Consider the following 57,671-nt stretch of genomic DNA (forward strand, 5'->3'; position numbering starts at 1 on the left):
TCACACCTTTCAACTGATTTTTGAAAGATTTACGCGCATTTTTCAAATACTCCTGGCGCAGCTTCTGCTGTTCTGCTTTTTCTTCCTTCGAAAGCTCTTCCTGCTTAGATTTATTAGCAAGTTCATTTATACGATTAATTTTTTCTTTTGATAACATAGATCCTTCTCCTTTACTCATAGTCTGGATCGTAAAACATGAAAAAGACAAGAAATCCAAAGATCCTTGTCCTACATTTATATTATCGTGATTCTTCTTCTTTTTCAAGCGATAGGTACTCCTTGTATCTACGATGCACCGTAGCTTTTGATACATCAAATCCCAATCCTCTCAAAGTCGCTGCGATATCTTTGAAAGTCAAATCATTTTTCCTTAGACGAATAACTTCTTCTATAGGAAAGTCGATCCTTTCACGCCCGGGTGCCTGATCACGGTTGGATAAGTTGGCGGATGGATCGTAGCCGTCCTCTACGGCTTTTCTCATCCCCCGGCGTATTTTCATATTATGTATTTTCCTTTGGTATTCTTCTACAATGCCTACAATCTGGAGGACCATCGAATCTGATTCTGACAACTGTAATTCTCCCTGGTTTGAAAGGGAGTACACCTTGACTTTCAACCGGTTCAATTGATGAAACAAAGCGATCTTCGTATTTCCCCGACCTAATCGTGTTTCATCTTGAATCAATAATGCTTCCGCACGCCCGGAAGAAAAACATTCAAGCATGCGGAAAATTCCTTCACGTTCAATTTCATAACCACTCGATTGTTCTTCAATACATTCAATAACTTCGAAGCCGTGACCCTCTGCCATCGATGTCAACTCGGCTTTTTGTCGTTTTAATGAAGTCACTTGTTCTTCTTTTTCCGTACTTACCCTGCAATATAAAATTACTTTCACTTGGATGATCCTCTCTCTTTCTCTATTAAACAGCTGTGACCATAGAATAATAGAGAATGATAAAACTAACAATAAAAAGAATAATGTAGGTGTAATCCAGCTTAGATAATTTGTTAAACATTGATAACCCCTCCGCTTTTCTAGAACGAACGTTCTCAAGAACCTGTGTTCGCATTTGTTACTTTTAATTATATACGAACACAGGTTCTTGTCAATGGTTTTTTTCGAACGCGTGTTTGTATTTTGAAAATATAAATGGTACAATGTGGTTACTATAATCCTATGTACGAGGTGCTAATCTATGAGTAAACTTTCAAAACGGCAGCAGGAAATACTAGATTTCATTAAAGAACAAGTTTTATCCAAGGGGTATCCGCCATCCGTAAGGGAGATCGGTCAATCCGTTGGTCTGGCTTCAAGTTCCACTGTGCATGGTCATTTATCCAGATTGGAGAAAAAAGGATACATTCGACGCGACCCGACCAAACCTCGTGCCATTGAAGTGATTGAATTAGAAGAAGATCACAGTATCCCGAGAAGTGAAGCTTCCTATGCTCCAGTAATCGGTAAAGTCACGGCAGGTTCACCGATTACAGCTGTAGAAAACATTGAAGAATACGTTCCACTTCCAGATACGCTAGCAGGGTCAGATGACAACACGTTCGTACTAATCGTACAAGGGGAAAGTATGATTGAGGCAGGAATTCTTGACGGGGATATGGTCATCGTCAGACAACAACAGACCGCGCAGAACGGTGATATCGTCGTAGCCATGACAGAAGACGAAGAAGCTACTGTCAAACGGTTCTTCAAGGAAAGAAATCATGTTCGCTTGCAGCCTGAAAACGCAACAATGGAACCAATTTTACTTCAAGATGTATCCATTTTAGGGAAAGTTGTCGGTCTTTACAGGACCGTACACTAAAAAGAAAGAGGCGAGTTTTTTTGAAAACTCGCCTCTTTCTTTTATTTCATGCGCCCAACATATTATCTTTTAGAAACGTTCTCACTTGTTTACGCTCATAACAGTAAGCTGCTGCATGTTCATTATGGATGTCAATCACCAGGATCATTCGGTGTGACCATCCGCCTTTGTGATTAATATAGATCCATTCCAACTTAATCTTTTCCAGTTTAGATCGTTGAAACCATACTTCCATTGGTGACTCCCCTGAATAGGAACGCTCGTTCTCACCATTATCATCTGTAACTCCTCCAAAATATACGACCAATATCTTGAAATGTCAGCAAACCTTCATGAAGATGTTTTGTACACATAGAAAAACCCTTGAAGCTTGTTGCTTCAAGGGTTTTAAATTTAATACGTCTGTAAATATTGTTCCCGTTCCCATGGATGAACCTGGGTTCTAAACATATCCCATTCAATTTCTTTCGCTTCGATGAAATGTTCGAATAGGTGCTCTCCAAGAGCTTCTACCATGATCGGGTCTTTATGCAGCTCTTCCAATGCATCATATAAAGTAGCAGGAAGATCTTTAACTCCGTGAGCTTCACGCTCTTTCTTATCCATCACGTAAATGTTTCGGTCGACAGGAGCAGGTGCTTCCAGTTTATTTTCCACACCATCAAGTCCAGCAGCAAGAAGCACAGCCATCGCCATGTATGGGTTGGCTGATGGATCCACACTGCGGACTTCGATTCTTGTGCTCAAGCCACGGGATGTCGGAACACGTACGAGTGGACTACGGTTTTGACCGGACCATGCTACATAACACGGAGCCTCATATCCTGGTACAAGACGCTTATAGGAGTTGACGGTAGGGTTCGTCACGGCCGTGAAGTTCGTTGCATGTTTGATGATGCCTGCCGTGAACTGGTAAGCCACTTCTGACAGCTGTTCCTTCCCTTTCTCATCAAAGAAAGCATTACCCTTTTCATTGAAAAGAGACATGTTCGCGTGCATACCAGATCCGTTTACACCAAACAATGGTTTAGGCATAAAGGTTGCATGCAAACCATGTTGGCGGGCAATGGTTTTAACGACGAGTTTGAATGTTTGGATATCATCACAATGCTTGACGGCATCCGCATATTTGAAGTCGATTTCGTGCTGGCCTGGAGCTACTTCGTGGTGTGAGGCTTCAATTTCAAAGCCCATTTCCTCAAGCTCCAGGACGATGTCACGACGGCAATTTTCACCAAGGTCCGTTGGTGCCAGGTCAAAATAGCCGCCTTTATCATTCAACTCCATCGTCGGATCGCCTTTTTCATCTAATTTGAATAGGAAAAATTCAGGTTCTGTACCGATGTTGAAAGCAGAAAATCCGAGTTTCTCCATTTTTTTGATGTTCCGCTTCAAGTTATAGCGCGGACACCCTTCAAAAGGAGTTTGGTCTGGGTTGTAGATGTCACAGATGAATCGTGCGACTTTCCCTTTTTCTGAGGTCCAAGGGAAAACGACGAATGTATCCAGGTCTGGAACTAAATACATGTCAGATTCCTCGATACGAACGAACCCTTCAATAGAGGATCCATCAAACATCATCATGCCATCAATAGCTTTATCCAACTGGCTTAGTGGAATTTCCACGTTTTTGATTGTACCAAGCATATCCGTGAACTGAAGACGGATAAACTTGACGTTTTCCTCATTGATTTTTTTGTAAATTTCTTCTTTTGTTAAACCCATTGAATTTCTCCTCTCAACAGAAAATTAATGGAAGAACCTTGACATTTCTCCCTGTCTGATTGCTAATTTCCCTTGTCTTCCCGCTGTGAATAGTTCTCGTTGCAGCATACGACGAAGTTCTTTTTCGGTAAGCTCGTTGTGCACTTCCTTCACTTGGTCCTCATCATATACTTCATTATCTGGCTGATCATTCAGCTTCAGAACTTTCTTGATTCCGGCCATGTTCACTCCTTGATCGATCAAGTCTTTAATTTCAAGCAGTCGATCGACATCATTGAATGAAAACATACGGCGGTTCCCTTCTGAACGTGCCGGTTGAACAAGCTCGTGCTGTTCGTAATACCGGATCTGCCGTGCAGTAAGGTCTGTCAATGATTGAACAATCCCCATCGGGAATAACGGCATAGAACGACGAATTTCATCACTCATCGATGTGCCACCTCCCCATAAGAATGATACTTTAATTATACGTCACGCAAGGGATATGTCAACATATGTGAGGAATGTTCACACAATTTGAAGCTGTTTTTTGAAAGGGTTACCATTCCCTTTGCTTCAAGCTTTAACCATACCCTCTTCTACCAACTGCTCCACAGCTTGTACGACAGCGATCTTCACATGCGCATAAGTCAATCCACCTTGGACGAAAGCCGTATAAGGGGGGCGAATAGGACCGTCAGCTGTCAACTCGAGACTTGCTCCTTGAATGAAAGTACCCGCAGCCATGATGACTTCATCCTCGTAACCTGGCATGGCACTCGGTTCTGGTTTGAAATGGGAATTAACAGGGGATGCCTGCTGAATGGATTGACAGAATCTGATCATTTGTTCAGCTGTGTTGAAGTTGACGGATTGAATTAAATCGGTCCGCTTCGCATCAAAAGCAGGATTTGTATTGAATCCCCATTCTTTCAGATATCTTGCAGTGAAAATTGCACCCTTCAAAGCTTCTCCTACAACATGAGGCGCGAGGAAAATGCCTTGGTACATTTCTTGCAGGCTATTCAAACTAGGTCCCGTTTCCTTCCCTAAGCCAGGAGCAGTTAAACGATAGCTGCATTTTTCAATCAGTGTTTTCCCCCCTGCAATATAACCACCGACCCTTGCAATCCCGCCACCTGGGTTTTTTATTAGCGAACCAGCAATGAGGTCAGCTCCTACTTCAAGCGGTTCTCTTGTTTCTACGAATTCACCATAACAGTTATCAACAAAAACAATGACATCATCTTTAATCTCACGTACGAACTGGATGATCGATTGCAACTCGTCAATGTTGAATGAAGGACGATCCTCATATCCCTTGGACCTTTGAATGGCTACGACCTTCGTCTTTTCATGTATAGCTGCTCGTATTCGATCATGGGAAAAAGCGCCGTTCTCTTCTAATGCAATGGTTTGATAGCTGACACCGAAGTCACGTAATGAACCGGTGTCCTTATTGCCTTCAGAACCAATAACATCCCTTAGGGTGTCATAAGGCTCTCCAGATATGTAAAGCAGTTCATCTCCCGGGCGCAGAACTCCGAATAAGGCCGTCGTGATTGCGTGCGTTCCGGATATGAGCTGAGGCCTGACAAGGGCATCCTCCGCTTTAAATATTTCTGCATATAATGCTTCAAGTGTGTCTCTCCCGAAATCGTCATAGCCATAACCTGTCGTTGGGTTAAAGTGAGAATCACTGACCCTCAGTTTATGGAAGGCATGTAATACCTTTTCCTGATTGTACTCGACAATCTCGCCCACCCTATGGTGCTGGTTCTTAATCTCTTTCTCTACATGTTGCTTCATATCTTGAATCTTCATGATGAATCCTCTTCCTATCTTGCAGAATTTCGTTTATTCAGCGATTTACTTATTTATAATATTTGGTGTTTCAATGGATGGTGAGGGTGGATAAAGCCATGAAGGGCATAGCCTTCTTTTTCCTCATAAAAATGGATGCTCGTGATCATACTGTAGGCCTTGAATTGCTGCAGTCTTTTTCCTTCAGATGCCGGTACGAAAACGTCATACTCACTCCATTCTTCTTTCAATACCTCTTCAATTTTGTGAAGGACTCTTTTACGATCGATGGGATCATGAACGCTCACCGTCAACGAAGGGAAGGAGTGAGGAATGAAATCCTCCTTCAGTAGATCCTTTTTATTGTAAACGGTCAGGATCGGAAGTTGGCCTGCTCCAAGGTCGTCCAACAATTTTAAAACCGTTTTTTCCTGCTGGATATGGTCGGGGTGTGAAGCATCAACCATATGAACGATAAAGTCCGCTTCCGTAACCTCCTCTAACGTAGATCGGAAGGCCGCGATGAGCGTTGTCGGCAAGTCCTGAATAAATCCTACGGTATCAGAAAGAAGAGCCAGAAAGCCAGAAGGAAGGCTCATCTGCCTTGTGAGAGGATCAAGTGTAGCAAACAATAAATCCTCTTCGAAAGACTGGCTGTCGGTCACTCTATTGAAGAATGTTGATTTGCCCGCATTCGTATACCCGACGATCGCGACTTGAAAGGCACGGTTTTCTTTTCTCCGTTTTCGATACTGTTCACGCTGCTTTACAACCGTATCCAGCCGCTTCTTGATATCATCAATTCTTCGTTGGATGTGACGCCGGTCCGTTTCCAATTTGGTTTCACCAGGACCACGTGTACCAATTCCTCCACCTAACCGGGATAACGCTGTCCCTTGGCCAGATAGACGCGGAAGCAAATACTGTAATTGTGCCAATTCTACCTGCAATTTCCCTTCCTTCGTGCGAGCTCTTCCTGCAAAGATATCCAAAATCAGCTGGCTTCTGTCGATGACACGTACCCCGACTCTGTCCGCTATATTTCTAAGCTGACCAGGTGATAGTTCATCATTAAATATCACAAGCTCAGCTTCAGCCTCTTCTGCTGCTTCTTTTATTTCTTCAAGTTTCCCTTCACCTAAATATGTAGCCGGGTGAACCCGGTCACGCTTTTGAGTAATAATTTTGCATACTTCTCCATCCGCGGTTTCCGTAAGTGACTGAAGCTCCTCTAAAGAGGACTGAAACCGTTCTTCTTGTTCGAATGGATCTTTTCTTGCGACTAACACGACCAATTCTTTTGCCATCTGTCTTTTCACCTACTCTTTTCGTCTGCCTCTATCACGTTCATCATAACAGAAAAACGCTCCCTATGAGTGGGCGGCCTATTAGATCAAGTCTATTTCTTGTAAGGGAACATCAAAATCTTCTGCCTGAAGCGTCATGAGTGTTTTTTTCTTCGGGTTGGGGGTGCTGATGACTCTCCATGCATGTTTCCGAATGGCTTCTTCGATAAGATTCCTTACATAGCGGGCATTCGAAAAGTTTTCCTCCCGTCTGTTATACACATGAGCCAGATGATGAAAAAGTTTTCGTTCCGCTTCTTTTGTTAAACAATATTCCCTTTCTTCAATCATTCCAAAAGCAATCTGAGTAAGTTCTTTCGCAGAATAGTCCTTGAAAGAAAGTTGGATGGGAAACCGGGAAGCAAGGCCTGGGTTTAAGGTCAGAAAATCTTCCATTTCATCTGGATAGCCAGCAAGGATGATGATGCACTCATTATGATGATCTTCCATGCATTTCACTAATGTATCAATCGCTTCTTTTCCAAAATCCTTCTCTCCACCTCTGGCTAAAGAATAGGCTTCATCAATAAAAAGGACGCCCCCTAGTGCTTTATGAATTAAATCTTTCGTTTTTTGAGCTGTATGCCCGATGTACTCTCCGACAAGATCGCTCCGATCGGCTTCAATGAATTGACCCTTTTCAAGCACGCCGACATCACGGAACAAAGCAGCAACCATCCTGGCGACGGTCGTTTTCCCAGTACCTGGATTCCCGTGAAAAACCATGTGCAGGACTTGCGCATTCGACTTTAATCCAGCTTCTTCTCTTTTCTTTGAAACAAGCACCTGTGCGTAAATCTCTTTTACCCTGGTCTTCAGATCCTCCATCCCAATGATAGAATTAAAAAATTCCTCTATTTTCAGAAAAGGAGCACCTGTCTGTTTTAGAGCAGCCGCTTTCCGATCAGGAATCGCTTTATCTTTAGAATCATTCAACACAATATTGATCGTGCTGTTTGGTCTCGCCGTTTTCGCTTGGGGTTGCACATCGATCCCTCCTCATTCTTCTTCATCATACGCGTAGGTGGGGTTTCCTGTGACAGACGCCCAAATCATACCTTTCCATGAAAAAGCGGATACCTCTAAAGGCACCCGCTTTTTTCGATTTCGTGATCCATTCACATTATTCTTTATCCAATGAAACATTTTTGACAGGAGCAAATGTCGAAATGGCATGTTTGAAAATCAATTGTTGCTTTCCTTCTGTCTCCAACAAGACAGTGAAATTATCGAAGGCTTTGACGATGCCCCTCAATTGAAAGCCATTGAGTAGAAAGACAGTCACCTGCATGCGTTCTTTCCTTAATTGATTTAAATAATTGTCCTGGATATTAACCGATTGGGCCATGGATCTTCCTCCTCTTTTCTATCTGTAATAATACGATTCTACGCTTTAGCCTATCTTTCCTGCTAAATCGCCTAAAATTGTTTCAAATTTCTCCTCGTAGTCCGAAGGAGAGATTTCATACCAGTCGATCTCCATTTTGTTTTTGAAGTAGGTGTACTGACGTTTAGCATAACGTCTGGAATTACGTTTAAGTAACTCTACGGCTTCCGACAGTGTACATGAACCTTCGAAATATGGAATCAATTCCTTATAACCAATCGCCTTCATCGATTGAGCGTCCTTCAATCCTTGTTCGTAAAGGTTTTGGACTTCTTGTACCAATCCCTGTTCAATCATTTGATCAACTCTATGATTGATACGCGCATACAGTAAATCACGGTCCATCTCCAATCCGATTAATAATGGATTAAATGGAGATACGCTCTGTTTTTGATCATGGCGGTCACTCATCACCCGACCTGTTGTTTCATAAACTTCAAGCGCCCTTAGTACTCGCCTTTCATTATTCGGGTGGATTTTTTCCGCTTGTTCAGGGTCAATTTCAACAAGGCGTTTGTACATATAATCTTTGCCATTTTCCTTCCATTCTTTTTCAAGTTTACGAATGATGGCAGGATCCTTTTTGTGTTCAGAAAAATGGAAATCAAAAAGTGTTGCCTGTATGTATAAGCCTGTCCCCCCTACCAAAACCGGCAGCTTTCCCCGGTTATGGATATCCCTGATTAACGCTTGCACCTTCTCCTGGAACTCAGCGACTGAAAACTGCTCAGCCGGATCTTTAATGTCAATCATATGATGCGGGATGTCCTGCATCTCCTCGTTGGTCACCTTTGCTGTTCCGATATCCATCGTCCGGTAAATCTGCATAGAGTCTCCACTGATCACTTCCCCATCAAAACGCTGAGCGATCCGAATCCCCAAATTCGATTTTCCAACTGCTGTAGGACCGACCACTGAGATCACCAATGGTTTCACACTCCCACCTCCTTCATACGTATCTATTATACATGAATGGCTCTACAATCATACCTCAGCGGGCAAAGTAACGCAATCCGTTACTACTACCAACGAGTTCCGTTATAAATATTCAAAATATTCGTTAGTCGTACTATCGCATTTCGTTAGTCTGTGTTATAGTATAGAAAAGGAGGCGTCTTAAAGTGGTTCATGAAAGAATTCGTTCACTTAGAAAAGAAAGACGTTTTACACAATCGATGTTGGCTGAAAAAGTCGGTGTGTCCCCACAAGTCGTATCGAATTGGGAACGGAGTTACACTTCGCCGGATCTTGACGATCTCACGAAGATTGCTCACGCTCTTCATACCACCGCAGATTATCTCCTTGGTTTAAGTGATGAACAAGAGGATGAAATGCGCGAAATTAAGCAGCTCCTGGAAACAAAGGGATACACAAAACCTGTATTTTTTGACAAGAAAGCATGGTTCGGAATCCAGCCGGAAGACATTAAACAAATTGATAACTATTTTCGTTTTCTTCTCCAGCAAAAAAATATTTCCTGACCCCTACTCTGTCATTCGCACTTATATATAGTTGATGATAAAAATGTTATGTAAACAAATACTGAACAAAAAAGAGAGACTCCGCATACAGGGAGTCTCTCTTTTTTCTTACATCACACGTTTGAACATCTTTTCCATTTCATATTCAGAAAAGAATACAATAATCGGCCTTCCATGAGGACAAGTGAAAGGGTCCGTAGACTTCCTCAAATCTTCTAAGAGATGAAACATATCGGTTTGGTTCAAATAGTGGTTGGCTTTAATCGAACGTTTACACGACATGAGGATCGCTGCTTCTTCTCTTAGTTTAAGAATGTCGATCCGTTCTTTCTCCACCAGCTGCTGAATCATTTCTTCTATGACTTCCTCTTCGAACCCTTTCGGGAACCACTGCGGGTGGCTGCGCACAATAAAGGTCGTGTCTCCGAATGGTTCAAAAAACAACCCCACTTTTTCCAGTTCGTCTCTATACTCTTCTATTCTTAAAGATTCAGCCTTGGAAAGTTCAAAGGTCATCGGTACAAGCAATTCTTGTACCTCATGGTCAACTTCCGACAACTTGTCTCTGAAGAATTCGTACTTGATCCTTTCTTGGGCAGCATGCTGATCAACGATATACATGCCTTCCTCATTTTGAGCAAGAATGTATGTGCCATGCAGCTGACCAATCGGATGCATGGTCGGGACTCTTTCCTTTTCATGAGAAGGTGGTTCTTTTTCGACTTTACTTTCAGTCGGTACATTCTCTTTTGAAACAGAGTCCTCTAAATCGTATGTGGGGGTCATCTCCTTGATTAACTCGTCCTGATTTTTTTGATAACCATCCTCTTCGGGAAGTCCCTGCTCGCTTTTCACCAAGTGGTCCAGTGTAGTTTCCCTTTCCCGATGGGCATCCTCCTCCCTCGTATGATAGAGATTGAAGGATTCCTGCGTGGTTTTCTCTTTTGCAGGCTTCGGTGCTGGCTGTGACACATCAGGAATGAGTGTTTGTTTCCGAAAAGCCTGGCGGACGGTCTCTTCTAACAAATCATACAATTCCTTCTCCTTACTAAAACGCACCTCCATTTTTGATGGATGAACGTTGACATCGACAAGGATCGGATCCATGTCTATATTTAACACGACTATCGGACTTTTTCCGATTGGCAGCAGTGTGTGATAGCCTTGCAAAACAGCTTTATTCAATGGGATACTCCGAATGAAACGGCCATTGATAATGGTTGACATATAATTCCTTGAAGCACGGTAGACTTCTGGTTTCGCAATGTACCCATCGACTTTAAAATCCGCCGTCTCCATCTTGATCGGAATCATCTTTTTTGCAACATTCATTCCATAAATGTTCGCTATGACTTGGAGAAGATCTCCACGTCCGTTCGTCTTGAAGATCTGCTTTTCATTATGATTGCAAAGGAACTGGACTTCAGGATGAGCTAAGGCCAAACGATTTAATACATCTGTCACATGACCGAGTTCTGTATGGATCGTTTTCATATACTTCAATCGGGCAGGCGTATTGAAGAACAGCTCCTCCACTGTAATGTCTGTTCCTTTTCTCGCATCACTTTTCCCTCTGGAGACGAGGTGGCCACCTTCAAGGTTCATTTTTGTCCCAGCACTGTCTCCCGTAGAAGTTTGGATACTCAAGCGGCTCACGGCAGCGATACTTGCTAATGCTTCACCGCGAAAGCCTAGAGAACGGACATGAAAAAGATCGTTCTCATCCATAATTTTACTCGTTGCATGCCGATGAAAAGCAATTTCACAGTCTTCTTCTTCCATGCCCGCGCCATCATCGGTGATCCGGATGCGCTGTAACCCGGCCTCCATTAAATCGATCTTCACCCAAGTGGCACCTGCATCAATACTGTTTTCTACCAGTTCTTTGACGACAGAGGCTGGGCGCTCAACAACTTCCCCGGCCGCTATTTTGTTTGCTAGGTGGTCTGGCATTAGTCGGATCCGCGCCATCTCTGTTCCTCCTTTATGATTTTAAACGTTTTTGCAATTGGTACAATTCATTCATAGCATCCATCGGAGTCATTTCCATCAAATCTAATGACTGCAGATGTTTTTCTACATGAGAAGTCTGAGGGGCCGCCCTCTCTTTTTTCTCAGGCTTTGTTTCTTCTACAAACAAGCTTAATTGTTCCTCTTCTTCTTTAGAGCCGGAAGCATCCTTTTTAATTGGCCCGTTTTCAAGCTGATCAAGAAGGGCAGTTGCTCTGTTGATCAGTGAATCAGGCAAGTGCGCAAGCTTCGCCACGTGAATACCATAACTTTCGTCCGCTGGCCCCTCTTTGATCTGGTGAAGGAAAACAACATTGCCTTCATACTCTTCCGCACGGACATGAACATTTTTTAAACGGTCAAGCTCCTCATCCAAAGAGGTCAACTCATGATAGTGGGTAGAGAACAGCGTTTTCGCCTTAATCTCTCCGTGGATATATTCCACTATAGCCTGAGCAAGAGCCATCCCATCATACGTACTTGTCCCCCTCCCTATTTCATCAAGGAGGATCAAGCTGTTTTCGGTTGCGTGAGTCAATGCATGGTTTGCTTCTAGCATTTCGACCATGAATGTACTATGCCCGGAGACAAGATCATCCGCTGCACCAATTCTTGTAAAGATTTGATCAAAAACTGGTAAACTCGCAGACTGGCATGGCACAAAAGAGCCCATTTGTCCAAGAATGGCCGTCAATGCAAGTTGACGCATGTACGTACTCTTACCGGACATGTTCGGTCCCGTAATCAGTAGCACATCCGTTTCTTCATTCATGTAAATGTCATTCGGGACGAACGTTCCTTCCTGCATCACTTTTTCTACAACAGGATGACGCCCCTGACGGATGTCCACCACTCGTTGCTCTTGGTATTCCGGTCGTACATATTGATAGGATTCCGCTACTTGAGCAAAACCTTGGAGGACATCAATTCGGCTGATTTGGTCCGCCAGCCGTTGAAGTCTTTTGACATAAGCCTTCACCTTTTCGCGGATTTCAAGGAACAATTCATACTCAAGCTCCACACTTTTTTCCTGAGCTTCGAGGATCAGCGTTTCTCTTTCTTTCAGCTCTGGAGTAATGAAACGTTCGGCATTTGTAAGGGTCTGCTTACGCTCGTACCTTCCTTCTGGTAAATGTCTCAAGTTTGCTTTTGTCACTTCGATGTAATAGCCGAACACACGATTATAGCCGACTTTCAAAGATTTGATCCCTGTTTCAACTCGTTCTCTTTGTTCAAGCTCAGCAATCCACTGCTTTCCATTCTTAGACGCGTATCTATAGTCATCCAGCTGTTCGTTGAAGCCGTCCCGAATCAAGCCCCCTTCTTTTACAGAGATTGGAGGGTCATCAGCAATGCTTCCCTGAAGAAGATCTTTCAATTCCTGCAGAGGATCGACCATGTTATATAAACTTGCAATGGAAGGGTGCTCAAATTTAGAAAGGGTCGTTAAAATATCTGGTATATGACTCAATGAATTCCTCAACTGGATCATATCCCTCGCATTCACATTGCCAAACGCTACTCTTCCAGCTAAACGTTCCAAGTCATAAACATTCGACAGCTCATCTCTCAAAGTCTCTCGCTCAAAAAACTGATCTAAAAATCCTTCGACCTGGTCATGCCTCATCGCAATGGCATCCGCTGACAACAACGGACGCTCCATCCATTTTTTGAGCATACGAGCGCCCATGGAAGTGACGGTTTTGTCAATGACAGAGAGAAGACTCCCCGCTTTCCCTTTCTTTCTGAGGGTTTCCAACAGCTCTAAGTTTCTTTTGGAGTACATATCGAGGGTCATGTATTGTTTCAATTCGATCACTTTTACAGGCTGCAGGTGATCGAGCGACCTTTTTTGCGTATGCTGAATATAATTGAGAAGCCTTCCGAAGCCTACTAATAGCTTGTCTTGATGAACGCCCTCAACAAGAGGTTGAAATTCAGGAGCAATGTCCGTCACGTCCTGGTGAGAGACCGTGTAATCCAAACGGTCGATCAACATCTGTTTTTGTTCGACATCAAAATCATTGGATACGACCACTTCTTTAACCGGCCGGCTGTATAATTCACTCATAGCCGCGTCAAAACCACCGGGGATAAGAGCTACACTGTTTTCTCCTGTAGTAAGATCATTGTAACTGACGACATAAGAGCCATCTTCAAAGTCGCTCAGAGAAGCCAAGTAGTTGTTTTCCTTTTCGTCTAGCATGCTGCCTTCCATGACCGTACCCGGGGTGATCATTTGGACCACTTCCCGTTTCACGACCCCTTTGGTCGTTTTCGGATCTTCAACCTGCTCACATATTGCGACTTTGTATCCTTTTTCAATCAGCTGCTTTATGTAATTGTCTGCAGAGTGATAAGGGACTCCACACATTGGAATACGTCCGTTAGAGCCTCCATCCCTGCTGGTCAATGTAATTTCAAGCTCCTGGGACGCCTTCAGTGCATCCTCAAAAAACAATTCATAAAAATCGCCTAACCGGAAAAACAGAAAGGCATCTTTTTGGTCTGCTTTAATTTTCAAATACTGCTGCATCATGGGTGTGTATTGTGCCATAAGGTTAAACCTCCAAAACGTACAATAAGATTCTCCAACCATTATAGCATACGAGGCAAATGTTCTTACACGAAAGAACCAAGTATAGGGCAGGATTCATTCTAAGAGAATTGATTTCGAAATGTTTTTTAAACATTAGGGTAGGTGTTAAGAACTCGCTTTCCTCCCAACAGAACCACTCACAAATGCCTTGAAACTGAATTTTTTAAGAATAGGGAGCTATTCTTTAATTAACGTGAAAATACCCAAAAAAAGAATTCCTCGCTGAAGCAGCAAGGAATTCATGATTAATCGTGGCTATCGTGATCTCTGTCTGAAGAAGATGGAAGGAAGTCCGTTTCAATGGCTGAAAAATCATCGGATGACAAATCATAATCGTAATCATCATCATGGCCGCATCCATGGGGATCCACTTTTACACATAACTTCGTTTCACCTATAACATCTACAGCAAACTCTCTTTCTACTTCAACGCAAATTTTTTGCCCATTCCCTGATATGTTTGCTTCTAAACAGTTCGGTTGCTGTACGACCTTAGCGATTACCTCAAAGTCATCATGTACACAATTATCATCTTTCACTGCCAACTTGACGTGATCACAATAGCTGACACGCTCTGTAACGACTTCTGTTTTTGTATTGTCGTTATACGAATACCAGACGTTTACGTCGTAACTGCCAGAAACTTCAACGTGATCTCCTTTCTTTTTGGCATTGTAGATGTGATTGATGACCCAACAACCTAGGATACTTGTCGGACGGTGCGAAGGGCTGATGGTGTGTGTGGATTCTGTAAACTTTTTACCTTTACCGATTACAGCTTTTGTAATGATCTCTCTGTAATCTCGTTCAAAAAAAGACATAGGGTTTCACTCCTCCTTATTCTACCACCCATCCTATGTGTGGGTTGGGCGAATGGTGACTAGCGGGAAAATGGCCTAAGGACGTGTTTAATTCATTCTATGCACTAGCCCATAAAATTGTACGAAAAAAATCCGCCAGAGGGGGAAAACCCTCTGACGGAAGTGTATGCATCAATGGCTGCAACCATGACTTGATTTATTAGAACCTGTTTCTCCTTGCAGAAGATCCCCACCCGTAGAACGGATCACTTCATTAGTAACTTCACGTGAAATCGTGTTTGAAACCATTTGAAGGATATCGTTAATAATGGTTTGAGAATCTTTGAATTCAGCAACAACCGGAATCTCATCCAGCTCATCTTGGAGACGATCGATTTCTTTTTCAATCTTTTGAAGAGCTTCGGTTTTCCCATAAGCTTGGAAGTTCACAGCCTGCTTCTGCAAAGCTTTGATTTTTTTAATATGGGATTGAACCTTTTGGTTATCATTCAATTTCGCTTCCAGCTGTTTGAAACGATCGATCTCTTCAATATCAGCCATCATTTTAGCCAGTTTTTTTGCTTCTTCTACAACTTCTTGTCTTGTGTATTGTGCCATTTATTTCACCTCTGCGTTGATTTCTACTAACTCTCCATCAAGGGACCACGTTTTCGCTTTGGTCACCCTTACAGGTACAATTTGACCGATTGTAGACTCAGGGGCGCGGAAATTGACCAACTTGTTCCGCTTCGTATACCCTGCTAAAACATCCGGGTTATTTTTACTTTCTCCTTCAACAAGCACGTCTACAATTTCACCTTCGTATGCTTTCATGGCGTCTGCAGATTGCTGGTTAACAATTTTATTCAACCGCTGCAAACGGTCTTTCTTTTCTTCCATTGAAACGTTATCTTTCATTTTAGCTGCAGGTGTATTATCTCTTGGAGAATAGATAAACGTATAAGCAGCTTCAAAGCCGACTTCTTCTACAAGAGATAACGTATCCTGGAACTGCTCTTCCGTTTCATTCGGGAAGCCAACGATGATATCTGTCGTAAGGGTGGCATCCGGCATAGCTACACGAATTTTGCGAACGAGTTCAAGATACTCTTCCCTCGAGTATTTACGACCCATGATTTTCAGTATATCACTATTCCCTGACTGCACGGGTAGATGGATGTGATCGAGCATATTACCACCTTTAGCAAGTACTTCAATCAAACGATCATCGAAGTCTCTTGGATGAGAGGTTGTAAAGCGAACTCTCGGAATATCTATACTCCGCAATTCATCCATCAAGTCTCCGAGTCCATAGGCCATATCCAAGTCTTTTCCATACGCATTGACGTTTTGTCCAAGGAGGGTGATTTCTTTATACCCTTGAGCTGCTAAATGCCTCACTTCCTGGATGATGTCCTGCGGTAAACGGCTTCTTTCTTTACCTCTTGTATATGGAACGATACAGTAGGTGCAGAACTTGTCGCAGCCATACATGATGTTCACCCACGCCTTGATTTTTCCTTTTCTAGACCTTGGAAGGTTTTCAATAATGTCACCTTCCTTCGACCACACATCAATCACCATTTCTTTCCCGAACATCGCCTCTTTTACAAGCTGCGGGATTCTATGAATATTGTGTGTACCGAAAATAAGGTCGATGAATGGATGTTTTTTAAGAATGCGGTTTACGACAGATTCTTCCTGTGACATACAACCACAGATGCCGATGATCAAATTCGGATTTTCCATTTTCAAAGGCTTCAAGTGTCCAATTTCACCGAACACCTTGTTCTCTGCATTCTCGCGGATGGCACAGGTATTTAATAGAATGATGTCCGCTTCTTTCGTATCTTTTGTAGGTTCATAACCCATTTCTTCAAATATCCCTGCCATGACTTCAGTATCATGTTCATTCATCTGGCATCCATATGTACGGATCAAATATTTTTTACCCTTGCCTGCTTGATCCATATCTTCAGGGATTTCAAAATCATAATGCACATCGGTTTCTTTCCGTTTCCGGCGCTGCGCATCTCTCATGTTCGGGGGTTGGTATGTTGTTTCAAAGTATTTGACAAAATCTTCACTTGTTTTTTGTTTTAGTCGATTTAAGTTATCTTGTTCTGCTTTACCGTCCGTCGTGGATGGCTGACGAATTTGTGACATTTCCTTACGTTGCTGTTCGTTCATAATGATCTCCTTTCAAGCCGAACCTTCTAACTGTACCATTATATCAAGTTTTACATGATAAATTAAGCGTAAACATGAATTCCACGTTTTTTCATCTGATTTCCAGTCATTTTATTAAACTAATCGGCAGGATTCTTGAAGACTCAGGATCAAGATGTTTCCAGGGTTTTGTTGTTTCGTTGAGCGTTAGGGGTGGTTGGGAATTGCGAGACTCCTGCGGGATAAAAGTGCTTGGTGAGACACCACAGGACGCAGTCCAAGGAGGCTCACCGCGCTCCCGCGGGAAGCGAGCTATCCCCCACAGCCCATCCGCTCAGCAAAAATCTCAAAACTGCGTCTTCTACAATCGGGAGTGTTTGTTGAATAGAGAGGGGTACTGTTTTATATGTAAAAAAAGCCAGCTATGTAATTTCACAGCTGGCTTTTTCACTATTATATAATCCCTAATTTTTTCCCGACTTTTCCGAAGGCGTCAAGAGCTTCTTGCAGTTCTTCTTTAGAATGTTCTGCTGTAACGATTGTGCGGACGCGGCCTTTTCCGCGTTGAACTGTCGGGAAGACGATCCCTTGTGCGAATACTCCTTCTTCAAACAATTCATCGGAGAATTTATGGGTAAGTGCGTCATCCCCAACCATTACAGGAGTAACCGGAGTTTCACTTATTCCAGTATCAAATCCAAGAGCATTGAGGCCGTCTTTGAAGAATTTTGTATTGTCCCAAAGTTTTTCGATCAGTTCTGGTTCTTCGAGCAATACATCAATCGCTGCATCATTCGCAGCCGTCACTGCTGGCGGGTGGGAAGTACTGAACAAGAAAGGACGTCCTTTGTGGATCAGGTAATCTCGAAGAGTTTTTGTACTTGCGACATACCCTCCAAGGACTCCAATCGCTTTACTGAGAGTTCCGACTTGAATGTGGACACGACCATCCAGATTGAAGTGATTGACCGTCCCGCGTCCGTTATCACCTAGGACCCCGCTCGCATGCGCATCATCCACCATAATAAGAGCATCATATTTTTCAGCAAGTTCTACGATTTCCGGTAGCGGAGCGATATTACCATCCATGGAAAAGACGCCGTCGGTAACGATTAACCGTGTTCGATAATCGCCACTTTCTTTCAACGCTGATTCTAGTGACTCCATGTCGACATGTTTGTATATTTTACGATCTGCTTTTGTTAAACGAATCCCGTCGATGATTGAGGCGTGATTCAACTCATCAGAAATGACAACATCTTCTTTCCCTAGGATAGAAGAAAGAACTCCTTGGTTTGTCGTAAAGCCTGATTGAAACACTAACGCAGCTTCTGTATGTTTGAACTTCGCCAATTTTTCTTCAAAATCCTCATGCATTTTCAATGTACCTGCAATCGTGCGAACAGAACCTGTTCCAACGCCATATTCTTCATTCGCTCTTTCTGCTGCTTCTTTCATTTTAGGGTGTGAGGTAAGCCCTAAATAGTTATTGGAAGAAAGTTGAATCACTTCTTTTCCTTTGATGGTCACTTTGGAACCTTGTGCAGATTCCAAGGGGATCAGCGTACGGAACGTCCCCTGTTCTTGCATCTCGTTTAGTTCTTTTTGTAAGTATTCAAAGCCTTTCATAAAACATCCTCCTTACAATTATGGGTGTAAAACTACTTTTCCACATTGACCTTGATTCATCAAGTCAAAGCCCTTCTCAAATTCTTCAAGCTTTAGATGATGGGTGATCAACGGAGTAACATCCACCTGCTGGGATTGAAGAAGTCGTGAAACCTGCTGCCACGTTTCATACATCTTTCTTCCAGTAATCCCTTGAACCTCTACGCCTTTAAATACGATATCATTCGTCACATCGAGGCTCACTCTCTTCGTAGGTAAGCTGAGTATAGAAACACGGCCGCCATTTGTAATCATTTTAAATCCTTGGTCCATCGCTACAGGATGTCCACTCATCTCACAAACAACATCTACTCCATGCCCACCTGTTAACTCTTTTGCTTTTTCAACAGGATCGATTTCACCGGAATGGATCACGGATGTCGCTCCCATTTTTTCAGCAAGTTCGAGGCGGTATGGATTCAAATCAAAAGCAAGCACTTGGGATGCTCCGGCTGCCTTGGCTACGCCTACAGCCATCAGACCAATAGGACCACAACCAATGATGGCTACTGATTTCCCTGCTACATCGCCATTCAAAACCGTATGTACAGCATTCCCCATCGGCTCTTGAATGGAAGCGATGTCTGTCGGCATTTCATCTGGGTTCTTCCATAGATTATCTGCGGGAAGAGCTACATATTCCGCGAAACACCCTTGCGTATCTACACCAATAATTTTAGTGTTTTCACAAATATGGAATTTACCCGTCAAGCATTGCGGACAGTGCCCACAAATAAGGTGAGTTTCTGCACTCACATAATCTCCTGTTTGGAAATTATGGACCTTACTTCCTACTTCCACAATTTCTCCTGAAAATTCATGACCGAAAACATACGGTGGTTTGACGCGGCTTTCAGACCACTCATCCCAATTATATATATGGACATCCGTCCCACAAATGGATGTCGCTTTCACACGGATTAATACTTCATCGTCACGGATTTCCGGAATCTCAACTTCTTGCATCTGCGCTCCTGGACCGCGGTGATGCTTAACGATCGCTTTCATCGTTCCATTCACAGTGAACACTCCCAACTTCAATAAATCATTGTTAAACCTCTTATATAAACAATAGTAACATGTATTGAGAAAAACGCAAATTTATTTGTCCACTGGAAAAACACAAACGCTCACACCTTACCTTGCTCTCTTTACCTCTATTCATTCTCTCCAATGCTTATAGACCACCCCTCTATCTTTTAAGACATGACTTGAGACTATTTAAGAGCGGGATTGGGGTGGTCAACAGGAGACAAATGCCTATTTCATCACATATAAACCTTGATATAGCAAACAACGCTGCTTATCTCAACGAATGATTCTTGCACTAACCTTATCGTTGGAGTTCCTTCTTTTGTATAAACAAACGCCGTTTCCTAAAAAACATCAAATAAAAAAGGCGTACTCACAATAGGGAGTACGCCTTTTTTTTGCTCCATTCTATTTTTCTTTCATCCATAAGGATAAGGTATTTGCTAGCAAACCACTTAAGTACGCGAAACTTATAAAAACGCGTGGGTTAATAAGCTCATCGAGGTTCGACGATTAACTTAATCGCTGTTCGCTCCTCCTCGTCAATCATGATATCTGTAAATGCCGGGATGCAAATCAAGTCCATCCCACTCGGAGCAACAAACCCTCTTGCGATGGCGACGGCTTTCACGGCCTGATTCAATGCTCCGGCTCCAATCGCTTGAATTTCGGCTGTTCCGCGCTCTCGTACTACGTTGGCCAAGGCCCCTGCTACTGAATTAGGTACGGATTTGGCTGATACTTTTAAGACTTCCATTACTAGCTCCTCCTTCAATCACTATAGTTGTTCCATAACTACTATATTCTTGGAGATGTAGGATATTACCTTTTCATTATGAATGAATTTGTCGCAAAATTCAAATAATCAATCAAAGAATGGATGATCGTCGTTGATTAGAATACGCTGGACTTTTGTAGATTTTCCTGTCTTATCATCTACATCCACCAAGAAAGCACTCAGTTGTGCTCTTCCCTTTTTTGGAACTTCGAAACGTACGGGTAAGTTTGTAAGAAAACGCTTTAAAACCGCTTCACGCTCCATTCCAAGAATTCCGTCATAAGGGCCTGTCATCCCAACGTCAGATATATAGCCCGTGCCTCCTGGCAGGATTCTTTCATCAGCTGTCTGGATATGGGTGTGCGTCCCCACATTCACACTCACTCTGCCATCTACATACCAGCCCATCGCCTGTTTTTCACTCGTTGCTTCCGCATGAAAATCCAGAAAAATGATAGATGTCCGTTTCTTCGCTTCTTCTATCAGCTCATCAATCTTTCTGAACGGATCATCATTCGGAGATAAAAACGTACGTCCTTGCAAGTTAATAACAGCGACCTCACCTTTAGGAGTTTTGACAAAAGTAATCCCTTTCCCTGGCGTACCCTCCGGAAAGTTGGCTGGACGAACGAGGTATTCCGCATCATCGATAAATTCAAAAATCTCTTTTTTATCCCATGCATGGTTCCCTAACGTTACAGCTTGGGCTCCTTTTTCAAGGAATCGACGATAAATTTTTTCAGTAATGCCTTTTCCGGAAGCTGCATTTTCACCATTCACTATAGTGACAGCAGGCTGATATTTCTGTTTAAGTTTCGGTAAGTATTCGTCAACCATTTCCCGTCCCGGTGAACCTACAACATCACCTATAAATAAAATTCTCATATAATAAAAACCTTCCTTCTACAATCGTTTCTTTATTGTACCCGCAAAAACAGAAATGAAGCGGCCCAGGAGGCCGCTTCATTCATTTTATTTCGCATACTCCACAGAGCGTGTTTCACGAATAACGGTAACTTTAATATGACCTGGATAATCGAGTTCTCCCTCGATTCGATTTCGAATATCTCGTGCTAATCTTGTTGCTTCAAGATCATCAATTTCATCAGGACGAACCATGATGCGAACTTCGCGTCCAGCTTGGATCGCGAAAGATTTTTCTACGCCATCGTAAGACTCTGAAATCTCTTCCAGTTTTTCAAGACGTTTGATGTAATTCTCTAAGGTTTCACTTCTGGCTCCAGGACGTGCCGCGGATAAAGCATCAGCAGCAGCAACAAGTACAGAAATGATTGAGGTCGGCTCTTCATCACCGTGGTGGGATGCTACAGCATTAATGACCGTTTCGTTCTCTTTGTACTTCATCGCCAGTTCTTTACCGATTTCCACGTGACTTCCTTCTACTTCATGGTCAATGGCTTTACCAATATCATGAAGCAGTCCTGCACGACGGGCCAGGGTTTCATCTTCTCCAAGTTCGGCAGCTAACAAACCGGATAGGTAAGCGACTTCCATTGAGTGTTTCAAGACGTTTTGTCCGTAACTAGTACGATACTTCAGACGTCCTAAGATTTTAATCAGATCTGGGTGGAGACCATGAACCCCGACTTCAAAAGTGGTTTGCTCCCCAACTTCTCTGATGTAATCATCAACTTCTCGTCTGGACTTGTCCACCATCTCTTCGATACGAGCAGGGTGAATTCGTCCATCCTGCACCAACTTCTCAAGGGCCATTCTTGCTGTTTCTCGTCGAATTGGATCAAACCCTGAAAGGATGACAGCCTCAGGGGTATCGTCAATAATCAAGTCAATACCTGTCAGTGTCTCTAATGTACGAATGTTCCGGCCTTCACGTCCAATGATGCGGCCTTTCATTTCGTCATTAGGAAGGTTGACAACGGAAACGGTCGTTTCAGCTACATGATCAGCTGCACAACGCTGAAGGGCTAGAGAAAGAATGCTTTTCGCTTTCTTATCCGCTTCTTCCTTCGCACGGTTTTCCGCTTCCTTAATCATAAGGGCTGACTCATGCGATACCTCTTGTTCGACGCGTTCTAAAATCATCTGCTTCGCCTGGTCTGATGTTAAGCTTGAGATACGTTCAAGCTCCGTTTGTTGTTCTTGAAGCATAGCTTTCACTTTGCTTTCCATTTCTTCAATTTGTTGTTGTCTCTCGGCAAGAGTCCCTTCTTTCTTTTCGAGTGAAAGATCACGTTGGTCAAGCGTTCCACTCTTACGATCAAGATTCTCTTCTTTCTGAGTTAAACGATTTTCAGTTTTCTGCAGTTCCATGCGGCGCTCACGGATTTCGTTCTCCGCTTCCTGGCGAAATTTCTGGTTCTCTTCTTTCGCTTCAAGAAGAGCTTCCTTCTTGGCTGATTCAGCGTTGCGATGACCTTCTTCCACAATCTGTTTCGCAAGGTCCTCAGCACTGGAAATTTTCGCTTCCGCAATCGATTTCCGAATAAGATAACCAACAACAGAACCGATGATAAGGGCAAGCAAAATGAAGATGAGCGAGGATATTATATCCATAATTTCACCTCCTCTTGCTATGAACTTGGTCCGTTTGTCGGCAATTACAAACGTTTCATTTTCAGTTTCATTTGTTTAAGATAAGGGTATAAAGATGAAAATGATACACATTCATTTTATGCTTGACTATACGGAATGTCAAGGAAACGCCCTATGTATCTGCTAACATATTCAAATATTTAAAAATGTCAGTCTATTATTCCCTTCTTTTCTACACCGTACGGCTAAAGAAAAGATGCCATATAAGGAACAAAAATAGTCTTTGTGGGGACTTAAAAATATAATAGATGAAAAAAAAGAGTATGAAACGATCGTTTCATACTCTTTTTCACTCGAACGATTAAACGTCCAGCGTTTCCTGACTTTCTTTATTATTGGCATCTGCTGCTTCTTCATCTGCTTCCATGCCATAATGGTCTCGAATCAATTTTTTCACTTCTTCATAGACCTCAACGTTTTCTTTAAGGAATTGCTTAGCATTCTCACGACCCTGGCCAAGTCTATCATCCTTATACGAATACCAGGAACCACTCTTCTGAATAAGGTCGAGATCTGTTCCGATATCAAGCAGCTCTCCTTCGCGAGAAATCCCTTCTCCATACATAATATCTACTTCCGCCTGTCTGAATGGAGGGGCCACTTTGTTTTTGACCACTTTCAAACGGGTTTTGTTTCCCACCATTTCGTTTCCTTGTTTCAAAGTCTCCGCACGACGGACTTCCAAACGAACAGAAGAATAGAACTTCAACGCACGTCCACCAGGGGTAGTTTCAGGGTTACCGAACATTACTCCCACTTTTTCACGAATTTGGTTAATAAAGATGGCCGTCGTTTTCGATTTGTTGATGGCTCCAGAAAGCTTACGAAGCGCCTGAGACATCAAACGGGCCTGCAAACCGACGTGGGCGTCACCCATTTCACCTTCAATCTCAGCTTTTGGTACAAGTGCTGCTACAGAGTCGATGACAACCATATCAACTGCACCACTACGGACAAGAGCCTCTGCAATTTCAAGTGCCTGTTCTCCCGTATCCGGTTGAGATAGTAGAAGTTCTTCAATGTCTACCCCCAACGCTCTTGCATAGACAGGGTCCAAGGCATGCTCCGCATCGATGAAGGCCGCCTGGCCGCCTTTTCTTTGAGCTTCAGCAATCGCGTGAAGAGCGACTGTTGTTTTACCAGAGGATTCTGGTCCATAAATTTCTACAATTCTACCACGTGGGTAGCCGCCCACTCCAAGGGCTACGTCAAGAGCAAGAGATCCACTTGGTACCGTGTTTACTTTCTGCTCAGCGCTTTCCCCCAGCTTCATTATGGAGCCTTTTCCGAATTGCTTTTCTATTTGACGCAATGCCATATCCAATGCTTGTTTACGATCGCTCATTATATACCGCCTTTCAAAATTTCTATCCCTATCATAACTTGTTTTTAATCGTTTGCCAACTAAAAAGCGAATAAATGTTCCCTTTTTTTATAAAGAATAAAAGGTGCAATTTTTTATTTCCTCTACGTGAAATTATCAAAATTGCACCTTTACAGCAATGAAAATTATTTTTTCAATCTATGGAAAATCAATTCATACGCCCTCTTTACAGCTCTCACTCGCACCTGTTCCCGTCCACCATCGAAGTGGAATTTATGAACTTCAGGCTTTCTCTCTCCTATTTGAAGTCCGATAAAGACGGTACCTGGTTCATGTCCCTCACTTGCATCCGGACCTGCGACACCTGTGAAACTGACAACAACATCGACGTCTAAGTTTGCTTGGGCATTTAGAGCCATCATTTCCGCACATTCGTGGCTGATGGTCCCATATTTCTTAATTAGGAATTTAGGTACCTGAAGTATTCTTTCTTTCATCTCTGGAGTATAGACAGTATATCCACCTTGACAGACGGCTGAAGCACCAGGAAGCGCGATGAGCCGCTCTAAAAATCTTCCACCGGTGAAGCTCTCTGCTGAACCGATTGTTAATCCTTTTTCTTTGAGGAGATCTCTGACCTTTTCTTCAATGGTAATCGCATCACTGCCATAATAATACTTTCCGACATGGTCAAGAATCTCGTTTTTAAGCGTGAGAATTTTTTCCTTCGCCTGTTCTGTTGATTCCCCTGTAGCTGTCAGCCTTAAACCCACTTCTCCTTCAGAAGCGAGCGGGGCAATAGTGGGATTGGTTTGAGAACGGATTAAGGATTGGAGTTTCGTTTCTAAATCCGACTCACCGATCCCTATAAAACGCATCATTTCTGAAACGATTTGGGATTCAATGTGGTAATTATTCTGTAAATAAGGAATAACATACTCATCCATTATATACTTCATTTCTCTTGGGACCCCTGGAAGGAAAACCCACAGGGTATCCTCATGTTTTACCAGTTGACCAGGCGCCATACCTTCTAGATTTTGAAAAACGGAGGCACTCTCAAACACACGGGCCTGTTTACGATTGTTCTCAGACATAGACTTTTGATTTCTCTGATAGTAGCTTTTGATCTTTTCCATTGAATCTTCATGTTCGACCAATTCCTCATCAAAGACGAGCTTAGCAGCATCCAGGGTCAAGTCATCTTCGGTAGGGCCGAGCCCGCCTGTAACAATGACTAGATCAGCTCTTGACTCCGCTAATGCAAAAGAATCTTTCACCCTTTTCAAATTATCACCGACAACAGTGTGGTGATAAACGGAATGTCCGAGAGTCGCAAGCCTACTTGAGATCCACTGAGCATTCGTATTCGCAATTTGACCTAAAAGTAATTCTGTACCGACACCTATAATTTCTGCTCTCATTTAGAATCCCTCATTACATGCCAATTTTTTTTGAAGTAATCATAACCAGAGTACACGGTAATCAACAGCGCCAAATAAAGTGCAATCATTCCCAAAGGAAACCCGATGAAGGCGAATGGCCAATTATGCAAGAGCAGAAGGGAAATAGCGATGATTTGGATCCATGTCTTCAGTTTTCCCATTTGGCTGGCTGCAAGGACACTGCCTTCCCCTGCGGCTACCAGCCGGAGTCCCGTCACTGCAAATTCACGGCTGATGATCAATATGACAATCCATGCAGGGGCGAGACCAATTTCAACAAGTAAAATAAGGGCTGCACTAACTAAAAGCTTGTCAGCGAGCGGATCAAGAAATTTCCCTAAGTTTGTTACAAGGTTATATTTTCTTGCAATATATCCGTCGATCCAGTCCGTCGTAGAAGCTAAGATAAACAGGAGTGCTCCTGCTAAGTGAGCGACAGGTAATTCGCGGTCTTCCATTTGGAAGGTACCCCATTCAAATGGAACACTCATGAGGATGATGAAAATTGGAATAAGAAAAATTCTTGATAATGTGATTTTATTTGGTAAATTCATAAAGCTCACTCTCCTAACAATCATTTCAATACATGAAAGGCTGCCCGTCCACAAAGAGTGGCCTTACACTCTCACGATGAACCACTGGGGCAGCCTGGTTTGATTATATTTAGTTTCTTACTTGAATTGCAACAATAATTTCTGTGTGGAAACTTCCGGGTTCGGATAAGGAACTTCGTTCTCCCCAATCATGACGGTTGTTCCCGGTGCATTACCTGTCTTGATGTACAATTCATCCTTGTCCCCTAAATCAAGGGAGATCGGTGAATCCTCCGCTGTGTATTCTTTCGCTGTCACAAGGTCTTCACCATTCTTAGGAGCTTTAACTTCCATATAGGCTCTGCCTGTTAACTCGATGGTAACCTTACGTTCAGTTGTGCCGCTCACATCATAAGTATGCTCCGGAAAAGATCCTGTCCCTTCCTGAACCATTTGAATGTCTATCTCTTCTTTATCTTCCGCAGGTGTTTCCTCTTCTTCCTCTGGCGCTGGCTCGTCTTCTGATCCTGTTTCTTCAGATTCACTTCCATCTTCATTACCTTCGACATCGCCCTGGTCGCCGGAAGTTTCACTTTCAGAATTCTCAGGCACGCTGATTTCATTGTCGGAACCATTTTCTGTAGCTGTATTGGCATCCTCTGCCCCACTCATATTCTGCCATACGAGCCATACGACAAAGATCAACCCTATAATCAATCCAACAGTTAAGATTGTCGGCAGTACCCGGGAGGATGGGCCGCTTTTCTGCGTCGCTTCCTTTTTAGTCCTTTGGACACGACTGTATTGTACCGTACTCTCCTCATCGAAGGTTGGAAGCTCCCCTTTATGTTCTTCCATCACTACTTCAGGGTCTAATCCGACCGCAGAGGCATATTCCCTAATAAACGCACGGGTGTAGAATTTTCCAGGCAGCACTTGAAACTCATTCTTTTCAATCGCCTGAAGGTAGCGTTTTTGTATCTTTGTCGTCTCTTGCAACGATTCTAAAGAAAGGCCTTTTGATTCCCTGGCTTCCCTCAGTCTTTCTCCAATCTCCATGTTAACACCATCCAATTTCTAAAAATCGAACATGGAAAAACCTTCATTCATAGACATTTCTTGTTTTTCCACAGGTTCATAAGTAATTTCTTCATCTTCGTTATTCCGAAGTTCAATAATATAGTCAAAATCATCCATTGTATATTCCGTTTCCTGAACGAAAATATCCGGGTGTTCTATGACTTTCGTTGCAGGAAGTCTCATGATCTCACGCACCAGCTGCCAGTGCTTTTCATTTGCTCGTTTCGCAGACACAATCCCATCTATGATGTAGAGGTTGTCTTCACTGTACTCTTCATCAATCAACTGGTTTCGCACCGTCTGCTTTAAAAGCGTACTGGAGACGAACAACCATCGTTTGTTTGCACATACACTTGCTGCTACAACAGACTCTGTTTTTCCTACCCTTGGCATCCCACGGATTCCAATCAGCTTGTGCCCATCCTTCATGAAGAGCTCAGCCATAAAATCAACAAGTAATCCCAAGTCCTCCCGATTGAATCGGAATGTTTTACGATCATCCACATCGCTATGTATATATCGACCATGTCTTACTGCCAAACGATCTCTCAATTTTGGCCGGCGGAGTTTAGTTACTTTTATTGTATCCATTGTATTTAGAATCGATCTCAAACGAGTGATTTGTTCTTCATCTTTACATAGGAGAAGCATTCCCCGGTGGGAATTTTCGACCCCATTAATGGTGACGATGTTGATTGCCATCATACCGAGCAGTGAGGAGATGTCCCCAAGCAATCCTGGGCGGTTATACTGAATTTCATATTCTAAGTACCATTCTTTTTTTTCCATAATACAACTCCTCTGAAAAATTGTCGTTATTTGTCAAAGTCGAGTGATTTATGGAATTTTTCACTCTCTATCTATCATAAAGGATTTTTTCTAAATAGGAAAGGACGATCCTACATAAACATACAAAAATTGAAAAAGCTTGGTATCATTAGAAAAAATCCGCACAGACGTCTGTGCGGATTGATGACGAGGTTAACCTTGGTTTCCTTCGTTTTGAACCATCTTCACCATCATATTGGCAATGGCGTGTTGTTCTTTTTCATCTGCTACATTCCAAAGATCACGCAAGACAGCTTCCTGCTCGTTCTTCGCATCAACGGAGTTTGCTAAATAACCACCAATTTCGTAAGCAAGCTCAGAAACCGCTCCTTCTTGCATACCTTGACCTTTCGCCTGATGTAAGCGATCGCCCAAGAAATCTTTCCATGAATCGAAATTATCGAGAACAGACATGATGTAACCTCCTCTGAATTTTTTCATGCTTAGTATGAGAAGGAATCACGGATCTTATGCAACGGAATTATGACCAGCCACCGTCCACTTGAATCACTTGTCCCGTTATGTAACTTGATTTGTCACTCAATAAAAAGCCGGCCGTTTGAGCGACTTCTTCAGGCGAGCCGGACCGTCCTAAAGGAATATCATCCTCTAGGAAGTCCAGTTCTTCCTGGCTCAGATGGGCGTTCATCTTTGTAGCAATCAAGCCTGGGGCAATACTGTTAACTCTAATTCCACTTGGCGCTACTTCTTTCGCCAGTCCTTTGACAAAACTGTTCTGTGCACCTTTCACAGAACTGTAAACGACTTCCATACTCGCACCTTCATGTCCGAAAATAGAACTGATGACAATAATATTGCCACTTTTCTTTCGGATCATATAGGGGAGCACCTTCTGGGCAATCATCCACAGTGATTTGACGTGAACGAGATACAATGCGTCCATCTCTTCTGTCCTCATATCCTGAAATAATCCGCTGTGCATGTGCCCACCCGCGAAGAGTATGGCATCCCATTCATCCTCGATTTGATCTAGAAGGGAATGAATGCCTTCTAATGTGGAAAGGTCCGCCCCGAATGCCCCCGCCCATTGAGAAGCCGGGATTTGCTTTCTGTTTTCTTCTATGTTTTTTTTATTTTGGTTGTAATGCAGACCAACGGAAAAGCCTTGCTCAACAGCACTTTGAACCAGTGCCTGACCAATACCACCGCTGGCTCCAATAATCAGACACTTTTTATTCATTGGCTTGTGGTTTAATTTGGAAGACGGTAATCGCATCTTCTTTCAACCAGTGTTGCAAATATTCTTCTGCATCATCAGCGGTCAAGGATTCAATAATTGGCAGAACTTCAAATAAGTCTGTACCGAGAGTATGATAGTGCGTAAATTGATTGGCGATAAATTCCAACGAGTTCATCGCTCTCATGAATTGGCCGATTTTCTTCCTTTTCATCCTTGTGAAGTCTTCATCGGATATCCTCTGTTCTTTTAACTCATGCAGCATTTCCTTAATACGAGCTGCCATTTCGTCAGGCTTTCTGGAGTCTCCACCAAGAATAGTGAAACCAAACTGACGGTCGAGTTCTGTTTCAAACTGGAAACTGTCATCGATAAGGTCGTTTTTGTAGAGCTCCTCATAGAAAACACCGCTTCTTGAGAAATAATAATCAAGGATCATCCCTGATAAAAGTTCTCCGCGTACCAATTCTTCACCTGTTAATCCTTCAACATTTTCCTTAACCCCGACCATCGCTTTTGCTGTTGTCACTGGCATGGTGATTGAATGTTCTTTCTTAGCAGCAGAAGCCGGTTCATCAGGATAGGAACGATTGATTTCAGGTGCATCAGGGAATTCTTTTTTGTCTTGATTATCTCTGATCAATGTCATCATGGACTCAGGATCGATATTTCCAGCCACGAACAAGACCATGTTGGAAGGATGATAAAACGTCTCATAACAAGTGTAAAGATCATCTTTGGTGATCTTTTGTATGCTGTCCACTGTCCCTGCGATATCCACCTTCACCGGGTGGTCGTGATATAAACTTTGGATGGTTCCGAAGAAGGACCGCCAATCAGGCTGATCATCGTACATACGGATTTCCTGAGCGATGATGCCTTTTTCTTTTTCCACAGACTCCTCTGAGAAATAAGGGTCCTGAACAAAATCAAGGAGTGTCTGGACATTCTTATCAATTTGACTCGTTGCCGAAAACAGATACGCCGTCTTTGTAAACGATGTAAAAGCGTTGGCCGATGCACCTAGTCTTGTAAAGTCCTGGAACACATCACGATCTTCTTTTTCAAACAACTTGTGTTCAAGGAAGTGTGCAATCCCTTCTGGAACCGTCACCTTTTCACTTTTCCCGATCGGTGTAAACGTTTGGTCGATGGACCCATAGTTCGTCGTAAAGATCCCATATGTTTTGGCCATTTCAGGCTTTGAAAGTAAGAACACCTTCAACCCATTATCTAAAGTTTCCTGATATACCGTTTCGTTCAACTGAGTATAGACCAGTTCTTCCATTAAGATTCCCCTCCTTCTTTACTCGTCAAAAAGTAAATCGTGTCCAATTCGATCTTTTTAGCCATTTGGACCACTTGTTCTTTCGTAACTTTACGAATATTATCGATCAATTCATTCGCAGGCATTTCTGCACCTGATAACATTTGATGATAAAGGACTTCAATCATTCCGTTTGCATTATCCATCGTTTCCTGGAGTTGATGTATGACCTGTTCTTTTGTCTCTTCCACTTGTTCCTCCGTGAAATCTCCGTTTTTCATTGCGTCCATCTGCTCTAGAATGATTGATTTTGCCTGATCATAATCCTTAGGATCTACCCCACTGAAGACAAGCAGGAGACCTTTATGACTCTCAAACCTTGAAGCGGCATAATAAGCTAAACTGTGTTTTTCACGAACGTTCATAAATAACTTGGAACTAGGGAAGCCTCCAAAAATTCCATTAAATATTTGCAGGGCATAATAGTCATCATCACCGAACTTCGTATATGTGCGGTATCCAAGATGAAGTTTACCCTGGTTGACTTCTTCTCTCTCCACAACTTCCCTTGACTCCTTCACTTCTTTCGTGACAGATACCTGGTCGTCATCTGCATTGGTGCTTCCTTTTCTTGAGAAATACTGATCTGTCAGCTTTTCAATCGCCTTTTGATCCATGTCACCAATCACATACACGTCAAGCATATCTTTTGCGATCATGTCTTTATAATAAGCGTAGAGCTTTTCAGACGTAATGGTCTTGAGGTCTTCCAAGTACCCATGCACATGCAACGCATAAGGTTCGTCTTTGCACATGTGATCCATGAGTCTCATATTGGCATAACTCATTTTGTCGTCTTTGATGCTGGTGATTTTTTGCTCCAGGGTCTGTTTTTCACGCTCGACGATAGAGGAGTCAAAGCCTTGCCCTTCCGTCTTTGGATCAAAAAGCACCTCATTAAAAAGTTGGACTGCTTCTTCAAGAATCGGTTCCTGGTCATTCAAGTATGCTTCATTAACAACTTCCATGCGGAAACTAATGACATGGTTTTCTCCTTTTTTAGATCCATCACTTGATAGCGCGGTTCCATAAAGGTTTTCAAATGCAGACTGAAGTGATCGTACATTCGGGTGATTGTTCGTAGCTTTTTGCAGGACATGTGGCAAAAGTGCTCGCTCTGTGATTCCTTCTCTTTTCAAAGGGGCTTTAAATTTTGCAACAATCGTAATGGTTTTGTATTTTTTGCTTGGTAAAATATGTAGACGATACCCTTCTTTTTCGAGTAGCGTTTCTTCAGTTATTTTCATATTCATCCTCCTTATCAGTCTCTTCTATTATAGACCTACATGTCCATATTCATCCATTCCAACTAAGTCTTATGCTAAGGTATATGTGTGAAAAAGTAAAAAAATTAAGTCCGGCACATGTGTACCGGACTAGAAAATGATTATCGGTTGCCCTTTACATAAGCTTCTCCCAATGACTTTGGTGCTTCCGCTCTTCCGATAAATCCTGCCAAGGCAAGAATTGTCAATACGTAAGGAGCGATGAGCATAAAGACTGAAGGGACATTTTCTAACAGAGCAATATCTGATGAAACAATACTTAAACTTTGCGCAAATCCGAAGAAAATAGCTGCGCCGAGAGCGCCAAGCGGATGCCATTTTCCAAAGATGACCGCTGCCAGCGCAATAAACCCTTGCCCCACAATCGTACCGTGAGAAAAGTTATGGGTTACTGTCAAGGCATACACAGCCCCACCAAGACCACCGAAAGCACCAGATAACATCACTCCGATGTATCTCATCTTGTAGACATTGATTCCGTTGGTATCTGCAGCCATTGGATGCTCCCCTACAGATCGTAGACGGAGCCCGAATGGTGTTTTGAAGATAATGAACCACACAAGGAATGCTAGGGCAATCGCTAAGTATGAAGTCCAGTACCAACCGGTGAAAAACATGTCCCCAAGGATAGGGATCTTATTAAGTAGAGGAACATTTGAAGAATAGATCGGACTTTCAATGAAATCCGTCTGTCCTTTGTCATACCATTGTTTAGTAAGGAACAGCCCAATTCCTAAAGCCAGAAAGTTTATAGCCACCCCACTTACGACTTGATCCGCTCTGAATGTAATTGAAGCGACCGCATGGACGAGTGCAAATATAGCAGATACGACCATAGCAATGATCAAGGAAACAATCGGAGTCGCTGAGCCGAAAACACTATAGAAAGTCAAGTTTGAAACAATCGCTACGAAAGCCCCCATGATCATCAAGCCTTCAAGGCCAATGTTAATCACTCCGGATCTTTCACTGAACACTCCCCCTAAAGCAGTGAAAATAAGAGGGGTGGCAAAGACAACAGATGCACCGAGAATACGGCTGATCAGTTCAATAATCTCCATTTATTTCCCCTCCTTTTTAAACCGAAGAATGACCCATCGAATCATGTAGCTTGAGGCTACGAAGAATATGATCAAGGCAATAATAATTTCCACAAGCTCCGTAGGGACCCCTGCCGCTGTCGGCATATTCAAAGCTCCGATCTTCAGGATACCGAAAAGGAAGGCCGCAAGAATGACACCGAAAGCCGTGTTTGCACCTAGAAGAGCGACGGCAATTCCGTCAAATCCAATATTCGTAAATCCAGATTTAATCGACATGAAGCCAAAAGTACCGAGACCTTCCATCGCTCCTGCTAGACCAGCAAAAGCACCGGAAATGACCATCGCCAGAATGATATTTTTACTGACATTCATGCCCGCATATTTAGATGCGTGCTGGTTGAAACCTACGGACCTCAATTCAAATCCAGTCGTTGTACGGTTTATAATGAACCACATAACAAGTGCCATCAATAAAGCGACAATAAAACCATAGTGAATTCTTGAGTAAAATGTCATTTCTGCAAGCCAGTTCGATTGTAAAGATGCCGTTGCTGCAACATTTTCTGTTCGATCCGCACCGTCGCTCAATAGATTACGAACGATGGAATTACTTAAATACAAGGCAATGTAGTTCATCATGATCGTAACGATAACCTCATGGACGCCTAACTTTGCTTTAAGGAGACCAGGAATAAAGCCCCAGAAAGCACCTGCAATAGCCGCAGCTAATATCGCCAGAGGCAAATGAAGGATCATTGGCAGTTCAAAAGAAATACCAATCCAAACCGAAGCAAGCCACCCCATAAACACCTGGCCTTCCACCCCAATGTTCAATAGTCCTGACCGTAGAGCAAAAGCAACTGCAAGCCCGGAAAGAATGTAAGGGGTTACCTGTCTGATCGTCTCTCCGAAGAAGTAAGCATCACCAAAAGCACCATTCCATAGAGCTGCAAAACCTGCAATCGGATTATAACCGAATATCAGCATAATGATGGCACCAGAAATCAGACCGAGCAACACAGAAATGATCGGCACTAATATATTGAAAAGTCGATTGGAAAACATCACTGCTCACCTGCTTTCTGTGTTGAATTACCAGCCATCAGCAACCCGAGCTTTTGCTCATTTGTTTCTTCCGGTTGAACATCAGCAATGATCTGTCCGTCAAACATGACGGCAATTCGATCACTCAAGTTCATGATTTCATCGAGTTCAAATGACAGAAGGAGAACGGCACGACCTTTGTCTCTCTCTTCAATTAATTTTTTATGGATAAATTCAATGGCTCCAACATCCAAGCCCCGTGTGGGTTGAGCAGCTATAATCAAATCCGGAGACCTGTCCACTTCCCGGCCGATGATCGCTTTTTGCTGATTTCCTCCTGAAAGGGCCCTCGCCGGTGTGTAAGCATCTGGTGTGCGGACATCATATTCAGCAATTAGATTTTTTGCTTTTTGGTAAATGTTCTTAAAGTTCATGACACCTTTTTTCGAATAAGGTTTCTGATGATAACTTTGCAGCACCATATTCTCACCAATGGGAAAATCAAGGACAAGACCGAATTTATGACGGTCCTGGGGGATATGAGAAACACCGGACTGCGTTACTTTACGAGGCGTTAAATTGGTAATTTCCTTATCATGGAGGCGGATGGTTCCGGATTCGCTTCTTCTTAAGCCTGTTATTGCTTCAATCAACTCAGACTGCCCGTTTCCATCTACACCAGCGATCCCAACAATCTCACCTGCACGCACTTCCAAATTGAGCCCTTTGACCATTTCGACACCACGGACGTCCTTCACACGTAAATCTTTTATAGAAAGATAGGTTTCCTTAGGTTCAGCCTTTGTTTTTTCAGTAGAAAAGCTGACATCACGCCCCACCATCAGAGAAGCAAGCTCAGTAGGATTGGTTTCAGAGACATCTACAGTCCCGATTCCCTGCCCTTTCCGTATGACCGTGCACCGGTCACAAACCTCCATAATCTCCTTCAACTTGTGGGTAATAAGGATGATGGATTTCCCTTCTTTTACGAGGCTTTGCATAATATCAATCAGCTCTTTGATTTCCTGCGGAGTAAGAACCGCTGTAGGCTCGTCAAAAATTAGGATTTCCGCTCCTCTATAGAGCGTTTTCAATATCTCCACACGCTGCTGCATCCCTACGGATATATCACGTATTTTCGCTTTTGGATCGACATTTAAACCGTATCTCTCTGAAAGCTCTCTCACCTGGTCTTCGGCATGTTTCAAGTTCACCGTTCCTGCTTTCTTCGGTTCGCTTCCTAAAACAATGTTTTCAGTGACTGTAAATGTGTCCACGAGCATAAAGTGCTGGTGAACCATTCCAATACCCAGTGCGTTTGCGACGTTAGGATCTGTGATGTTGACTTTCTCTCCACGCACTCTGATTTCTCCTCTTTCCGGCTGATAGAGGCCGAACAGAACGTTCATCAGTGTAGATTTACCCGCTCCGTTCTCCCCAAGAAGAGCGTGGATTTCACCTTTCTTCACTTGCAAATTAATATTGTCATTCGCTACAATACCCGGGAACTCTTTTCTAATATTCAACATTTCAATTACATAGTCCATTCGTCTCTCTCCCTCCCCCGTTCACCTTAAAAAATCACCAAAGGAAAAGGGCCGGAACAATCTTTTCATTTGATGACTTTCATTGACAGAAGAAAAGGCCGGCTCTCACCAGCCCTTTCTGACAGTTGTTACATTGAATCTAAGAATGTTTGAAGATCTTCACGTGTGCTTGGCACTTCAACTTCGCCGTTGACGATTTTCTCTTTCCACTCTTCAACAGCAGAAACGATTTCTTCTGTCATCGCTTCCTCGTTCGTGCGAGCAATGCTGATCGCATCATCAGCAAGACCAAACTCAAGAACTTCCCCTCCAGGGAACTCTCCGTTCATTGCTTGATTTGCTACTTCTTGAACAGCTATGTCTACACGTTTAACCATGGAAGTAAGTGTTACGTTGGAGTCACCGATCTGACCTTCTTCGTGTTGGTCACGGTCGACACCAATGACCCATACCTCTTCATCAGGGTTACTGTTCTTGATGTCTTTCGCCTGAGCGAATACACCGTTACCTGTACCACCGGAAGCATGGTAAATGACATCGATATCTTTAGAGTACATGTTGGATGCGATAGCTTGTCCTTTTTGAGAATCGTTGAAGCTTTCTGCATACTCTACTTCAACTTCAATCTCAGGGTTCACAGATTTAACACCTGCAACGAATCCTGCTTCGAACTTATTAATCAAGCTTCCATCTACCCCACCAATAAAGCCTACTTTATCCGTGTTCGTCTTGTTTGCTGCAGCTACTCCTGCAAGGAATGATCCCTGGTGTTCTTTAAACACGATACTCGCAACGTTATCTCCTTCTTGGACGGAGTCAACAAGGGCGAAGTTCGTATCTGGATATTGCTCAGAAACTTCAGCGATTGCCGGTTGAAGAAGGTATCCGATTCCATAAATCAAATTATAGTCCTGGCGTACAAGACGGTTCAGGTTTGTTGCGTAATCGGCATCACTCTCAGATTGAGCGTAATCGATTCCCTCACCTTTACTCATTCCATTTTCTTCACCGAAAGCCTGTAGGCCTTCCCAAGCGGATTGGTTGAATGACTTATCATCAACCCCGCCCACATCTGTAACCATAGCTACAGAGAAATCGCTGTTTTCTTCTCCAGAAGATTCTTCACTGCCAGAGTCGTCACTGCTGCTTCCACTGGTTTCTTCCTCTCCTCCAGAAGAACCACAAGCTGCTAAGAACACACCAAAAGTTAATAGAAATACTAGAACCATAAGAAAACGACTTTTCAACAAAACGATTACCCCCTAATTGTTTAGTATGAAATGAATCAAAATCCAGCAGATTTCAAGTATCTATGACCAGCCTCACCTCCCTAAAATGAATCTGTCACACTTTTGTAAGCCCTTACACTCTTTTTCTTAGCACGTGGAAGCTGAACTTATCAGCCCGGAAGTAATTGGAGGAAAGTAACATCGGTACATCATCCTGAGAATAATGCATTTGTCTCAGAAGTAAGAGAGCCTGGTCGGGCTCGCAATTCAGAATAGGAGAAATCCTTTCATGAAAGCCGATTGGTTCAATGTGGGTAACCGCATAACCGATGGTTTTCCCTGTATAACGCTCTAAAACATTAAATAATGAATCCGCTTCTCTAATTTGATCAATCGGGAGTAAACCTTCCGGAATTTTATCTGTACAATAAACCACTGGCTGCTCGTCGGCTGTTCGGACGCGCTCGACCTTCGCAATACTATGTACTTCCAGTGGAGAGAATCGTTTCCGATCTTCTTCTGTGGGTTCGATAAGTTCCGCAGACAGGTACTGAGACCCCGGAGTCATACCTGATTTCGCAATCATGCCTGTTACACTATCTAATTCTTCAATTCCTGATGTAAACAGAGGTTTTGGATTAACAAAAGTACCCACCCCATGCCTTCGAGTAACCACACCTTCTTCTTCTAAAATTCTCAATGCTTCTCTAAGCGTCGCCCTGGATACACCAAGGGACTTGGAAAGCTGGAATTCGGATGGTAGCTTCTGCTTTTCTAAAAAGATACCGTTTTCAATATCTCGTTTAATCTGCTCGATCACCTGTAAATAAAGATGTCGAGTGTCTTGTCTGATGGACATTCCTTTCACCCCAAGTCTATTGAACTATCGTCTAGAGATCTGACCTCTGACGTTCGACACATCACATTTTGACAATAATATAACACTATTCGATAAATAAATAAATAGAATTAGGACATTTTTATGAATTTTGACTCATTTCCATGAAAACGTTTGATAGATTTAGATTAGCATTCCATGACTGTAAATTATCTACATTTATAATAGAATAGCTCCCTTTACTTGAAGACTCAGTTTCGAGGCGTTTGTTGAGTGGATGGGGCTGCGGGGAATAACTCGCTTTCCGACGGAGCGCGGTGAGCCTCCTCGGACTGCGTCCTGTGGGGTCTCACCATGCACTTTTTTCCCGCAGGAGTCTCGCCATTCCCCTCCGCCCCTTTGTCAAGGAAGATCCTTGACACCACTACCAAAAGGTCAGCTCATATAATTATGAGAAGTGGGTTATAGAACTCCTCCATAACACTTAAAAGTTTAATCCACAGCGCTTTATACCTCTAACAGTTGGATAGTGGAAGACCCTCCAACTTGGTACAAGGGTTCGTTTCTCCCTTACATTGAAAGGGGGGGTTGGGAAACTGCAAGACTCCCGTGCGAGATAGGAGATAGGCGAGATCCCGCAGAGGGTTAGCCCGAGGAAGCTCGCCACTCCCCCACAGGAAAGTGTTCAAATGCGGAATCGCCCTGGTAGACACGACTGTCATAAGCAGAACAGCAACGGAATGTGCTTTTCATTCCTTTGCTGTTCTGCTTATGACGCGAGTGTCTGGGCGATGGAGCTAGACGAGTTGCTTCCCAGCCACCCCTGACGCTATTTAAACACACAAAAAAGGATCCAACCTAATTAGGTTGGATCCTTTTAAGATTTATGAAGTATGTTGTTCTTCTGTTTGTTGTGAAACAAGGACAGCACGTGGTTTACTACCTTCATAAGGTCCGACGATGCCGTTGTCTTCCATGGCATCGATTAACCGGGCTGCTCTCGTATATCCGACGCGAAAACGACGTTGAATCATAGAAACACTGGCACTTTGCATTTCGATGACCATTTGGACCGCTTCAGGATAGAGGTCATCATCCACTTCCTGCTTCACTTCACTTTCCTCTTCAGGGATCATCTCTTCTTGGTACTGCGCTTTTTGCTGCTCCACACAGAAATTGACGATTCTCTCCACTTCCTCATCGGATAAGAAAGCGCCTTGGACCCTTGTCGGCTTGTTGGAGCCGACTGGTGTAAACAGCATATCCCCTCTTCCCAAAAGCTTTTCTGCTCCTCCAGAGTCCAAGATCGTTCTCGAATCGGTCTGTGAAGATACACTGAAAGCAATTCTTGATGGAATGTTTGCCTTGATGACACCTGTGATGACATCTACAGAAGGACGCTGAGTAGCGATGATCAAATGGATGCCGGCTGCGCGGGCCATTTGTGCAAGGCGGGTGATGGCATCTTCCACTTCATTTGAAGCGACCATCATTAAGTCTGCAAGTTCATCTACAAGGACAACGATGTATGGAAGTTGTGGCTGTTCATCTTCATTTTCCTGGTTATGCTTTTTGATGTATTCATTGTAGCTTTCGATATTTCTTGTGCCTGTATCCGAAAAGAGGTCGTATCTTCGTTCCATTTCGGATACGACTTTCTTCAATGCCCGTGAAGCTTTCTTAGGATCTGTAACAACCGGAGCTAAAAGGTGCGGAATTCCGTTATAGACATTCAATTCAACCTTCTTCGGATCGATCATCATCATTTTCACTTCATGTGGTTTTGCTCTCATTAAAATACTCGTAATGATGCCGTTAATACAAACACTTTTACCACTTCCGGTCGCACCTGCCACAAGCAAGTGAGGCATTTTATTTAATTCTGACATAACAGCCTCGCCAGAGATGTCTCTTCCAAGGGCAAAGCTTAACTTGGCATCTGGTTTTGATTTGCCTGTTTCCAATACTTCACGTAAAGAGACCATAGACACTTCCTGGTTCGGTACTTCAATTCCAACCGCTGATTTTCCTGGAATAGGCGCTTCAATCCGGATATCCTTCGCCGCCAGGGCTAAGGCAAGGTCATCATTCAAGTTCACAATCTTGCTGACTTTCACCCCTACATCTGGGTACACTTCGTACTTCGTTACCGACGGACCGACATGGACTTTTGTCACTTTCGCTTTCACACCAAAACTTTGGAAAGTCTTTTCAAGCTTCCTTACGGTTGCCTGGATGTGAGAACGGCCCTGACTCTGCGGAGTGGAAGTAGGTTCGTCCAATAACTCCAGGCTTGGTAACTGGTAATCCATGTTTTCAAGCTCAGCTGTTGGCATCGATTTTTCAATATTTACTTCATCGACATCCTGCTGCTCCTCCGTGCCCCTTTCTTTAGGCTTATCCGTCTTCTCAGAAGCATAAGCAGTATCAGTAAAGTCTTGTATGATCGGCTCTTGGTTCTGCTCTTCTTCCTGATCATTAGATGTATCATTCAATTCATAAACGATTGCATCTTCTTCCTGATCTTCCAATGCCTGCTTTTTCTTTTCTGCTTTTTGCTCTTTCTGATCCTTCACCTTTTGCACTTGTTCTAAGCTCATTTCTTTTACTTTTCGTCCAAGCTTAGCAAAGAGCTCACCTATGGATTTTTCACTTACGAATATCACACCGATAATAAATAGGAAAAAAGACAAAATAGCTGCTCCAGCTTTTGCAAAAAGGTAATAGCTGATTGAAAGAAGGATCGCACCCGTTAACCCTCCACCAATGCTGTAAAACGGAAGTTCTCCTCTCATCATTCCGGTGATTCTGTCCCAGGTCATGGCGAAAATAGAACCTTCGCCTGTCCCAAGCTCAGCAGAAAGTGTTTCAAGATGTGTGAACAAGAGTAAAGCTGTAACTATGGTATACACGCCTAAGAGACGTTTATGTAAAAAAACAGGCCATTTTCTTTTTACCATCAAATACACACCAACAATTAGAAAGAACAAGGAGGCGATAAAGTACCATACGCCAAACAAGAACTGCCAGAACCTCTCTAAACCTCCTGGAACCGCTCCATCACTAATAGCGGAAGCCCCGCTACCAATGACAGCAATGAAGAGGAAAAACAGCCCTATAAGTTCAAACTTCAAATGGCTTTTCACATTCGATTGCTTTTTCTTCTTTTTTCTTTTCCTAGCCATGGTCTTTCCTCCCCCATATGTAAAACTAAAACGAGAAAAATGCCGATGGTTCCTTCAATATTCATGAAGAAATACAACACCGGCATCCAGCCACTCATTTATTCTATTATACCATAGCCGTCCACAATGTTACGAGTCCAACCATTGTCCTGGTTGAAGATCTGGATCCATGTAATGGGAAGGGTCTGTCGAAAGTACTTGCATAATCTGCTTTTTTCCATCTGCAGATTTACGACACATTAATGGACAATTGTTATGTTCATGATACACGACCGACATTTCTTCTTCCATTGGAAATATGTCATGTTCACTCAAGGGTGTGTATAGAATGGTCATTGAACCACCTGCTGTTCAGAACCTTTACTCTGCTCAATGAGCTCATTCAATTTTGACATCGCTTCTTTCACACCGCCAACAGCATCAATTAGACCATGATCCACGGCTTGCTGTCCGACCACATTCGTTCCGATATCACGGGTGAGATTTCCTTTATCAAACATAAGCTCCTTGAATTTATCTTCTGCCACATTGGAATGTTTCGTTACAAAGCTGATGACACGATCCTGCATTTTATCCATGTATTCAAACGTTTGAGGGACACCGATGACAAGACCCGTCATACGGATCGGATGAATCGTCATCGTCGCCGTTTCGACAATAAACGAATAGTCCGCCGATACAGCGATTGGAACACCGATGGAGTGTCCGCCTCCTAATACGATGGATACCGTCGGTTTGGAAAGGGAAGAAATCATTTCTGAGATGGCAAGACCCGCTTCAACGTCTCCTCCAACTGTATTTAACAGGACGACCAAGCCCTCAATTTTAGGGTTTTGTTCAATCGCAATCAATTGAGGAATTAAATGCTCATACTTCGTTGTCTTATTTTGTGAAGGCAGCTGAACGTGCCCTTCCACCTGCCCGATGATAGGAAGCACATGGATATTGGAATCAGCCGGCTGTGGGACATTGCTTTGTCCAAGCTGCTGAATTTTGTCAACGAGAGAGGATTGCGATTTGGATTGATCTTTTTCTTTAGAATCGTCTTTCATGGATCGATCTCCTTTCGCTCTTTTCCCGTAGTATGACTCAAACGGTGTGAAACATACTTTTAATATGGTGCTCCTGATTACTTTCTTCATAAATCCCTCATCGAGATCGTTATTAAAGTATTTGGCAGGATTGTGGAAGACTCAGTATCGAGATGTTTCCGGGGTTCGTTGCTGAGTTGAGCGTCAGGGGTGGCTGGGAAGCAACTCGCTTTCCTGTGGGGGAGTGGCGAGCTTCCTCGGGCGGTCTGAGCACTAAGGGATCTCGCCTATCTCCTTTCTCCCACGGGAGTCTCGCAGCTTCCCAACCACCCCTTTTGATGTAAGCGAGAAACGAACCCATGTACCAAGAGTTGGAGGGTCTTCCACTATCCAACTGGTATAAAGCGCTCTGGATCAAGCTTTTAAGTGTCATGGCGGTGTTTTATAATCCAGTTCCCATAATCATACGAGCTGGCCTTTTAGAAGTGGTTTCGAGAATCTTCCATGGTAAAGGGGCGGAGGGGAACGGTGAGACTCCTATGGGACTTGTGGGACAGGTGAGACCCCGGAAGGCGTAGCCTGAGGAGGCTCACCGCCCGCCCCATGGAAAGCGAACCTTTTCCCGGAGCTCCTAGAACCACACCATCCTTTCGAAACTGAGTCTTCCACAATCGGGAGCTTATCTATAATAGGCCAACAAAAAACCAGGGCGACCTGCCCTGGTTTAGGTAAGATGTTTCAAACAGTTTGCAATGATTGTTTCTTCGTCTTTTGTTAAGGGAACTAATGGGAGTCTTACACCACCTGTATCTAGCCCCTGGATTTTCAAAGCGGCTTTTACAGGAGCAGGGGAAGGAGCACTGAACATTCCATTGAACACTGGCAACAGCTTTCGATGGATAGCTCCTGCTTCTTTCCATTTACCCTCTTCGAAAAGAGAGAGCATCATCTGCATCTGATTTCCTATGACGTGAGAGGAAACTGATATGATGCCGTTTGCGCCGACAGCGTAGGCAGGAAGAGTCAAATGATCATCTCCACTGTATATAGAAAAATGCTGATCAGTGAAAGCACGAATGTTGGCCATTCCTTCAAGGTCACCTGTGGCTTCTTTTAAAGATACAATGTTTTCGATCTTAGAAAGTTCCATGATGGTTTCTGGTTGGATTCGTACGACTGATCTTCCTGGTACATTATAAATCATTACGGGAAGCTTCACGGATCCTGCAATAGTTTTAAAATGTTGATAGAGACCGTCTTGATTCGGCTTATTGTAGTAAGGGGCGACAAGCATGATGGCATCTACGCCAGTGGCTTCAGCTCTTTTCGATAACTTTATGGAGGATTCTGTGCTGTTGCTCCCTGTTCCTGCTATGACAGGTACACGTCCGGCGACTGTTTTTACGACATGACTCCATAAGCTTACTTTTTCATCTGCAGTTAGCGTCGGAGATTCACCCGTCGTTCCAGCAATGACAAGTCCGTCGGTCCCGTTTTTTAATAAATATTCGACCAGCTCTGTCGTTTTGTTAAAATCAATCTCACCATGGCGGTCAAACGGTGTCACCATGGCTGTCAGAACCTTTCCGAAATTCATGTCAGTTGTTCCCCTTTCTTAGGTGCTTTGCTCAATCGGAAAGTTTTATGGAGAGCGTTGACTGCTTCTATAAGATCTTTTTCCTTCACCAATACCCAGATGGTCGTGTGGGAGTCGGCGGATTGGAGAATTTGAATGCCCCGATCGGTCAATGTCTGAACGATTTCTGCTGTTACCCCAGGAATGCCAGTAATACCAGCCCCGACTGTGGAAACTTTTGCACAGCCTTCTCTAACCTCAGGTTCATAACCTAGGTCTTCAAGAATTTGGACCGCTTTCTCTGTAAAAATGTGGTTAATGGTGTATAGAACACCGCTGGGAGATATATTGATGAAGTCTACGGAAATATTGGCCGAAGCCATGGATTTGAATACATCGGATTGTAGTTTGGAAGGGTCTTCTTTCGATTGGACTTTGATTTGCGTGAGGCCATCCATATGAGCAATTCCTGTTACGGTGCGTTCAGATATGTCTCTTCCTGTTCGATCTTCCTTCGTTCCCGTCACAAGCGTCCCGGGAAGATCAGAATATGTGGAGCGTACACGAATGGGAACCTTCGCATACATCGCAATCTCTACAGCTCTTGGATGGATAACCTTTGCTCCTTGATAGGCCAAATTGCATATCTCATTGTATGTGATGGTGTTCAGAGGTCTCGCTTCCTGAACCAGTCTGGGATCTGCGGTCATGATGCCCTCTACATCTGTGAAAATGTCGATAAAATCGGAATGTAAAGCCGCTCCTAGAGCAGCAGCTGTGGTGTCACTGCCTCCTCGACCGATTGTTGTGACTTCTCCATGAATGGTTTGCCCTTGGAATCCTGCAACGACAACGACTTCGTGTTTTTTCAGTTCTTCCAATATCCTTCCAGGATTTACTTGGGTGATTTTAGCTTTTGTAAAATCTCCATTGGTCATAATCCCAGCTTGTGCTCCTGTTAACGAAACAGCGTTTACGCCAGCCAGATTCAACTCATGAGCAAAAACGATCGAAGAAATCGTCTCCCCACATGACATCATCAAATCCTGCTCTCTTGGCGAAACATCCGTTTTTGGGAAGTCAATTAACCCAAGCAAAGTATCGGTCGCATATGGACTACCTTTTCTCCCCATAGCTGAGACGGTAACGACGACTTTAAATCCTTCTTTCAAGCCATTTTTCACATGGTGGATCGCCCGGGACCGACTTTCCTGGTCCCGGACGGACGTTCCACCGAACTTTTGTACAAGTAGCTTCATTTGGCCACCTCAACTCAATAAAAGTTTACAGCCACTCATTCGCAATCAAACGTTCTGCAATTTGCACGGAATTCCATGCTGCACCTTTTAACAAGTTATCTGATACAACCCATAAATGGAACCCTTTTTCTTCATCGAGATCCTTTCTGATTCTGCCGACAAAAACATCCCGTTTTTCGGCCGCACTTAAAGGTGTCGGGTATGTTTGGGTAGCAGGATCATCTTCGAGAACGATTCCAGGCGCTTCATTCATCAACTGTTTGACTTCTTCAACCGTAACCCCTTCTTTTTCTACTTCAATATATACACTTTCCGCGTGAGATGTGAAAAAAGGAAGGCGTACACAAGTAGCTGCAACAGAAAGATCCGGTGCATGCATGATCTTTTTCGTTTCATTAATCATTTTCATTTCCTCGAATGTATAACCATTATCCTGAAAGACATCAATTTGTGGCAGCGCATTAAATGCGATCGGATAGTGCTTTTTATCTCCTTTCACTGGAAGGAGATTAGCCTCAAGCTCTTCTCCATTTAAGAAGGATTGAGATTGTTCTCGCAGTTCCTCGGCAGCTTCATTTCCAGCGCCAGAAACAGCTTGGTATGTTGAAACAATGACACGGTTCATGCCATAAGCTTTACGAACCGGCTCAAGAGCAGCCACCATTTGAATGGTCGAACAGTTTGGATTAGCAATGATACCTTTATGTTCCTTGATATCTGCTTCGTTCACCTCAGGTACCACGAGAGGTACACCTTCCGCCATACGGAAAGCACTCGTATTATCAATGACGACCGCTCCGTGCTTGACAGCTTCAGGAGCCAGTTTCTTGGATACAGACCCTCCAGCAGAAAACAGCGCAATGTCCACATCTTTGAAACTTTCTGGAGTCGCTTCTTCCAGCGTGTATTCTTCTCCATTGAACATCATCTTCGAGCCGGCTGATCGACTTGACGAGAGTAGCTTTAAGTTTTTAACAGGGAACTTTCGATCTTCTAAAGTCTCCAACATCTTTTGTCCGACGGCTCCCGTCGCTCCGACAACGGCTACATTATATTTTTTCATTTCACTCATATTCGGCATCCTCTCTTGTATATCATTTGTAAGAATAGTAAGACATGTCACTATTTTTGTTATTTTATCATATTTACAAGAACACCTGGTATGAAAAAAAGAATTAATTCGGATACCTTTCAATTAAAACCGGTTGACGCTGTTTCCCTTCCAGAGCCGCTTCAATCGTTTCTGGGATCAATGTCATATCCGCTACTAATGAATTCGGCTTTTTAAAAGGATGATCCTGACCTAGAGGTACAAAGTAAATGTTTTTCGTTGCCATGAGACGCATGATGTTTACACCATTCAATCCGAGAGCATCGTTTGTTGAAACAGCGACGACGACAGGACTTTCATTCCTTAAAGTTGCCTTAGCAGCCATCAACACAGGGGAATCCGTCAGAGCATTGGCGAATTTACTTGTTGAATTCCCTGTGAGAGGAGCAATGAGCATGCAGTCCAAAGGACGTTTAGGTCCGAGAGGTTCCGCATCGGGAATCGTCAAAATTGGTTCTTCACCTGTAATTTCTTTTATTTTTTCTAAATGATCGGACGCATCCCCAAAGCGGGTATCTGTTTTCTGTACGGTGTAAGATAAAACAGGGACCACAGTGGCTCCGAGGTCGACGAGTTCCTGCATGACAGGAAAAACCTCATGGTACGTACAATGGGATCCAGTTAACCCAAATCCAATCACTTTCCCTTTTAACTTAGACATCATTCATTCTCCTTTCGTGGACCTTCCTGAACGATTCGTGAAACAACATCTGCTATGATTCTCCCTGCCGTTTTAGGAGCTACGATTCCCGGCAGACCTGGTGCGAGTAATGCTTTGATCCCACGTTTATCGGCATAACGGAAATCAGTTCCTCCTGGTTTGGATGCCAAATCCAGAATCATCGCATGAGATGGCAACTGTTTAATAACCGAAGCATCTACGACCAGATGCGGAACGGTATTCAGCAGGATGTCACATGACATATCTGCATTTTCCATGTTCTTCATATCAATTGGCTCGAGCCCCATTTCATAAACTCTTGCCGCTGCTTTTGACGAACGCACGCCAACAGCTACTTTAGCACCGAGGTGATCAAACGTGCGTGCAAGACTCATTCCTACCCTACCAAGACCGAGTACAATAATTTTAGATCCGTGAATCGTAAAATCGGTATGTTGAATGATCAACATGAGGGTTCCCTCTACAGTAGGAATAGAATTATAAATGGCAACATCATCCCGATCCATTAAAGGGATGAGTGTACGATTGGTTTTTGCAGCTAAATCTTTTAAATGATCATTGGCAATTCCAGAAAACACTTGGCAATGGTCGGGTGTCCTTTTCAACCATTCCTCTGACAAGTGAATCAGCTGGTTGGAGAAGATTCCTTCAATCTTCCCCTCCTCATCCGTCCCAGGTACAGGAAGGATGATGGCATCCAATTTTTCCACCTGCTCACTGTCGAAGTCAAGGTCGATGGCTTCTCTAAAGCTTTCATTCAGTTGGTCGAACCCAGCCAAATAGACGGTGGCATCCCACTCATTCAACCTTCGAATAAGTTCGATCTGCCGGGCATCGCCCCCTATGACTGCTACATGGTATCCTGTTAGCATCCCGGATGTCTCCTTTATCTAGTATCTTATCTCCTTGTATCCTATGCCGGAATGCGGAGTTAGTGATTTCCATTAGCAAACAAAAAACACTGCAGCACAGGCTGCAGTGTTCATCGTTTTTTCAAGAGGATCGTTTCCTCACCAATGGTCTCAATTTGACTCCAATCGATCGTCATTTCTTTTTTGTAGGAGCCGAAACCAATGAAGCCCTGATTCATGATGACTAATGACTTGATGACTCCAGAATCAGGATCAATGATCAAGTCCGCTTTTCCCAGAATTCCTAATTTTTCTCCGTTCTCAATGTCAATCACCTGTTTTTGGGCTAGAGATTTCATTCTCACTTTGGCTACTCTCCTTCTTCTCTATCTCTCTTCACTCAATAATTTCTGAAGTGAAGACAGCTTATACCCTTGATCTTTAATTTGTTCAATCAGATTCGGAAGACTTTCCACTGTCACCTCGGTCGGATGCATTAGAATTGTGGCACCATTATGGACCTTGCCCATGACCCTTGTGATGAGCACATCGGATGTTGGCTTTTTCCAATCGATGGTATCCACGGTCCACAAGATGGTTTCCATATCCATTTCATCTGCCGCTTCCACAGTAGCCATATTAAAGCTGCCGGACGGAGGAGCGAAATATTTCACTTTTTCCTTGGTCAAGGCGAATAGTAGCTCATCCGCCTGTTCTAAATTTGCTTTGGCTTGTTCCTTTGTCATTCTCCCCATGTCCTTATGCCTGTACCCGTGACTGCCAATTGTGTGCCCTTCCTCTTCAATCATCTGCACAAGGTGAGTAAAATCATTTGCAAAGGCTCCATCAATAAAAAAGGTCGCTTTTACTTGGTGCTCGTTTAAAATCTCCACCATGTCTGGAATGTATTCTTCACCCCAGGAGACGTTAATGAGAAAAGAAACGGCTTCTTTATCCGGATGACCTCTATATATAGGAGAAGCCGGTAAGTCCTCTAAAGAAACCTCAGGCTTGATCAATTTATAAACATACAATTCAGGATTATACTTGCCGTGTTTCTGCATTTTCTTATAAGAGGCTTCGACATCTACTTTTCGACCAACAATTCCCGGAGTCTTTTTCCAGACAGAATCGATCTTCGCATCCTGTGCTTCCCATTCGTATTCTGCTTTTTCGACCTGGATTTTTTGGTAGATGGTATCTTCTTTATTAACGGTTACGACATGGTCTGCACTTAAAAAAGCCATGCCAAACCCTATAAAAAAACAGAGATTGACGCTGAATAATACGATTAATCTGAAGCTCATGGACCATCACCCCTATTCCATTCTATGGGGCATGTCCTCCTTCTAGACCAAAATACGGACTACTCTCTTTTCCCAATCCCCTCGAAAGAGATCCAAGATGAATTTTCAGGCAAAAAAAAGAGACTGGCAAGCCAGTATCTCTTCTTTACGTAACCTATTAAGATTGTTCAACGTTTTCTTGTTTTTTCTTCTCATCCAGAAGAATCGCTTTTCTAGAAAGATTGATTCGTCCCTGGTTATCAATTTCTTTTACCTTAACTTTAATTGTATCTCCAAGAGAAACGATGTCTTCCACTTTACCAATGCGCTCTTCAGCCATTTCAGAAATGTGGACAAGCCCCTCTTTTCCTTTGAAGAGCTCAACAAACGCACCGAATTTTTCAATCCGTTTCACTTTACCATCGTAAACTTCGCCGACTTCTACTTCGCGTACGATATCCTCAATGATTTTCTGAGCTGTTGCATTCATGCTGGCATCTGTAGAAGAAATGAACACCGTTCCATCCTGTTCAATATCAATTTTAACACCAGTATCATCAATGATTTGGTTGATTTGTTTTCCGCTCGGTCCAATAACATCACGGATTTTGTCTGGATTGATTTTCATCGTCATGATCTTAGGAGCATGGGCTGAGAGTTCTTTACGAGTCTCAGGAATGGTCTCAAGCATGTGGCCGAGGATTTCCATACGTCCTTTTTTCGCTTGAGCCAGCGCTTCTTCAAGGATTTCTCTTGAAAGACCTTCTATCTTGATATCCATTTGAAGAGCTGTTACTCCTTGCTCTGTTCCAGCAACTTTGAAGTCCATGTCTCCAAGAGCATCTTCCATTCCTTGGATGTCTGTTAGGATTGTATAATCATCGCCTGATTTTACAAGTCCCATCGCAATTCCAGCAACCGGTGCTTTAATTGGGACACCAGCATCCATCATAGCAAGCGTACTTGCACAGATACTTGCTTGTGATGTAGAACCGTTGGATTCTAGAACCTCAGAAACAAGTCGGATGGTGTATGGGAACTCTTTCTCCGACGGAATAACGACTTCAAGAGCACGTTCACCTAGAGCGCCGTGACCGATTTCACGTCGACCAGGTCCACGGATCGGTCCTGTTTCCCCAACAGAGAATTTAGGGAAGTTGTAATGGTGCATGAAACGCTTGGACTCCTCAAGATCAAGTCCATCAAGGATCTGTACATCTCCAAGAGCTCCAAGAGTACATACGCTAAGGGCCTGGGTTTGACCACGTGTGAACAAACCGGAACCGTGTGTACGTGGAAGCAATCCTACACGGGAAGTCAGTGGACGAATAACATCAACACCACGGCCATCTGGACGAATTTTATCTTTCGTAATGAGACGGCGGACTTCCGTTTTCACCATACCTTCTAATATGGATCCTACTTGTTTGATTGTTTCTTCATCGGCTTCTTGCTCTTCGTAAGAAGCTACAACGTCAGCTTTCACTTGTGCAATGGCTTCTTCACGGGCTTTCTTTTCTTCCGTTTTGATCGCTTGAACAATAGCGTCTGTTGCTTCTGCTTCGACTTTCTCTTTCAGTTCAGCGTCTAGATCGAACAACTGCACTTCCATCTTCTCACGACCTACAGCTTCAACGATCTCTTCCTGGAAAGCAACGAGACGCTTGATTTCTTCATGTCCGAACATGATTGCTTCAAGCATGTCCTCCTCAGAAACTTCATCGGCACCGGCTTCAACCATATTGATGGCATCCTTCGTACCTGCCACTGTAAGGTCGATATCACTTTTTTCTTGTTGTTCTACTGTTGGATTGATGACAAATTCACCATCTACTCGTCCAACGATGACACCTGCAATCGGTCCTTCAAATGGAATATCAGATACACCCAAAGATATGGATGATCCTAACATTGCAGCCATTTCTGAGGAACAATCCTGATCAACACTCATTACAGAGCTGATTACTTGCACATCGTTACGGAACCCTTCAGGGAACAATGGACGAATCGGACGGTCAATCAGACGGGAGGCAAGGACAGCTTTGTCACTTGGTCGACCTTCACGTTTGATGAAACCTCCTGGGATCTTACCTACAGCGTAAAGACGCTCTTCATAATTTACAGTCAATGGGAAAAACGGCAGGTCCTTTGGCTCTTTACTACCAGTAGCTGTGGATAGGACAGTCGTATCTCCATAATGGATGAGTGCTGCACCATTCGCTTGTTTCGCCAACTCGCCAATTTCCACGGAAAAAGTACGACCGGCCACGTCAATGGAAAACACTTGTTTTTCTTCTGCCATAAAGAACTTAACTCCTCTCGATAACTCTTCTTATTTCATTATAAGGGTTTATTGTCAGTTTACACCCTTCTGTATGTAAACATACAGAAAAAGCGGGAATAACTCCCGCTTTTTCCCATACATTAGCGACGCAAGCCAAGGCTCTTGATTAGCTCACGGTAACGTGTAATGTCCTTATTACGAAGGTAGTTCAATAGGTTACGACGCTTACCTACCATTTTAAGCAATCCACGACGAGAGTGGTGGTCTTGCTTGTGAGCACGAAGGTGCTCGTTCAAAGTAGTGATCTGCTCAGTTAGTACAGCGATTTGTACTTCTGGAGATCCTGTGTCGTTGTCATGAGTTTTGTACTCATTGATTAGTTCTTGTTTACGTTCTTGTGTGATAGCCATTATAGCTACACCTCCTGGTAAAATTTAGAATTCCCATTCCCCGAGCGGACGTCGGAGTTACGTTCCGCCAAGCGAAGGTTCCATATTAAAGGGTACATTTTTTTAAAGTGAAATGCAAGTGAAACCAACAAACTCTGATAAAAAATATGGTTGTGCGGTCTCATGCACTCCCATTCACTGATCTTCCCAAAAGCGGAAGGGTTAAAATACACGTACCGGCTTTATGAGTCCGTTTTTTCGTGGATGCTGCTGATAAATGGCCAAAACCTCACCAGCGTACATCACTGTAAATTGCTCTTCATCCACATCATCAGGCTTTTCGAAAACTTGCCCATGTTTGATTTTCTCAACCTGATCAGCATCGACTTCCCATGAATCCATATGGACGAGTCCTCTGGATAAAGGAAGGAGTAATTGCTCTCCAGATCTTTCATCAACAACCTGTTGGATTTCATCGAAAGAATAGCAATCTTCTTTTGTAATATCCGCGGTTTGTGTGCGTACCAATGATGACATGTGAGCGGCATAACCAAGGGCCTTTCCAATGTCTACACAGAGCGTTCTCACATACGTGCCCTTTGAACAGATGACTCGGAAAGAAAAGGTAAAGGTTTCCCCTTCTTGTTTAGGTTCAGGCGGCATCCATTCCATGTGTTTAATGTGTACCTCCCTTGATGGCCGATCCACTTCCACCCCTTCCCGGGCATACTCATAAAGCTTTTTTCCGTTAACTTTTACAGCAGAGTACATGGGTGGTGTCTGAGTAATCCAGCCTTGAAACGTTTCAAGGACGCCTTTAATCTTTTCTGTGGAAATACCATCATGAACTGGGGTGGTTTCAACCATCTCACCTGTTGCGTCCTCGGTGTCTGTCGCATACCCGAGCGTAACAGAAGCTTCATACACTTTGTCTGTGTCCGTCAAAAAAGGAACGATTTTCGTAGCCTTTCCTACACAAAGAGGCAGAACCCCTTCTACTTCTGGGTCAAGAGTACCTGTATGACCGACTTTCTTTGTTTTCAACATACCACGAGCCTTGCTAACACAATCATGGGATGTAAAGCCTTTTGGCTTCCATAATGGAAGAATCCCGTCCATTTACCTCTCACCTCAAAACTTTTTATCCTATATAAAATCCGTGCTGAAACAGCACGGATTTTCATATCAATCTTCCGTATCGTTTAAATCGCGAAGGATCGTTTCAATACGATTCCCTCTTTCGATCGCTTCGTCAAACTCGAACATAATTTCCGGAGTCTTACGAAGACGGATTCGCTGGCCGATCTCAGATCGGATGAACCCTTTCGCTTTCGCAAGACCTACGAGTGTATCATGTTTCTGTTTATCATCACCCAATACAGAAATATAAACTTTCGCTTGTTGTAAATCACCTGTCACTTTCACTTCTGTGACGGTGACGAACCCTACACGTGGATCCTTGATCTTTTTACTGATGATGTCACTCATCTCTTTTTTCATTTGTTCTCCAACGCGGTTCGCTCTTAAATCGTTCATGTATTCTCACCTCTTCTAACCAGACATCATAGCCATTCCTGATGGGTTTCTGTCCGTTCAAATTCAGGAAATGAATCGATGAAAGCCAAAGCTTGCTGCATCGTTTGTTCCGCAATCACTTTGTCACTGGCAATCGTGACGAGGCCGATCCGAGTTCTCTGCCATAAGTCTTGATATTCAAGTTCACTTACAGCAATGTTGAACTCGTTCCTGAGCCTTGTCATGATGCGTTTCAGAACCGCACGCTTGTTCTTCAGCGACTGCGCATCATAAATGATACCATCCACTTCTGCGCTTACGATCATTTACGTTCGATTTCCTGCATCTCAAATGGTTCAATGATGTCGCCCACTTTAATGTCATTGAAGTTCTTAATTGTAATTCCACATTCGTATCCTTGTTGTACTTCTTTTGCATCATCTTTATAGCGCTTCAGTGCATCGATTTCACCTTCGTAAATGACGACACCATCACGGATGACACGGATACCGGAATTACGCCCGATTTTACCATCTGTAACGTAAGATCCGGCAATTGTACCGATCTTAGATACTTTAAAGATTTCACGGACTTCCACTTGACCGATGATTTTCTCTTCATATTCTGGATCGAGCATCCCTTTCATTGCCGCTTCGATCTCTTCCATCACTTTGTAAATGATGTTGTGAAGTCGGATCTCTACATCTTCCGATTCAGCTGCTTTTCTAGCATTCCCGTCTGGACGGACGTTAAAACCAATAACAATTGCATTGGAAGCAGAAGCAAGTGTAATGTCAGATTCCGTTATGGCACCGACACCTGTGTGAATAATTTTAACTTTCACACCTTCCACTTCAATCTTCTCAAGAGATCCAGCAAGGGCTTCTACAGATCCCTGCACATCGCCTTTAACAATAAGGTTAATTTCTTTGACATCACCTTGTTTAATTTGATCAAACAAGTCATCAAGGCTTACTTTTGCGTTAGAGCCACGATTTTCTTCCAATTGTTTTTGAGCACGTGCTTCTCCTACAGAGCGCGCTTTCTTTTCATCATCAAAGACTAGGAAGCGGTCGCCTGCCTGAGGAACATTGTTTAACCCTGTAATTTCAACTGGTGTGGAAGGTCCGGCAACTTTTACGCGACGGCCGATATCGTTCACCATAGCACGTACGCGTCCCCAAGTATTCCCCACTACAATAGCATCACTGACATTCAAGGTACCGTTCTGAACCAACAATGTGGCTACTGGACCGCGTCCTTTATCCAATTCTGCTTCAATAACCGTACCATAAGCAGCACGATCAGGGTTGGCTTTCAATTCTTCCATCTCGGATACAAGGCCGATCATTTCAACTAGATCGTCAATCCCTTCCCCATTGACGGCGGACATTTTGACAAAGATCGTTTCTCCACCAAAGTCTTCAGCAATCAGCTCATATTCCATAAGCTCCTGCATGACACGGTCAGGATTCGCGCCTTCTTTATCCATCTTATTGACCGCAACGATAATTGGTACTTCTGCAGCTTTCGCGTGACTAATCGCTTCTTTCGTTTGCGGCATAACTCCATCATCTGCAGCAACGACAAGGATGGCGATGTCTGTCACTTGAGCACCACGGGAACGCATGCTTGTGAATGCAGCGTGACCAGGTGTATCAAGGAACGTAATTTTCTTTCCATTGTCTTCAATTTGGTAAGCACCAATATGCTGGGTGATCCCACCGGCTTCGCCTTCCGTCACTTTCGTGTTACGGATCTGGTCAAGAAGCGTCGTTTTTCCGTGGTCTACGTGTCCCATGATTGTAACGACAGCTGGGCGGTCCTGCAAATCTTCCGGCTCGTCGTCGAACACCATGTTCTCAATGTCCGTCTCATCAATAATAACCTCTTCTTCAACTTCTACTCCGAACTCGTCACAAATCAATTCAATCGTATCTGCATCAAGTTCCTGGTTGATCGTAGCCATTGTGCCTAAGAACATAAGCTTTTTAATAATTTCTGAAGAATCTTTGTTTAGTTTTTCTGCAAGTTCACCAACTGTCAGACTGCCTGCATAAGTAATTTTTTCAGGTGTCTGCTTTTTAGATTTCTTAGGTGCTTGCTGTGGTGCAGGCTTATGGTTCTTCTGGTTATTGTTTTTTTGCTTTTTATTCGCTTGTTTCTTATTGTTATTCGGTTTCTGAGACTTCGCTTTATTCTGGTTTTGACCTTTGGATGCTTGCCCCTTTCCAAATGCCTGATCCAGCTTCTTCGCTGCATCCTCCTCCAAAGTGGACATATGGTTGTTCACTTCGATATTCAGATTTTGCAGTTTTTGAATGACTTGTTTACTAGATAGTTCATTTTTCTTTGCATATTCGTATACGCGCATTTTACTCATAAAATCTTCACCCCCGAATAGATTCATCGAGTAGCGATTGCAACTTTTTCGCAAATCCTTGGTCAAGAACTGCGATCGCAACTCTCCCTGCCTTTCCGATAGCCTGTGATAATGTATCTCGATCATCGACTTCATAGCAAGGTATTTCATAGAAGCTGCATTTATCTGTCAGCTTCTTCTTTGTTTGTTTCCCTGTATCATTGGCAATGAGAACGAGCTTAGCTTTTCGTTTTTGAATGTCTCGTACGATCGATTCCTCACCGAGCGTACATTTACCGGCTCTTAAAGCCAGTCCCAACAGGTTTAAGTAGCTGCCACTCATGATGGGTCAGCCTTCACTTTAGCTCTCAATTCCTCATAGATGTTGTCTTCGACCTTCGTCTTGAGGTGACGGTTCAACACCTGCTGCTTTTCAGCCTGCTCAATGACTTGAAGATCTTTCGTAAGATAGGCTCCACGCCCATTCTTCTTTCCAGTGTCATCCACAAAAACCTCTCCCTCTTTATTGCGGACAACACGGATCAATTTCTGTTTAGGAACCATTTCCTGAGTGACGACACATTTTCTCAATGGTTGTTTTTTGGAACGGGCCATCGTTCTTCCCCCTCCTTAATCTTCAGAAAGTTCTTCGTCAAAAGAGTCTTCATCTTCCATGTCGGCTTCTTCTGCAGATAGAAGACCTTGTTCACGTGCTTCACTTTCACTCTTAATATCGATCTTCCAGCCTGTCAATTTAGCCGCAAGACGCGCGTTTTGACCGCGTTTACCAATGGCAAGAGATAGTTGATAATCAGGAACGATTACCGTTGTAGCCTTATCTTCTTCATCCACAAGTACTTCCACGACCTTGGAAGGGCTCAAGGCATTCGACACATATTCAACAGGATCTTCAGACCATTGCACGATATCGATTTTTTCACCCTTCAGTTCGTTAACGATGGCCTGCACACGCTGCCCTCTTTGGCCTACACAAGAGCCCACTGGATCGATCTCTTGATCTTCAGCATACACTGAAATTTTTGAACGGTCCCCTGCTTCTCGGGCTACAGACATGACTTCGACTGTACCGTCATAAATTTCAGGCACTTCCATCTCAAACAATCGCTTCAAGAGGCCCGGGTGTGTACGGGAAACATAGATGTGTGGACCTTTGTTGCTGTTTTCCACCTTCGTCACAAATACTTTGAGACGGTCATGCACTTCATAGGTCTCCGTCGGCATTTGCTCCCCTTCTGGAAGGCGTGCTTCAATTTTACCTAGATTCACATAGACGAAGCGGGGATCTTTTCTTTGGATGATCCCTGTCATAACATCTTCTTCACGATCGACATACTCACCGTAAATAATGCCTCGCTCTGCTTCACGGACACGCTGCGTAACCACTTGCTTAGCCGCTTGTGCTGCAATACGGCCGAAGTCCATAGGTGTCACTTCCACTTCAATGACATCTTCAATCTCATAGTTTGGATCGATATCATTCGCTTCTTCTAAAGAAATCTCCTGCTGCGGATCCATGACTTCTTCTACAATTTCTTTTCGCGCAAGGACTTTCATGGCACTTTCTTCTTCATTAATATCCACTCGTACGTTTGTCGCGGAATTGAAGTTTTTCTTATAAGCAGAAATCAATGCTGCTTCAAGAGCTTCCAATAAAAGATTTTTGTCGATGCCTTTTTCCTTCTCTAAATAATTCATGGCATCAAAAAGTTCACTACTCAACAGTTTCTCCCCCTTAATTAAACGTAACAGCTAAATTGGCTTTAGCTATTTTTTGATATGGTACTTCCAGTTGTTTCTTACGTGTCTTAATACGAATTTCTACGGTTGCTACGGAATTTTCAAAAGACTTGAGGGTCCCTTCAAACTCCTTCTCCCCATCAATCGGTTCGTATAGTTTCATATACACATATTCACCAACAAACTTTTCAAAGTCTGCTTCTGTCTTCAAAGGACGTTCCGCCCCAGGTGATGCAACTTCAAGGAAATACGGGATTTCAATGGGATCTTCTTCATCTAATTTTTCACTCAGTTGTTCAGATACTTGTCCGCATTCTTCGATGTCCACACCGCCTTCTTTATCGATGAAGACGCGAAGGTACCAGTTCTGACCTTCTTTCTTGTATTCAATATCTACAAGTTCGAGGTTCATATCCTCAAGGATCGGCTGGACAAGACGTTCTGTAACGGATGTAACATGATTGCTCATGCTCTTCCCTCCTTCG

Annotated in this window: 56 protein-coding genes (1 of these 56 running past the window's edge); 2 read left to right on the plus strand and 54 right to left on the minus strand. The window is 43.3% G+C overall.

The window, feature by feature from the left end:
* Together K2225_RS01495 and K2225_RS01500 are read right to left on the minus strand one after the other, a co-directional pair.
* Positions 1–157, minus strand: the 5' portion of a protein-coding gene (locus tag K2225_RS01495) for a DUF896 domain-containing protein (protein ID WP_220583179.1). It extends 77 nt beyond the left edge of the window; only the first 157 of its 234 coding nucleotides appear in the window; it begins with the start codon at positions 155–157; the stop codon falls past the left edge of the window.
* 82 nt (positions 158–239) lie between these two features.
* Complete coding sequence (locus K2225_RS01500; protein ID WP_220583180.1) at positions 240–899, minus strand: YneB family resolvase-like protein; 660 nt, start codon at positions 897–899, stop codon at positions 240–242.
* Between the two features lie 301 nt (positions 900–1,200).
* On the opposite strand from K2225_RS01500, the gene lexA reads away from it, so the two are divergent.
* The gene (gene lexA, locus K2225_RS01505) at positions 1,201–1,824 is read left to right on the plus strand and encodes a transcriptional repressor LexA (protein WP_146816304.1); all 624 of its coding nucleotides are present in this window, start codon (positions 1,201–1,203) and stop codon (positions 1,822–1,824) included.
* A 46-nt stretch (positions 1,825–1,870) separates the two neighbouring features.
* On the opposite strand, the gene K2225_RS01510 is transcribed toward lexA, so the two are convergent.
* The 8 genes from K2225_RS01510 to miaA all read right to left on the minus strand — a co-directional run bounded on the left by K2225_RS01510 (position 1,871) and on the right by miaA (position 9,000).
* Positions 1,871–2,059 carry a hypothetical protein gene (locus K2225_RS01510; RefSeq protein ID WP_220583181.1) on the minus strand — a complete coding sequence of 63 codons (189 nt, stop codon included), beginning with the start codon at positions 2,057–2,059 and terminating at the stop codon, positions 1,871–1,873.
* A gap of 158 nt (positions 2,060–2,217) precedes the next feature.
* The gene (gene glnA, locus K2225_RS01515) at positions 2,218–3,549 is read right to left on the minus strand and encodes a type I glutamate--ammonia ligase (protein WP_220583182.1); all 1,332 of its coding nucleotides are present in this window, start codon (positions 3,547–3,549) and stop codon (positions 2,218–2,220) included.
* Positions 3,550–3,573: 24 nt separating this feature from the next.
* On the minus strand, positions 3,574–3,978 hold the full coding sequence (locus K2225_RS01520; RefSeq protein ID WP_089652332.1) for a MerR family transcriptional regulator: 405 nt from the start codon (positions 3,976–3,978) through the stop codon (positions 3,574–3,576).
* A gap of 126 nt (positions 3,979–4,104) precedes the next feature.
* A complete protein-coding gene (locus tag K2225_RS01525; RefSeq protein WP_220583183.1) occupies positions 4,105–5,352 on the minus strand; it encodes a methionine gamma-lyase family protein in 1,248 nt (415 codons plus the stop codon).
* 53 nt (positions 5,353–5,405) lie between these two features.
* Positions 5,406–6,638, minus strand: coding sequence for a GTPase HflX (hflX, locus tag K2225_RS01530; protein ID WP_220583184.1), 1,233 nt, complete (start codon positions 6,636–6,638; stop codon positions 5,406–5,408).
* Positions 6,639–6,719: 81 nt separating this feature from the next.
* Positions 6,720–7,664, minus strand: a complete 945-nt coding sequence (locus K2225_RS01535) for an AAA family ATPase (RefSeq protein ID WP_220583185.1) — start codon at positions 7,662–7,664, stop codon at positions 6,720–6,722.
* Positions 7,665–7,800: 136 nt separating this feature from the next.
* Positions 7,801–8,025: an RNA chaperone Hfq gene (gene hfq, locus K2225_RS01540; RefSeq protein ID WP_089652336.1), complete on the minus strand. Its 225-nt coding sequence runs from the start codon at positions 8,023–8,025 to the stop codon at positions 7,801–7,803.
* A 45-nt stretch (positions 8,026–8,070) separates the two neighbouring features.
* Positions 8,071–9,000 (minus strand): tRNA (adenosine(37)-N6)-dimethylallyltransferase MiaA, encoded by a 930-nt coding sequence (gene miaA / locus K2225_RS01545; protein ID WP_220583186.1) that lies wholly within the window; start codon positions 8,998–9,000, stop codon positions 8,071–8,073.
* Positions 9,001–9,185: 185 nt separating this feature from the next.
* Between miaA and K2225_RS01550 the strand changes: the two genes are divergently transcribed.
* Complete coding sequence (locus tag K2225_RS01550; RefSeq protein WP_220583187.1) at positions 9,186–9,545, plus strand: helix-turn-helix domain-containing protein; 360 nt, start codon at positions 9,186–9,188, stop codon at positions 9,543–9,545.
* 108 nt (positions 9,546–9,653) lie between these two features.
* Here the strand turns inward: K2225_RS01550 and mutL are convergent, their stop codons facing one another.
* From mutL to rimP, 44 genes are all read right to left on the minus strand, one after another.
* Entirely contained in the window at positions 9,654–11,516 is a 1,863-nt protein-coding gene (gene mutL / locus K2225_RS01555; protein ID WP_220583188.1) for a DNA mismatch repair endonuclease MutL, read from the minus strand.
* Between the two features lie 13 nt (positions 11,517–11,529).
* Positions 11,530–14,112, minus strand: coding sequence for a DNA mismatch repair protein MutS (gene mutS / locus K2225_RS01560; RefSeq protein ID WP_220583189.1), 2,583 nt, complete (start codon positions 14,110–14,112; stop codon positions 11,530–11,532).
* Between the two features lie 287 nt (positions 14,113–14,399).
* Positions 14,400–14,975, minus strand: coding sequence for an outer spore coat protein CotE (locus K2225_RS01565; RefSeq protein ID WP_146816320.1), 576 nt, complete (start codon positions 14,973–14,975; stop codon positions 14,400–14,402).
* Positions 14,976–15,146: 171 nt separating this feature from the next.
* Positions 15,147–15,572 (minus strand): YlbF/YmcA family competence regulator, encoded by a 426-nt coding sequence (locus K2225_RS01570; protein ID WP_146816322.1) that lies wholly within the window; start codon positions 15,570–15,572, stop codon positions 15,147–15,149.
* Entirely contained in the window at positions 15,573–17,144 is a 1,572-nt protein-coding gene (gene miaB / locus K2225_RS01575; RefSeq protein ID WP_220583190.1) for a tRNA (N6-isopentenyl adenosine(37)-C2)-methylthiotransferase MiaB, read from the minus strand.
* A gap of 432 nt (positions 17,145–17,576) precedes the next feature.
* Positions 17,577–18,752: a glycine C-acetyltransferase gene (locus K2225_RS01580; protein ID WP_220583191.1), complete on the minus strand. Its 1,176-nt coding sequence runs from the start codon at positions 18,750–18,752 to the stop codon at positions 17,577–17,579.
* Between the two features lie 18 nt (positions 18,753–18,770).
* Entirely contained in the window at positions 18,771–19,811 is a 1,041-nt protein-coding gene (gene tdh, locus K2225_RS01585; RefSeq protein ID WP_220583192.1) for an L-threonine 3-dehydrogenase, read from the minus strand.
* Between the two features lie 508 nt (positions 19,812–20,319).
* Positions 20,320–20,580: a stage V sporulation protein S gene (locus tag K2225_RS01590; protein WP_008640081.1), complete on the minus strand. Its 261-nt coding sequence runs from the start codon at positions 20,578–20,580 to the stop codon at positions 20,320–20,322.
* 108 nt (positions 20,581–20,688) lie between these two features.
* A complete protein-coding gene (locus K2225_RS01595; protein ID WP_220583193.1) occupies positions 20,689–21,486 on the minus strand; it encodes a TIGR00282 family metallophosphoesterase in 798 nt (265 codons plus the stop codon).
* Between the two features lie 87 nt (positions 21,487–21,573).
* Entirely contained in the window at positions 21,574–23,136 is a 1,563-nt protein-coding gene (rny, locus tag K2225_RS01600) for a ribonuclease Y (protein WP_089652346.1), read from the minus strand.
* Between the two features lie 340 nt (positions 23,137–23,476).
* Entirely contained in the window at positions 23,477–24,520 is a 1,044-nt protein-coding gene (gene recA / locus K2225_RS01605) for a recombinase RecA (RefSeq protein WP_220583194.1), read from the minus strand.
* A gap of 164 nt (positions 24,521–24,684) precedes the next feature.
* Positions 24,685–25,923: a competence/damage-inducible protein A gene (locus tag K2225_RS01610; protein WP_220583195.1), complete on the minus strand. Its 1,239-nt coding sequence runs from the start codon at positions 25,921–25,923 to the stop codon at positions 24,685–24,687.
* The gene (pgsA, locus tag K2225_RS01615) at positions 25,920–26,498 is read right to left on the minus strand and encodes a CDP-diacylglycerol--glycerol-3-phosphate 3-phosphatidyltransferase (RefSeq protein WP_220583196.1); all 579 of its coding nucleotides are present in this window, start codon (positions 26,496–26,498) and stop codon (positions 25,920–25,922) included. Before pgsA ends, K2225_RS01610 begins: the two co-directional genes overlap by 4 nt.
* 117 nt (positions 26,499–26,615) lie before the next feature.
* On the minus strand, positions 26,616–27,536 hold the full coding sequence (locus tag K2225_RS01620) for a helix-turn-helix domain-containing protein (protein ID WP_220583197.1): 921 nt from the start codon (positions 27,534–27,536) through the stop codon (positions 26,616–26,618).
* Positions 27,537–27,554: 18 nt separating this feature from the next.
* A complete protein-coding gene (locus K2225_RS01625; protein ID WP_146816339.1) occupies positions 27,555–28,346 on the minus strand; it encodes a DUF3388 domain-containing protein in 792 nt (263 codons plus the stop codon).
* A gap of 192 nt (positions 28,347–28,538) precedes the next feature.
* Positions 28,539–28,799, minus strand: a complete 261-nt coding sequence (locus K2225_RS01630) for a DUF3243 domain-containing protein (protein WP_220583198.1) — start codon at positions 28,797–28,799, stop codon at positions 28,539–28,541.
* A gap of 67 nt (positions 28,800–28,866) precedes the next feature.
* Complete coding sequence (ymfI, locus tag K2225_RS01635) at positions 28,867–29,622, minus strand: elongation factor P 5-aminopentanone reductase (protein WP_255574102.1); 756 nt, start codon at positions 29,620–29,622, stop codon at positions 28,867–28,869.
* Positions 29,579–30,871, minus strand: coding sequence for an EF-P 5-aminopentanol modification-associated protein YfmH (gene yfmH / locus K2225_RS01640; RefSeq protein WP_220583199.1), 1,293 nt, complete (start codon positions 30,869–30,871; stop codon positions 29,579–29,581). The genes ymfI and yfmH overlap by 44 nt, the downstream gene beginning before the upstream one ends.
* Entirely contained in the window at positions 30,871–32,157 is a 1,287-nt protein-coding gene (gene yfmF, locus K2225_RS01645; RefSeq protein ID WP_220583200.1) for an EF-P 5-aminopentanol modification-associated protein YfmF, read from the minus strand. Before yfmF ends, yfmH begins: the two co-directional genes overlap by 1 nt.
* A gap of 140 nt (positions 32,158–32,297) precedes the next feature.
* Positions 32,298–33,257: an ABC transporter permease gene (locus K2225_RS01650; protein ID WP_220583201.1), complete on the minus strand. Its 960-nt coding sequence runs from the start codon at positions 33,255–33,257 to the stop codon at positions 32,298–32,300.
* Positions 33,258–34,304, minus strand: a complete 1,047-nt coding sequence (locus tag K2225_RS01655; protein ID WP_220583202.1) for an ABC transporter permease — start codon at positions 34,302–34,304, stop codon at positions 33,258–33,260.
* Complete coding sequence (locus K2225_RS01660; protein WP_220583203.1) at positions 34,304–35,830, minus strand: ABC transporter ATP-binding protein; 1,527 nt, start codon at positions 35,828–35,830, stop codon at positions 34,304–34,306. The genes K2225_RS01655 and K2225_RS01660 overlap by 1 nt, the downstream gene beginning before the upstream one ends.
* 128 nt (positions 35,831–35,958) lie before the next feature.
* Positions 35,959–37,080, minus strand: a complete 1,122-nt coding sequence (locus K2225_RS01665) for a BMP family lipoprotein (protein ID WP_305038431.1) — start codon at positions 37,078–37,080, stop codon at positions 35,959–35,961.
* Between the two features lie 112 nt (positions 37,081–37,192).
* On the minus strand, positions 37,193–37,918 hold the full coding sequence (locus K2225_RS01670; RefSeq protein WP_220583204.1) for a GntR family transcriptional regulator: 726 nt from the start codon (positions 37,916–37,918) through the stop codon (positions 37,193–37,195).
* An 863-nt stretch (positions 37,919–38,781) separates the two neighbouring features.
* Positions 38,782–41,082, minus strand: a complete 2,301-nt coding sequence (locus K2225_RS01675; protein ID WP_220583205.1) for a DNA translocase FtsK — start codon at positions 41,080–41,082, stop codon at positions 38,782–38,784.
* A gap of 129 nt (positions 41,083–41,211) precedes the next feature.
* Positions 41,212–41,418 (minus strand): YlzJ-like family protein, encoded by a 207-nt coding sequence (locus K2225_RS01680; RefSeq protein WP_220583206.1) that lies wholly within the window; start codon positions 41,416–41,418, stop codon positions 41,212–41,214.
* On the minus strand, positions 41,415–42,134 hold the full coding sequence (locus K2225_RS01685) for a ClpP family protease (RefSeq protein ID WP_220583207.1): 720 nt from the start codon (positions 42,132–42,134) through the stop codon (positions 41,415–41,417). The genes K2225_RS01680 and K2225_RS01685 overlap by 4 nt, the downstream gene beginning before the upstream one ends.
* Before the next feature lie 703 nt (positions 42,135–42,837).
* A complete protein-coding gene (gene dapA, locus K2225_RS01690) occupies positions 42,838–43,710 on the minus strand; it encodes a 4-hydroxy-tetrahydrodipicolinate synthase (protein WP_220583208.1) in 873 nt (290 codons plus the stop codon).
* Positions 43,707–44,948, minus strand: coding sequence for an aspartate kinase (gene dapG, locus K2225_RS01695; RefSeq protein ID WP_220583209.1), 1,242 nt, complete (start codon positions 44,946–44,948; stop codon positions 43,707–43,709). The genes dapA and dapG overlap by 4 nt, the downstream gene beginning before the upstream one ends.
* Positions 44,949–44,973: 25 nt before the next feature.
* Complete coding sequence (asd, locus tag K2225_RS01700) at positions 44,974–46,020, minus strand: aspartate-semialdehyde dehydrogenase (protein ID WP_220583210.1); 1,047 nt, start codon at positions 46,018–46,020, stop codon at positions 44,974–44,976.
* Between the two features lie 103 nt (positions 46,021–46,123).
* Positions 46,124–46,723: a dipicolinate synthase subunit B gene (locus K2225_RS01705; RefSeq protein WP_146816368.1), complete on the minus strand. Its 600-nt coding sequence runs from the start codon at positions 46,721–46,723 to the stop codon at positions 46,124–46,126.
* Positions 46,720–47,613, minus strand: a complete 894-nt coding sequence (dpaA, locus tag K2225_RS01710; protein WP_220583211.1) for a dipicolinic acid synthetase subunit A — start codon at positions 47,611–47,613, stop codon at positions 46,720–46,722. The genes K2225_RS01705 and dpaA overlap by 4 nt, the downstream gene beginning before the upstream one ends.
* A 110-nt stretch (positions 47,614–47,723) precedes the next feature.
* Entirely contained in the window at positions 47,724–47,951 is a 228-nt protein-coding gene (locus K2225_RS01715; protein WP_246139322.1) for a YlmC/YmxH family sporulation protein, read from the minus strand.
* A gap of 27 nt (positions 47,952–47,978) precedes the next feature.
* Positions 47,979–48,899, minus strand: coding sequence for a polysaccharide deacetylase family protein (locus tag K2225_RS01720; RefSeq protein ID WP_220583212.1), 921 nt, complete (start codon positions 48,897–48,899; stop codon positions 47,979–47,981).
* Between the two features lie 157 nt (positions 48,900–49,056).
* On the minus strand, positions 49,057–51,180 hold the full coding sequence (pnp, locus tag K2225_RS01725) for a polyribonucleotide nucleotidyltransferase (RefSeq protein ID WP_220583213.1): 2,124 nt from the start codon (positions 51,178–51,180) through the stop codon (positions 49,057–49,059).
* A gap of 122 nt (positions 51,181–51,302) precedes the next feature.
* A complete protein-coding gene (rpsO, locus tag K2225_RS01730; RefSeq protein ID WP_128522718.1) occupies positions 51,303–51,572 on the minus strand; it encodes a 30S ribosomal protein S15 in 270 nt (89 codons plus the stop codon).
* Positions 51,573–51,773: 201 nt separating this feature from the next.
* Positions 51,774–52,670 carry a tRNA pseudouridine(55) synthase TruB gene (truB, locus tag K2225_RS01735; protein ID WP_220583214.1) on the minus strand — a complete coding sequence of 299 codons (897 nt, stop codon included), beginning with the start codon at positions 52,668–52,670 and terminating at the stop codon, positions 51,774–51,776.
* Between the two features lie 66 nt (positions 52,671–52,736).
* On the minus strand, positions 52,737–53,087 hold the full coding sequence (gene rbfA / locus K2225_RS01740) for a 30S ribosome-binding factor RbfA (protein WP_089652372.1): 351 nt from the start codon (positions 53,085–53,087) through the stop codon (positions 52,737–52,739).
* A 26-nt stretch (positions 53,088–53,113) separates the two neighbouring features.
* Entirely contained in the window at positions 53,114–53,392 is a 279-nt protein-coding gene (locus tag K2225_RS01745) for a DUF503 domain-containing protein (protein ID WP_089652373.1), read from the minus strand.
* The gene (gene infB / locus K2225_RS01750) at positions 53,389–55,449 is read right to left on the minus strand and encodes a translation initiation factor IF-2 (RefSeq protein WP_220583215.1); all 2,061 of its coding nucleotides are present in this window, start codon (positions 55,447–55,449) and stop codon (positions 53,389–53,391) included. Before infB ends, K2225_RS01745 begins: the two co-directional genes overlap by 4 nt.
* A gap of 7 nt (positions 55,450–55,456) precedes the next feature.
* Complete coding sequence (locus tag K2225_RS01755) at positions 55,457–55,771, minus strand: YlxQ family RNA-binding protein (protein WP_220583216.1); 315 nt, start codon at positions 55,769–55,771, stop codon at positions 55,457–55,459.
* Positions 55,768–56,043, minus strand: a complete 276-nt coding sequence (gene rnpM / locus K2225_RS01760; RefSeq protein ID WP_220583217.1) for an RNase P modulator RnpM — start codon at positions 56,041–56,043, stop codon at positions 55,768–55,770. The genes K2225_RS01755 and rnpM overlap by 4 nt, the downstream gene beginning before the upstream one ends.
* A 15-nt stretch (positions 56,044–56,058) precedes the next feature.
* Positions 56,059–57,168: a transcription termination factor NusA gene (gene nusA / locus K2225_RS01765; protein ID WP_220583218.1), complete on the minus strand. Its 1,110-nt coding sequence runs from the start codon at positions 57,166–57,168 to the stop codon at positions 56,059–56,061.
* A gap of 13 nt (positions 57,169–57,181) precedes the next feature.
* The gene (gene rimP / locus K2225_RS01770) at positions 57,182–57,655 is read right to left on the minus strand and encodes a ribosome maturation factor RimP (RefSeq protein ID WP_146816390.1); all 474 of its coding nucleotides are present in this window, start codon (positions 57,653–57,655) and stop codon (positions 57,182–57,184) included.
* Between the last annotated feature and the right edge of the window lie 16 nt (positions 57,656–57,671).

The sequence above is a fragment of the Halobacillus sp. Nhm2S1 genome (assembly GCF_019599545.1).
Lineage (GTDB): Bacteria > Bacillota > Bacilli > Bacillales > Halobacillaceae > Halobacillus.

What these genes read in the sequence shown, in the direction of transcription:
- yfmF (WP_220583200.1), bottom strand. Translation starts at nt 32,157, where the DNA reads ATGAAAATAACTGAAGAAACGCTACTCGAAAAAGAAGGGTATCGTCTA.
- K2225_RS01610 (WP_220583195.1), bottom strand. Translation starts at nt 25,923, where the DNA reads ATGAGAGCAGAAATTATAGGTGTCGGTACAGAATTACTTTTAGGTCAA.
- K2225_RS01520 (WP_089652332.1), bottom strand. Translation starts at nt 3,978, where the DNA reads ATGAGTGATGAAATTCGTCGTTCTATGCCGTTATTCCCGATGGGGATT.
- dpaA (WP_220583211.1), bottom strand. Translation starts at nt 47,613, where the DNA reads ATGCTAACAGGATACCATGTAGCAGTCATAGGGGGCGATGCCCGGCAG.
- mutS (WP_220583189.1), bottom strand. Translation starts at nt 14,112, where the DNA reads ATGGCACAATACACACCCATGATGCAGCAGTATTTGAAAATTAAAGCA.
- lexA (WP_146816304.1), top strand. Translation starts at nt 1,201, where the DNA reads ATGAGTAAACTTTCAAAACGGCAGCAGGAAATACTAGATTTCATTAAA.
- truB (WP_220583214.1), bottom strand. Translation starts at nt 52,670, where the DNA reads ATGGACGGGATTCTTCCATTATGGAAGCCAAAAGGCTTTACATCCCAT.
- K2225_RS01745 (WP_089652373.1), bottom strand. Translation starts at nt 53,392, where the DNA reads ATGATCGTAAGCGCAGAAGTGGATGGTATCATTTATGATGCGCAGTCG.
- K2225_RS01680 (WP_220583206.1), bottom strand. Translation starts at nt 41,418, where the DNA reads ATGACCATTCTATACACACCCTTGAGTGAACATGACATATTTCCAATG.
- K2225_RS01630 (WP_220583198.1), bottom strand. Translation starts at nt 28,799, where the DNA reads ATGTCTGTTCTCGATAATTTCGATTCATGGAAAGATTTCTTGGGCGAT.
- hflX (WP_220583184.1), bottom strand. Translation starts at nt 6,638, where the DNA reads ATGGCAAAAGAATTGGTCGTGTTAGTCGCAAGAAAAGATCCATTCGAA.
- K2225_RS01670 (WP_220583204.1), bottom strand. Translation starts at nt 37,918, where the DNA reads ATGTCCATCAGACAAGACACTCGACATCTTTATTTACAGGTGATCGAG.
- mutL (WP_220583188.1), bottom strand. Translation starts at nt 11,516, where the DNA reads ATGGCGCGGATCCGACTAATGCCAGACCACCTAGCAAACAAAATAGCG.
- K2225_RS01580 (WP_220583191.1), bottom strand. Translation starts at nt 18,752, where the DNA reads ATGAAAGGCTTTGAATACTTACAAAAAGAACTAAACGAGATGCAAGAA.
- pgsA (WP_220583196.1), bottom strand. Translation starts at nt 26,498, where the DNA reads ATGAATTTACCAAATAAAATCACATTATCAAGAATTTTTCTTATTCCA.
- rny (WP_089652346.1), bottom strand. Translation starts at nt 23,136, where the DNA reads ATGGATATAATATCCTCGCTCATCTTCATTTTGCTTGCCCTTATCATC.
- K2225_RS01590 (WP_008640081.1), bottom strand. Translation starts at nt 20,580, where the DNA reads ATGGAAGTCTTAAAAGTATCAGCCAAATCCGTACCTAATTCAGTAGCA.
- K2225_RS01705 (WP_146816368.1), bottom strand. Translation starts at nt 46,723, where the DNA reads ATGATGTCTAAGTTAAAAGGGAAAGTGATTGGATTTGGGTTAACTGGA.
- K2225_RS01510 (WP_220583181.1), bottom strand. Translation starts at nt 2,059, where the DNA reads ATGGAAGTATGGTTTCAACGATCTAAACTGGAAAAGATTAAGTTGGAA.
- rpsO (WP_128522718.1), bottom strand. Translation starts at nt 51,572, where the DNA reads ATGGCTATCACACAAGAACGTAAACAAGAACTAATCAATGAGTACAAA.
- K2225_RS01715 (WP_246139322.1), bottom strand. Translation starts at nt 47,951, where the DNA reads ATGAAATCTCTAGCCCAAAAACAGGTGATTGACATTGAGAACGGAGAA.
- recA (WP_220583194.1), bottom strand. Translation starts at nt 24,520, where the DNA reads ATGAGCGATCGTAAACAAGCATTGGATATGGCATTGCGTCAAATAGAA.
- K2225_RS01620 (WP_220583197.1), bottom strand. Translation starts at nt 27,536, where the DNA reads ATGGAGATTGGAGAAAGACTGAGGGAAGCCAGGGAATCAAAAGGCCTT.
- rnpM (WP_220583217.1), bottom strand. Translation starts at nt 56,043, where the DNA reads ATGGCCCGTTCCAAAAAACAACCATTGAGAAAATGTGTCGTCACTCAG.
- K2225_RS01655 (WP_220583202.1), bottom strand. Translation starts at nt 34,304, where the DNA reads ATGTTTTCCAATCGACTTTTCAATATATTAGTGCCGATCATTTCTGTG.
- hfq (WP_089652336.1), bottom strand. Translation starts at nt 8,025, where the DNA reads ATGGCCCAATCGGTTAATATCCAGGACAATTATTTAAATCAATTAAGG.
- K2225_RS01720 (WP_220583212.1), bottom strand. Translation starts at nt 48,899, where the DNA reads ATGAGCTTCAGATTAATCGTATTATTCAGCGTCAATCTCTGTTTTTTT.
- K2225_RS01570 (WP_146816322.1), bottom strand. Translation starts at nt 15,572, where the DNA reads ATGGCACAATACACAAGACAAGAAGTTGTAGAAGAAGCAAAAAAACTG.
- K2225_RS01675 (WP_220583205.1), bottom strand. Translation starts at nt 41,082, where the DNA reads ATGGCTAGGAAAAGAAAAAAGAAGAAAAAGCAATCGAATGTGAAAAGC.
- K2225_RS01625 (WP_146816339.1), bottom strand. Translation starts at nt 28,346, where the DNA reads ATGGAAAAAAAAGAATGGTACTTAGAATATGAAATTCAGTATAACCGC.
- pnp (WP_220583213.1), bottom strand. Translation starts at nt 51,180, where the DNA reads ATGGCAGAAGAAAAACAAGTGTTTTCCATTGACGTGGCCGGTCGTACT.
- K2225_RS01595 (WP_220583193.1), bottom strand. Translation starts at nt 21,486, where the DNA reads ATGAGAATTTTATTTATAGGTGATGTTGTAGGTTCACCGGGACGGGAA.
- infB (WP_220583215.1), bottom strand. Translation starts at nt 55,449, where the DNA reads ATGAGTAAAATGCGCGTATACGAATATGCAAAGAAAAATGAACTATCT.
- glnA (WP_220583182.1), bottom strand. Translation starts at nt 3,549, where the DNA reads ATGGGTTTAACAAAAGAAGAAATTTACAAAAAAATCAATGAGGAAAAC.
- K2225_RS01660 (WP_220583203.1), bottom strand. Translation starts at nt 35,830, where the DNA reads ATGGACTATGTAATTGAAATGTTGAATATTAGAAAAGAGTTCCCGGGT.
- ymfI (WP_255574102.1), bottom strand. Translation starts at nt 29,622, where the DNA reads ATGCGATTACCGTCTTCCAAATTAAACCACAAGCCAATGAATAAAAAG.
- K2225_RS01755 (WP_220583216.1), bottom strand. Translation starts at nt 55,771, where the DNA reads ATGAGTGGCAGCTACTTAAACCTGTTGGGACTGGCTTTAAGAGCCGGT.
- rimP (WP_146816390.1), bottom strand. Translation starts at nt 57,655, where the DNA reads ATGAGCAATCATGTTACATCCGTTACAGAACGTCTTGTCCAGCCGATC.
- K2225_RS01525 (WP_220583183.1), bottom strand. Translation starts at nt 5,352, where the DNA reads ATGAAGATTCAAGATATGAAGCAACATGTAGAGAAAGAGATTAAGAAC.
- yfmH (WP_220583199.1), bottom strand. Translation starts at nt 30,871, where the DNA reads ATGGAAGAACTGGTCTATACTCAGTTGAACGAAACGGTATATCAGGAA.
- K2225_RS01565 (WP_146816320.1), bottom strand. Translation starts at nt 14,975, where the DNA reads ATGTCTTTTTTTGAACGAGATTACAGAGAGATCATTACAAAAGCTGTA.
- miaB (WP_220583190.1), bottom strand. Translation starts at nt 17,144, where the DNA reads ATGAACGAACAGCAACGTAAGGAAATGTCACAAATTCGTCAGCCATCC.
- K2225_RS01650 (WP_220583201.1), bottom strand. Translation starts at nt 33,257, where the DNA reads ATGGAGATTATTGAACTGATCAGCCGTATTCTCGGTGCATCTGTTGTC.
- dapG (WP_220583209.1), bottom strand. Translation starts at nt 44,948, where the DNA reads ATGAAGCTACTTGTACAAAAGTTCGGTGGAACGTCCGTCCGGGACCAG.
- dapA (WP_220583208.1), bottom strand. Translation starts at nt 43,710, where the DNA reads ATGAATTTCGGAAAGGTTCTGACAGCCATGGTGACACCGTTTGACCGC.
- rbfA (WP_089652372.1), bottom strand. Translation starts at nt 53,087, where the DNA reads ATGAACGATTTAAGAGCGAACCGCGTTGGAGAACAAATGAAAAAAGAG.
- K2225_RS01685 (WP_220583207.1), bottom strand. Translation starts at nt 42,134, where the DNA reads ATGAAAGACGATTCTAAAGAAAAAGATCAATCCAAATCGCAATCCTCT.
- asd (WP_220583210.1), bottom strand. Translation starts at nt 46,020, where the DNA reads ATGAGTGAAATGAAAAAATATAATGTAGCCGTTGTCGGAGCGACGGGA.